We start from the raw sequence: 48,774 nt of genomic DNA on the forward strand, positions 1-48,774 counted from the left end.
CCCCCCCAGGAAGGCCCCCAATACCCGCCAAGGCCCCACCAAATCTACAAGGGATTGCAAACCGCAGGCCGTCGCCAAACTGGAGGTGGGGAGGAAATAGTAGCAGAGGCGACGGGCTAGCCAGCCCGGTTGGATCTCGCTGGGGTGTCGCCACCGGCCCTGCATAATGGCCAGGGGGGTCTCCCCGATCGTCACCACATCCCCAGGTTGGGCATAGGGTTCCACGTACCGCTGGACCACGGCCACCGGATCATCCAAATGGGTTAACAAATGGGTGTGAATCGGCAGGACCCGCAGCGTATCGACCGTCTGCCACTGGGGGGCTGCGGCTACGGCTGGCGGTGCGGCTAGGGGCAGCACCAAATGCCGGGATTTCGGAATACGGCCCTGGGGACCATAGGTGACGTAGTGGACCTGTACCCAGGCAGACTCTAGGGCACTGAGATCATCACCCCGAATCGTCACCGTCACCTTGAGGCGGGTGGTTTTACGGATTTTGACGATATAGGCAAACCAATAGCCATCGGCGCGGGCAGGAGCATCCGCATGGGCAGGGGTGACCGTGGTTTCGCAGGTAATGCCCGCCAAGTTGCTCTGCGACAGCAATTGGGTTTTGGCCCATAGTTCCGGCACCATAATTTCCAGGCGACGGGTGCGGTTAACCAGTTCCATTTCCCCCACCCAAACGCGATGGGTCGGTGTCGCGATCGTTTCCTGCCAGTGTCCCAGGGTCAGGTCCAGATCATTACCGGGACGACGACGGTACTGGATCTCGATCGCCAACAGTCCTAACCCGATCAGGACCAGCACCCCGATCCCTATGTCGATAACCACCATAACGGTTTACCCTAACCCCTTGTGAGTTTGCAGTTTGAAGGTTGCAGTTTCAATTCATTGGCTTTGCATGGTGGGGTAGCCCCCCAAAACCTGCATGAGGATAATAGCGCGAACTGCCAAACCTGAGATCTAGCGGAGCATCCTTCAGACGCTAGGGGGAACTGTAGTATCCTTGGCTAGAAGTTGCCCAGTGCCACCACGTTTAAATACCTAGCGTGGGCAACCCTGCTGACCGGAAAGGAAACGCGAGCTTGCCACTATGCCAGAGGACACCTTACAGGTTACGACTGCCCCAACGATCGCAGCTAATGCCGATCACGAAGCCCCCCCTGCCAACGGGGAAGCGGCACTTCCCTTGTCCCAGCCCCCCTCACCGCAGCCGCAATCCCAGGTCCCCCTCCGGCAACTAGGCATTAACCCAAACCATTGGTACGTGGTCGCCCAAAGTACAGAAGTGACGACGGCTCCGGTCAGTCGCTGCCTCTGGGAAATGCCGATCGTCTTATATCGCGATCACCAGGGCCAGATTCAAGCCCTGGAAGATCGGTGCCCCCATCGTCAAGTGAAATTGAGTCATGGGATCGTCATCGGGGATGCGATCGAATGCGCCTACCACGGTTGGCAATTCAACGGCGAAGGGGCTTGTGTCCACGTGCCCTATCTGGCCGAGAATCAGCAATTACCCACCTGTCGCCTTCGCCCCTTCCCGGTGCGGGAGCAGGATGGCTTCATCTGGGTCTTCCCAGGGGAAGTTGCCTTGGCGGATACCATCCCTCGGTTAGACATACCAGAATGGGAACATTTGAACTATATCGGTTCCGTCGCCGTGATTGATTGTCAGGCCCATTTTTCCTTCCTGATCGAAAACCTGATGGATATGTACCACGGCCATCTACATGAGAACTACCAAGCCTGGGCATCGGCGAAATTGGAGCGTATTGAAGCCGACGATCGTCAGGTCCATGCCCACTACCAGGCCCAAAGCTACTACCGCATCGATAAAATTTGGTCCGTCTCCCAGCTTTTCTTCCCCGCGTTGCGCCGCCTGCATCCCGACCCCCTTGATGTTCGTTATATCTATCCCCACTGGACCTCCACCCTGGGTCAGGATTTTAAGATCTACTGTCTCTTCTGCCCGGTTTCCGCCACCCAAACCCGGGCCTACTTGCTGCATTTCACTTCCCTGAATGCTTTCCCGCGCCTACACAAACTCCCGATCGCCGTGCGTCGTTTTTTCAAAAACCGCCTATCCGGGACGGCTAAGGGGCTACTGGAAGGGTTAATCCGCCAGGATGTCCTGATGATCGAAGAAGAACAACAGGCTGTGGAGCGGGGGGATAGCCCCCGCAATTATGAACTCAACCCCGCCCTGTTGCAGGTGCAGCGGTTGATCCAGCGACAGGCCAGTGGAGTCAAGCGTGAAGGGTAAAGGATGAAAATACGGCCTACTGCCCACAGCCCACTGCCTACTGTCCACTGCCTCGTTTGCGCTTCACACTTCTGAATCATGGGTGCTTCTTCAACTATTCCCGATATTTTTTGCGACTTGCCAACTTTGGTGACCCCACGTTTGTGTCTGCGGAAATTGACGATCGCGGATACGGACGACGTTTTTGCCTATGCTGCCGACCCCCTGGTGTCGCGCTACACCCTCTGGCAAACCCATCGATCGCGCGAGGATAGTGAACAGTTTATTGAGGCTGAATTGGCGAAATACACCAGCCTACAACCAGCAAGCTGGGCGATTGTGCATCAGGCGGTAGGTAAGGTCATTGGCACCTGCGGCTTTGGGTTTTGGCATATTGCCCATGCCCGCATTGAAGTGGGCTATGCCCTGGGACGGGCCTACTGGGGCCAGGGGTTGATGCCAGAAGCGCTGCAAGCAGTGATTACGTTTTGCTTTAGTACCCTCCCCCTCAATCGGATTGAAGCCTTGTGTTTAGTGGAGAACCACGCCTCGGCCCGTGTAATGGAAAAGGTGGGTATGTACTACGAGGGGCTGCTGCGAGAAGCCCTCTGCCATCAGGGTCGCTATTGTGATCTGAAACTCTATGCGATTTTGCAATCTGACTGGAAGCAGGCACAGCAGCTCGACAGATAGGGACAGGGATGGCGATATAAATTGCTATACAATAGGTCGCGACCTGCCCGTAGCTCCCCCCGCTTCCATGATTACGATCGCCCTGCCCAAAGGTGCCCTGCTGAAGGATAGTATTCGCCTTCTCAAACGTATTGGCCTCGATTTCAGTGAATTTCTGGCAGAATCTAACCGCCAATTGCAACTGCTTGATCCAACCCAAACGGCCAAGGGGTTGCTGGTTCGTGCCCAAGACGTGCCGGTTTATGTGGAATATGGTCAGGCCCAGTTAGGGATTGTCGGCTATGATGTGCTGCGGGAAAAAAGCCCCAACGTGGCCCATCTCATCGATTTGGGTTTCGGCACCTGCCGGATGTCGGTGGCCGTCAAGGCCACCAGCCCCTATCGCTCGGCCCTAGAGCTACCGGATAACTGCCGCGTTGCCTCCAAATATGCCCGGTGTGCCAATGAATATTTCCAGTCCCTCGATTTGGCCGTGGAAATTATTCCCCTCTATGGCTCGGTGGAGTTGGGACCGATTACGGGGATGTCGGAGGCGATTGTGGATCTGGTTTCAACTGGACGCACACTCCAGGAAAATGGCTTGACGGAGATTGAGGTGTTGTTCAGTAGCACGGCCCGTCTGATTGCCCATCCCCTCAGCTATCGACTCAATGTCTATGACCTGCAGACCCAGATTGCGGCCCTGAGGCAGGCGATCGCCCCACCCGTCCCCTCAGCTTGATGGCACCCGCTATCGCTTTGCTGCCGCCCTGCTTCCCCCGCTGGGAGGGCGATGTCAGGCGGGTCTCCTGGAAGCCTAACAAAATCTGGATAAATCCACGCCTTCCCGCGATCGCCTGCTAACGTGGGGGACGTATTCCCCAATACGCGGCGCTTCTATGTTAGAGACCCTTGACCTGAACTTGACCCTGGATAAGGCAAGCTACCGCCAACAGATTGAAACCCTCATGCACCAGTTGCATAACTTGCAAAATGCCTGTCGGGATCAAAAACTCCCGATCGTGGTGGTTTTGGAAGGTTGGGCAGCAGCAGGGAAGGGGGCACTGGTACGCAAGATGGTCCAATATATGGACCCCAGAAGCTTTACGGTCCACCCCATCTGGCCACCCACGGAACAGGAACGCTACTATCCTTTTCTCTGGCGGTTTTGGCAACGGTTACCGGCACGGGGCAATTTGGGGGTGTTTTACCATAGCTGGTATACCCACGTTCTGGAGGATCGTCTCTTTGGGCGGGTTGCAGAGAATCGGGTTCCGAACCTGTTCCGGGACATTAGTGCCTTTGAGCGGCAGTTGTTTGATGATGGGGTAGCGATCGTCAAGTATTGGATTCACCTGAGCCGCCAAGAACTCAAAAACCGCCTCAAGGACTATGCGGAACACCCCCTCGAATCCTGGCGGGTGCGGCCCGAAGATTGGCAACAGCAGAAGAACTACGATCGCTACTGTGCCCTGGCGGAGGATATGCTCCTCAGCACCAGTAGCGGACAAGCGCCCTGGACCTTGATTGAAGGGGATTGTGAACGTTGGGCGCGGGTCAAGGTGTTGAGCCAGATGGCGGCCACCCTCACCGAAGCCCTCGATCGTCGCAAAATTCAACCGCCCCCGGTAATCTATCCCCCCCAGGCGAAGCTCGAACCGACGGAACCCGATCTGCTGGCCCAGGTCGATCTCACCAAATCCTTGAGTGCCGATGCCTATAAAAAGAAATTGCGGGAGGAACAGGTACGCCTGCGACAGCTTCAGATCAGCATTTTTAAGGAAAATGTCCCGGTCCTGATCTTGTTTGAGGGATGGGATGCAGCAGGTAAAGGGGGAGCCATTAAGCGGCTCACGGATATCCTCGACCCTCGCAGTTATTTCGTTTATCCCTTTGCAGCCCCCACCCACGAGGAGAAGGATCACCACTACCTCTGGCGTTTCTGGCGACGCCTGCCCACAGTGGGCCAGATTGGTATTTTCGATCGCAGTTGGTATGGGCGCGTCCTCGTGGAACGGATTGAACACTTTGCCACGGATGAGGAATGGCGGCGGGCCTACCGCGAGATCAATGAATTTGAATCCCAACTGACGGGGGCGGGGTATGTGTTGGTCAAATTCTGGTTGCATATCAGCCCAGAGGAACAACTTCGGCGGTTTGAAGAACGCCAGAATGATCCTTTCAAAACCTATAAACTCACCGATGAGGATTGGCGAAATCGGGAACGGTGGCCCCTATACGAAGTCGCCGTCAACCAAATGCTCCAACGCACCAGCACCTCCACGGCCCCCTGGACCCTGGTGGCGGCCAATGATAAGTACTACGCACGGGTGAAGATTCTGGATACGGTCTCGGATGCGATCGAACAGGAGCTAAAACGCCGCAAAAAAGCCGCGTAGGACTGACGGAAATTAAGTAGCTATTGTCTCCAGGTTAGGACAAGGGGCGTCAGCCCCTTGTTGATCACAGCCTTTGCAATGTCCTAATGAGCCTGACTATCGCTATCAGTAGCCAGATGAGGGCGTGGAACATTAGACCGATGAGCGTCTAGATCCATTCTCCGTGGGGGCAAATCGTCCAACCATCCAAGCTTGGGTTAACCTGGCGGCTGAGAACCGGCAAGACAGGTCGAGCGTCTACAAAGGTCCGCGAGATCCAACCGCAAGTCCGGGGATTGCAGACGGAGAGCAACGGATACTGGATATTCTCCTGAACGATCGCCGTCCCGACACCCCCAACCACTACCTCCCGCATGTCCCTTCAGCCCTTCACCTCGACAGTCTCCCTCCAGTCCTGGAAATCGTAGAAAAGGCCCGCGTGGCGGCGACGACTGGGATAGTGCCGAGAACAACTAGCCCCTCCCATGACTGGGAGGGGTCCTGAGAGATTCTAAGCCAACAACACCCTGCGTGGTCCTAGCATCCCCTCTGCGCCATTGGGCCAACCCCTTCCCCAACAACGGAGTCGTGTTTTAGCCTTCAGCCTGACCACTCAGCGGGTTGCCTGCGTCAGGCAAGCGCGAGTTGACGCTACCAACCGTTACGATCGCGCGATCGGGTGTTTTTCCACCCCTAAATGCACCTCTTGGCTGGGCCGACTGGCACGACCATTGTCGTTGCTCTGACGGGGCTGGATCACGCCATACCCCCCATGATTCCGCTCGTAAATCACATTAATTTCATTGGTTTCAGCATTGCGGAACATATAGAAATCATGATCGACCAATTCCAACTGTTCCAGGGCCTCTTGGACCGTCATGGGTGGCATGGCAAAATACTTGGTCCGCACCACTTCCTCCGGCAGGCTAGGGGCTTTCCCCGCCAAGAGATCGGCAGCAACGGGCTGCTCAGTCACAGTCGTTCCGGTCTTGGGTTGGGCTTGGACCTTGCGATCGTGCCGTTTCTCTTTATACTTGCGCAACTGCCGCGCAATCTTGTCAGCAACCAGATCAATGCTGGCATACAAATTTTCGCTGCTTTCTTCAGCGCGGATCACCGTACCATTGGCATACACCGTAACTTCTGCGGTCTGCTTGGGGTTTATCCGAGGGTTCCGCGCCACTGACAGGTGAACATCAATCTCGGTAATCAATGCCTGAAAATGGCTGACGGCTTTCTCAATCTTTTGAAGCACGTACTCATGAATCGCTTCAGTAATCTCAATATTTTTGCCCTGGATAACAAGCTTCATAAAAGCTTCCTCCCCTCATAATTGGGTTGTTCCTTTACTGTAGCAGACCGTGTTTTAGCTTACATCATCACTTTAAGATCCTTTGCATCTCCCCATAATTCGCAGGGACAACCAACGGCTCCCTATAGGGTATTTCTGTTGACTTGCTAAAATTTTTAAGCATTTTGTTATATACATTTTTTAATAAAGTTTTGCAGGTATTGATTTTTTTGGTTTCCAAAGATACGCGATTACATGTTTAATAGCCGTATTGACACGGGTGCAAACACCCCCCATCTGGACAGATATCCGGGTTACCTCTGCCTACCGGGAGCGCTCGACTATACCGAAGCCCTGGTTTGGCAACAAAAATTAATGACTGCCCGCCGCGATCGCCCCGACCTCGTGGATGTGTTGCTACTGCTTGAACATCCCCCTGTCTACACCTTAGGGCAAGGCGCCAGCGAACAGTATCTTAAGGTAGCCCCAAACGCTAGCCCCTTCCCCATCCACCGCACTGAGCGGGGGGGCGAAGTCACTTACCACGGTCCAGGACAACTGGTGGGGTATCCGATCCTCAACCTCCGCCGCTATCGGCTGGATTTGCACTGGTATTTACGGCAACTGGAGGAAGTTATTATCCAAACCCTGGCCACCTATGGCTTAAGGGCCGATCGGCTGGCTGGACTAACGGGGGTCTGGCTGGAAGGCTATAAGCTTGCCGCGATCGGGATTAAGGTGAGCCGCTGGATTACAATGCACGGTTTTGCCCTCAACGTCTGCCCCGACCTGAGCCACTTTGGCGCGATCGTGCCCTGTGGGATTGCCGATAAACCCGTAGGGAGTCTGGCCCAGTTCCTCCCAGGAATCACGATCGCCGATGTCCAACCCCGTCTGATTCAGACCTTTGGTAACGTCTTTGGCCTGAACTGGCAAGAAGTCACCCTCTCGGAGCTAGCGTCTAAGCTCACAAGGGGAGACGAATTTTGAAGGTCGCATTGTGTAGGGACGGGTTGCCCCCCAAAATCTGGGGAACCCGTCACCCCCATCAACCCGCCCATTTAGAATGTTGAAGCTTGAAGCTTGACTTGCCCTCGCCTCCAGCGATCAGGCGGGCAGGCACCCTGCCTGCCCTGTGGATTCCCAACCACTGGCTAAGATAGGCGCGATCGCACCCATCTAACCTGCGTTTAACTAGCTAGGTACTCCCGCACCATTGCCCGACGACGGCGCAGGTGATCAAGGCCCTGGCGTTCCAGTTGGCGTACCCGCTCCCGGCTCAGGCGCATCCGCTCTCCCACCTTCGCTAGGGACAGGCTATAGCCATCCTCCAAACCAAACCGCAGGCTCAAGACTTCCCGTTGCTGCGGGGTGAGTTCATCCATAAGATCCCGCAAATCCTGGCGTAGGGCTTCTTGGGTGGTGAATTCTTCGGGTGAGATATTCTCGTCCTCCAGCAATTCCTGAAGTTCCGTGTCCTGGTTATCCCCCACGCGGACATCCAGGGAAACGGGCTGACGGGATAGGGTGAGGTATTCGCGCACCTGCTCCGGCTCTAGCTCCAGTGCTCTAGCAATATCGGCTGCCGTAGCGCTGCGCCCCAGAGTTTGGGCCAGTTCCCGCTGTACCCGCTTAATTTGGTTGAGCTTCTCCGTGATATGAATTGGGAGGCGCACTGTGCGGGCCTGCTGGGCGATCGCCCGGGTGATGGCTTGGCGAATCCACCAATAGGCATAGGTCGAGAACTTATAGCCCCGCATGGGATCAAACTTCTCCACCCCGCGTTCCAGGCCCAAGCTGCCCTCCTGGATCAAATCGAGGAACTCCAGATTGCGACGTTGGTATTTTTTCGCGATCGACACAACCAGGCGAAGATTGGCCTCAATCATCTTTTGCTTGGCCCGTTGCCCTTGGCGGAGTTGGCGTTGCAGTTCCGTCTCGTCCAGCTTCACCGCCTCCGCCCATTCCGCATGGCTAGGTTCCCGGTCCAGTCGTTTTGCCAGCTTTTCCTTCGCCGTCAGGAGGGCCATCATCTGTTGGACCTGCTTGCCATAGTCGATCTCCTGCTCCGGCGTCAGCAGCGGAACCCGACCGATTTCATGCAGGTACGTCCGGACCATATCGGTTTTGAGTGCAGAGTCCTTTGTTTTCATGGTGATACCTAACGAACGAACTTTAGCGATCCAAAGCAGACAGAACTGATGGCCAAGGAATAGGATCAGCCTATGCCTGTATCCATTTAGACCCAAGCCCAACCCCTAACGCAGCATTGAGTCCTTCAAAGCGCAATGGGGGTGCTCAGCAGCATGGGGAACTCAGTACACTCCAAGACTCAAACTCGTGACCTAATAACACCTTACCTAGAAGTCGGTATGACTTCAGTTTTTCTCGTTGACCATAGTTTAGACGGTGACTGGGGCAAAAAAGTTCACCCAATCGGGTGAATTTCTGCTGGTTGGTTTGGGTGAGTTGGGCGATACCAACGCCGCCTACCAACGCGTTAACCCTAGCGCCATTGTTATCCCTCACTTTACCAAGTGCCCCTGGGTTGATCCTCCCCCTAACGGTATAGTTTGGTACGTGTGGTGATTGCGCCTCGGCAGCAATGGGTGGATTAATCGGGATGGAGCCACGAGGCGTGTCAACGCCACACCTGGGCAATTCCGCATCAGGTGCGGGTTGTCTCAGACGTTTTCTGAGAACCTTTATCATGCAACACCATCCCCCACTGAGTCGGGGGGGATAGCCGTACTTTGCCACGGTGGATTGCCGTTAATACCATCGTCAGGACAGGATTCTAGAGGGGATGCCAACAACTGTTCTCCTTTCCCAGCCCTTTCATCCGGCCCCACAAGATTTCACCGAGTATCTTATAATCACGTTGGGCTGTAATGTTAAACATTGTTGCGAAATCATTGCGAAATTGGCGTGAGCAAGGAATGTGGATCAGCGGCTCAAAAGTGTGCATGAGAGGTGCGCCCCTCGCCAGCGAAAACAACGCCTAAGGATTCGCACCCATCTAGCCCTGTGATCTTGCTTCCAATCACCATCAGCAAATACCCCATACCCCCTAGGACACCCGGTAAAGAGAGGTCAGCGTGCTTGAAGGCATGAACCAGGCAAATGAGCATTTAGAACCCGTTGATCCGATCGCTGCGCCCCCAGGCACAACGACGGATGTCTTATCCGAGGGGACTGATGCGGCAACGCCGACCTCCCAACAGCCCCCGATGTCGGCTGCTACGCCCCCGGTCTCCGGTAAGGCTAATTTGGCCCGGTGGTTGTTCTGGAGTTTTGCGTTTGTCATTACTACCACGGCTTCTGCCACCCTGGGGGCCGTTCTCATGCTCATGACGCCCCTGCCGCCGATCGGTCTGGTCAACTCATCAACAGCCGGACGTCCGGCAAATCCCTGGCGTGGCGGCTTCCAGTATCGCTTGACTCGCCCTGTTCAGATCTTGGTGATGGGCATCGATCGGGTGCCGGATGTGCCGCCCGATTCGCCGGAAGTCTTTACGGGGCGAAGTGACACCCTGTTACTGCTGCGTTTTGATCCCAATGATTACTCGCTGAGTGTATTGTCTATCCCCCGCGATACCCAGGTCCAGATCCCGGGCGTGGGTCTGACCAAAATTAACCATGCAAATGCGTTGGGTGGACCGGCCCTCACGGCACGGGTGGTCAGCCGGGCGTTGGGCGATATTGCCATCGATCGCTACATTCGGGTGAGTACGGATGCCCTGCGGGAACTGGTCGATGTGTTAGGGGGGGTGGAGGTCTTTGTCCCCAAGGCCATGTCCTATACGGATAGGACCCAAAAGCTCGACATTAATCTCGATCAAGGCTGGCAAACCCTGAATGGCGATCAGGCGGAACAGTTTGCCCGATTTCGAGGCACAGCGTATGGCGATATTGGCCGCGTCCAGCGACAGCAGGTATTGCTATCAGCCCTGCGACAGCGCTTAATCAGTCCAACGGTCTTACCGAGGCTGCCAGAGATCGTCCGTTTAATGCAACGCTACCTGGACACCAACCTGAGTTTGGAGGAAACCCTGGCCCTAGTGAATTTCGGGCTAAAGCTGGATGGGGACAGTGTCAAGATGGTGATGTTGCCAGGGCGCTTCAGTGATCCGAGTGAATTTGCCGCTAGCTATTGGTTAGTCGATGCCGATCGCCGCGATCGGGTGTTGCAGAGCTACTTCAAGATCACCCCCAGCCGGGATCTTTGGCGCACAACCCCCACCCTGGCTGACGATCGCGAACACGCGACCGTCCTGCGGATTGCGGTCCAAAACGCATCAGGGCAACCGGGGGTGGGACATCGGGTGGCGGACTATCTCCAGGACAAGGGGTTTGATCATGTCTATGTCATTGAAGATTGGCCCGATACCCTCCGCCAGACAGAAATTATTGCCCAACAGGGGGACCTACAGGGGGCCGATCGCCTCCAGAAACTCCTGGGCCACGGACGGGTGGAGGCAGCGTCGATCGGGGATATTGAGTCCGATGTGACGATTCGGGTGGGGGCCGATTGGCCGGAAGCCCCCAAGACCCCCTTAGGGCCAGATGAATTGAGCCAGTGGCATTGATCCCAGGCGTGTCTGAGGGCGATAGAGGTTGAGTAACGATCCTTCCCCCTGCACGATTGCCACCCTCGATCAGGCCCTCGTCAATCGGCCCGATCGGCCCCCTGTGGTCCTGCTGGATGCCGTCGGTACCCTGTTTGGTGTCCGTGACAGCGTGGGAGCGGTGTACCGGGAGGTGGCTAGCCAGTTTGGCGTTGCGATCGATGCGCTGAGGCTCGATCATGCCTTTGTTCAAGCCTTTGCCGCCGCCCCTCCGATGGCCTTCCCAGGGGTTGAACGAGATACCCTCTACCAGCAGGAGTTCCAATGGTGGCAAACCCTGGCCATTGAGACCTTTGCCGCCGCAGGCTACCTGGAGCAGTTTCAGGACTTTGACGCCTTCTTCCAAGCGCTCTATGACCACTTTGCCACTGCCCAGCCCTGGTTTGTCTATCCCGAAGTACCGACGACCCTGGCCCAGTGGCGAGAGGCCGGGATTCAACTGGGCGTGCTGTCCAATTTTGATTCACGGCTCTTTGCGGTGCTAGAAACGCTGGGGCTAGCAGAATTTTTCACGACGGTGACCATTTCCACGGCTGCTGGTGCGGCCAAACCCGATCCCCAGGTGTTCGCGATCGCCCTCCAGAAGCATGACTGTCCCCCTGCCAAGGCCATTCATATTGGCGATAGCTACCGGGCTGACTACCAGGGTGCCCAGCAGGCAGGGCTACAGGCGTTTTGGCTCCGGCGACAAAATTATTGAGCCGCAGGCATAGCCGTTTATAAAAAAACCCGCCAAAATGGGCGGGTGTTGTTGTGAGAAGAGTGGCGGTTGAGCGCTCGTAGCGTTGACCGCCTTTTTTTATCCTCACCCAGACATACCCAAATTGGGTTATGTTCCGGAAATATAAAGTTTTGTAACCAGCTCTGGTTCTAAAGGTCTTGCCGCCAAAACAGTAGCGAAAATCACTAACCTCAGGTTAACGTTAAAAGCGAGAACCTTAAGTATGGCTTAACAATCCTGGCAACACCCCTGAAAACACTCATTCCCCACCCCACCCCTTCAGTGTGGCTGCTTGGCCTGTCGGACTGTCCTTCACTGGCTTTAGGAGAGACAATGGAAGCACGGTCCCAGGTTGTGTTTGCTGGTCCGCCGAGGGGGCCTAGCCAAAGCCGTCACCCCGCCCAGGTTGGCCGTACGTGACGCCGATCGGCGATGCGCTGTCTGCAACCGGTCCCACCACCCACTGCATCTTTGCCCAATTGTTGCTCTTAACGCCCTAACGCTAAATCTATGATGCCTCATCAGCCTGTTCGCGTCGCCTCTTCACCAGAGAATCTCCCCAATCTTGCCCCCCCTGTCCTGCCCGCATCTGTTCACGCAGGCTCTCCGCCAGAACCTTCCAGGGCATCATTGCCCCCGCATCACGCCGATAAACCGGAAGAAGCCTGCGGGGTGTTTGGGGTCTATGCCCCTGGGGAGGATGTGGCGACTCTGACCTATTTTGGCCTTTATGCCTTGCAGCACCGGGGTCAGGAATCGGCGGGTATTGCGACCTTTGATACGATCGGCGCCGCCTCAACCCGGATCTATGTCCACAAGGATATGGGCCTAGTCTCCCAGGTGTTTAGTGAAACGATCCTCAAAACCTTGCCGGGGCATTTGGCGGTGGGCCATACTCGCTACTCGACTACGGGATCGAGCCGGATTGCCAATGCGCAACCCGCGATCGTGGAGACCCGCCTCGGTACCCTCGCCCTTGCCCACAATGGCAATCTGGTCAATACCACTGAACTCCGGACACAACTGGAGCAACAGCAATGTGACCTGAAAACAACAACGGACTCAGAATTGATTGCCCTAGCGATCGCCCAGGAAGTCGATACCGGCAAGGATTGGCTGGAGGGGGCCATTAGCGCGTTTAACCAATGTCGGGGGGCTTTTAGCCTCGTGATCGGTACCCCAGCGGGGTTAATCGGCACCCGTGATCCCAACGGCATTCGTCCACTGGTGATTGGCACATTGAACCAGGGGGAATTGAACCTGGCTCCGGCCTATGTGCTGGCATCGGAAACCTGCGCCCTGGACATCATCGGGGCGGAATACCTACGGGATGTGGAACCGGGTGAAATGGTCTGGATCACCGAGGCGGGGTTAGCCTCATTCCATTGGGTAGCCCAACCCCAGCCCAAGCTCTGTATTTTTGAGATGATCTACTTTGCCCGTCCCGATAGCGTCATGCAGGGGGAGAGCCTCTATAGTTATCGGATGTTGCTAGGTCGCCAGTTGGCGCGGGAATCGGCTGTGGAGGCGGACATGGTGATTGCGGTGCCCGATTCTGGCGTGCCTGCGGCGATCGGCTTTTCCCAGGAATCCGGTATCCCCTATGCGGAGGGCCTCATCAAGAACCGCTACGTGGGCCGCACCTTTATCCAACCTACCCAATCGATGCGGGAAAAGGGCATTCGCATGAAACTTAACCCCCTACGGGATGTCCTCCAGGGGAAACGGGTGATTCTGGTAGATGATTCGATCGTGCGGGGGACCACCAGCCGCAAAATTGTGAAAGCGTTACGGGAAGCGGGCGCAACCGAAGTCCACATGCGCATTTCATCGCCGCCCGTCACCCATCCCTGTTTCTATGGCATTGACACCGATAACCAGGATCAACTGATTGCCGCCACGCGATCGGTGGCAGACATTGCGCAGCAAATTGAGGTAGACAGTCTGGCCTACCTATCCCAGGCAGGGATGCTGAAGGCAACCCAGGATAACCCGGAACATTTCTGTACCGCTTGCTTTAACGGCCAATATCCGGTTCCGGTGCCCGAACCCCTGCAGCGATCGAAGCTCATCCTGGAGAAAAAAACGCCCGCAATGACCGTATAGTTGCGTCAGATCCCCCATGTCCTTTGACAATCTTTGTAAACTCCTGGCCGAAAAATATCCAGACCGGATCGTGGCCTGGCTTCTCGGCGAGGCCCCCCAACGTGTGAGCGTCCTCAAAACCGAACTCAGCATCGAACCCCTCCGGGCTGACGCCGTAGTGTTCCTCCGCACCCCAAACCGGATTTTGCATCTGGAGTTCCAAACCCAGCTCCAGTCTGATCCGCCCCTGCCCCTGCGCATGTTGGACTATTGGGTGCGCCTGTACCGCCGCTATCGGCTGCCCGTTACCCAAGTGGTGGTTTTACTCCTGCCCCCGCCAACAGATACGGTGATTGAAACTTGCTTTGCCTGCGAGGGAACCGTCCATCCCTATCAGGTTCTTTGCCTTTGGGAGCAGGACCCCCAACCCCTGCTGGCTGATCCGGCCCTACTCCCCTTTGCTGTTTTGATCAATCAGCCTGATCCAGAGCAGTGGCTAAGCCAAATCGCCCAACGGGTGCGTCAGTTAGAATCAGAGCCAGAACGGCAGCAAGTTTCTACTTACGTGCAATTATTAGCTGGCTTAAAATTTGACAAGGGGCTAATCCGTCAAATTTTTCGGGAGGGGATTATGCGCGAATCGGTCATTTATCAAGAGATTTTCCAAGAGGGTGAACTCAAGGGTCGCCAGGAAGGTCGCCAGGAAGGTCGCCAGGAAGGTCGCCAGGAAGGTCGCCAGGAAGGTCGCCAGGAAGAGGCAGCCGCATTAATTCTACGGATCTTAACCCATCGCTTTGGTGAGGTTCCCACCCCAGTGCAGACATGGGTCCAACAGTTAACCGTCGAGCAACTGGAGACCTTGGTTGATGCGGCCTTAACGGCCCCCTCAATTGCGGCTTTAGGGGAACTCCCCGATTTTGTGCTGGAGGCGCGGCGCGAACGGAATGAATCGTAATCAGGTTTTGATCAACCGTTAGGCTTAGCTGGGCGATCGGGACAAGATCGGGCTTAAGCAGGGGGCCAACCGTGTGGCGACTAGGACCCAGGGACCGTCGGGACCCAGTTGCCAAGGCCCGCAGTCGTCCGATAAGCTGAACCTCAATCCTGACCCGCATCTGAACCCAAATACTTGTGACGCCAACTACGCCCAAACGTCTGTTAATTGCCGCTAGCGGTACCGGGGGGCATCTTTTCCCAGCTTTAGCGGTCGCTGAAGCACTCCCTGATTATGAGATCACCTGGTTAGGGGTGCCCGATCGCCTGGAGGTCACGCTCATCCCCCCCCACTATCCCCTGAAGACGGTGGCGATCGGGGGGATGCAGCAACGGTTGGGACTCTCAACCCTGGGCCTGCTGGGGCGCATGGCACTGGCTACGGTGCAGATTCGGCGTTGGTTAAAACAGGGACAGTACTGTGGCGTGTTTACAACCGGGGGCTATATTGCGGCCCCGGCGATTTTGGCGGCGCGATCGCTGGGATTACCCGTCGTTTTGCATGAGTCGAATGCGATTCCGGGGAAGGTGACGACCTGGCTGAGTCGCTGGTGTACGGTGACGGCGATCGGGTTTGCGCAGGCAGCGGCCCGGTTGCCCCAGGCGAACACCGTGACCGTGGGCACGCCCGTGCGATCGCAGTTTTTCCAAGCGACCCAGGCCCCGTTACCGTTGGCGGTGCCCGATGCTGCGCCCTTGCTCGTCGTTGTGGGGGGAAGTCAGGGGGCCATCGCCGTTAACCAATTGGTGCGCCAGTGTGCCCCAGCCTGGTTAGACGCGGGGATTTGGATCGTGCATCTGACAGGGGAACACGATCCCGATCGCATGGCATTACAGCATCCCCATTATCTGGCCTTGCCCTTTTCAGATCAGGTGGCAAGTTTATTAACGCGGGCGAACCTAGTGATTAGTCGGGCAGGGGCAGGTAGTTTAACCGAGTTAGCGATGACGGGAACACCGTCAATTCTCATTCCCTATCCCTATGCCGCTGAGGATCACCAAACCTATAACGCCCAAATTTTTGCCGATATGGGTGCAGCATTGTGGCTACCTCAAAGTCAATTAACCCCAGTTTTATTGCAGGAAAAGGTCCTCAGCTTGCTTCAGGATGAGGGAGCCTTGGCTCAGATGGCCGATCGGGCACGGGCAATCGCGGTTCCCGACAGTGCCCAACAGGTCGCGAATCTCATTAAACAGTTATCTTAAAATTAAAAAATGCCTTGAAAAACAGGGATTCTGATTGAGAATTACCTGGTATACCGTGGGGGATGTTAACATCTTGGCGTTCAACTCTTCCAGACTGATTCCTCATCATCTCAGCGTCATTAGATCCGCATTGAAAAGCCTCGTATCCCAATCCAGAAATAGCAACAATTACGAGAAGTGCAAAAACTGCCTTTGCCCATCCAGCCATTCCCTCCCTAATGAAGTACGGTCAAGCCTTGCGAACAAGGAGCTTAAGCCCCTTGTCTGTCCCTCACCAAGTATGGAAGTGCTGGATAGCAATCTCAGGTGATGTGTAAGCGTGGGGTGGGCATCTTGCCCGCACAGGCTAGAAGCTTTCGCCACCATCCTTCACAAACCCTTGAGGATTGCCATATCAGTAACGGTTGAAATGCGTTCACAATTGAAACCCCAAAGAAGGATCGTTTGCATATTGCTCAGAAATAAATGCTGTAGTATAGTCATCCGCTCAGATCAGGATATTGGCCGCCTTCTATGGCGAAGCAACAACCATCGCTTAATGGGCTTGGAACTCGATCACACTTTTTTTGAGCGTGATTTGATACTGGTTGAGGAAATCCTGCCCCAAAAGACCCATGTCCTCATCTGAGGCCACGATCGCGACCCGCAGATTCTTCATCACCCGCCCGTTGACCGTAATGGCTTGCACCTGCCCCATCGGCAACTCCACCAGTTCCCCACTTGCCACCCGGAAGGTTTCAGTTTCCTTAGGTTCAACCTGAAGTACCTCGGCCATTGCCTGGGTAATCGTGGTAATACTTGCCCCCGTGTCCACCAGCATCTCAAAGGACTGGCGGTGATTAAACAGGACATCAATCACCGGGCTTTGCCCCTGGCGACGTTTAATGGCCGCCCGAAAGCAGCGAGGCTGGGCCGTAGAGGCAGTGACCTGCCAGCCCAACAACAACCCACCCAATGCCAGCAATATTTCCAGGATTCCCAAGTCAACCTCCTTGATCAGGATGGGGCACTAGGCGAATTCACCACCCATCGGCGCACTGGGGTCAAACTTTTGGGCATGATCCCGCAGGAGGATACTGAGTTGTCCAGCAACCGCCTTGGTCCCGGTCACCTCCTTCAGCTTGGCGGGGCCGCCCGGTGCATCCGGTTTCTGGAGATTAGCCGTGATCGCCTCTTGCACTTGGGCCGTGATCAGGGTTTGCAATTCCTCCTGTGCCCGTTGACGTTGGTAGGCTGCGCCCCCCTCCGTGGTGGCATACAGGGGAGGCAGACGATTGAGCGCATAGGCAGCAATATCCGCCAGATCGAGGGTCTGCTCCAGTAACGACTCCACCTCCGCAACCCGCGAGATCGCCTCCGCCAGGACTAATTCCTCCATAACGTTAATAAACTGCTTGCGGGGCACCGCAACGACTTCCCCAATAAGTAAAGCCCCCATTAGGCGATCGAGGGCCATATATTCTTCAATTGATAATTCAGCAGCGGTGTCGCAAATCCGCCCCACCTCAGCTTCCATTGTCGGTGTGAGATACCCATCCCGCAGGGCTTGTTCAACAATTTTTTCAATACTACTCATATCTTTTTTTTCAATACTACTCATATCTTCTCTTTGCCTCTGTGCTGCTGTAACGCCGCTGTTATGCCACTAGGGGGGCACCCCAGGTCAAGCCACAGACCTGTTCCTTCCCCAGTCTTACTGACGAAAGCCCATCTGCCAAGGGGTTGTCCATCCGACAGGGGTTACCTACTCCATTCCCTGATAGCGCCAGGGAACCGGATCAACGGCCTCTCCATGAACATACAACCCCCAGTGCAAATGGGGACCCGTAGCAACACCAGTTGATCCCACCGTACCAATGACTTGGCCTGCCTGCACCCTGTCGCCTTCACGGACATTAATGGTATGCAAGTGGATAAGAATACTACTGACCCCCTGACCGTGATCAATACCCACCGTATTGCCATGAATAACAAACCCTTGGGACTCTCGCCCCACTAAGGCCACCTGGCCAGCAGCGGGGGCCACCACGGGTGAACCGGTCCCAGCCCCATAGTCTACGCCTCGGTGGTAGTAATCCTGGGCAAATTCGCCATTGTAGTAACGTCGCACGCCGTAAACCGTGGTTACCTCAGCATTACTGGGCCGGAGGAAGGGACCCGACCAAAACTTTTGGGGACTGACAATCCGTTTGAAGGCATCCACCCGATCGAATTCGTAATCCGTCCCTGCCAGATTATCCTTACCGGGGGGGAGCCAGAGGCGCTGGGTGGGGAAGTCTCGTCCACCCAGGGCAACGCTCAGGGATTGGGACTGTCCCCCCACAACCACCTGCAAGGATAGGGTTCCCGGTCGCATTAACGGCGTGGTAGGTACTAGGGCACGGTAACGGTTGGGGCCAACGGCAAAGGCAGGATAGCGCTTATTCCCTAGTTGGACGGTAGGCGCTTCATTTACGGGACCATCGGGTTGAACGATGACCGCAAGGGTGTCGCCGAGGGTGGGATTACTGGGGGTAACCTGTACCTGCAATGCTTGGGCGGCAGAACTGAGGGTAAATAGGCCCACCGCCACGCCAGACAGGGGCAGGAGGGGTAGGGTGGGCAGAACTGTCCCTAGGGTCATCCCCAGGGACAGTAGGTAGGCTAGGCCCGATCGCCCGCGAAGATGGGGGGCAGGGGCCAAGTCTGGTTTCAAGGTTGGATTCATCGTTAGGGGCATTGCAGTGGCGAGTCCTGTGTCAAGCTTAGGAGAAGGGCTTCGGCTGGCTCAGCCCGAACGGATTAGGCCCGGTCACCCTGAGCCGGTCGAGGGGAGGGCGTTGTCGAAGGGGCTTAGCGCCGATCTACGACCCGACAACCCATTGTTTTCAGCATGATAGTCTACTCGCAGGACACAGGGGTTAGGCAACCAAGGTCGCCCTTAATTTTTATTGATTCCCAGCCTTTCGTCGCGTTCCACAGAGCCCCTTCAACCCGGCCACGCCTGAGCAAGACAGCCACCGCCCAGGTTCGCCTAAGTCTGTTACCATACCGCACGACCTTTCGTGATCCGGTGCCAAGTATGGTTAGACAGTCGTCGCACTCCTGGAAGCTGGTATGCCAGCAGTTTGTGGCGCAGTGTATGCGCACGACCTTAACAGTATTTGCCTTGGCAACAGTCACCGCCGCACCAGCAATGGCACAACTGGACAGCGGGGTTGGGCCGGCGAGGGCCAGCGGCAGCCCAGGTAGCGATCGCGGCACCCTAACCCTGGGGACTGCCACCAATTACCCGCCCTTCGAGTATCGCGATGAGCGCCTGAATGCCCATGAGATTGTGGGTTTTGATATCGCGATCGCCCGCTATATTGCCCAGCGGCTAGGCTATAGGATCACCCTGCGCGATATGAGCTTTAACGAGTTAATCCCAGCTTTGCAGGCCGATCAGTTAGATTGGGCAATGGCGGCGATCACACCCACCCCAGAACGGCTGGAAAAGGTTGCCTTCTCAGATGTTTACTTTGAGTCCCAAAATACGATCGTCAGTCGTCAGGAGCAACCCCTTACCCAAACGGCAGATCTGGCCGGGAAGCGGGTTGGTGTCCAGTTAGGGTCCATTCAAGCCGCCTACGCCCAAAAGCTCGCAACAGCAATGCCCGTGACCCTCATCAGCCATCAGCGCATTAGTGAACTGATCCAAGCCCTCCGTCAAGCTGAACTTGATGCCGCCATTATCGAAGACAAAATTGCTGAAGTTTACCTGGAAGATGATCCCACTTTAATGGTCAGTATTATTCCCAATGTGGAGCCGATGGGGAGTGCGATCGCCTTTCCCAAAACCTCAGAGTTGGTGGATGAGGTGAATCGAGTTTTGCAAGAAATGCGGGAGAATGGTGAACTCGATCGCTTGATTCGACAATGGTTTGCACTGCAATAAATCAAAATGCTCAGCCAGGCGGGCACCTCGAAAAACCCATCCGGCCCTACCCTACTCCGTTATCCCAAACATTATCCCATCGGATGGGGCCGTTGAACGGCCCCATCCCAGATTCATCGAAGTCCCCATTCGTTAACCCGCCAACCCCGATCACATCCGGCAATATCAGGCAATCATTGAATAAGATCGGATGGTCAGCCCCGTATTGGGCTGGACGAGGAGTGGGCAAAGGGGGGCAAGGATACAGATTGCCTCGAATCTCGTGCGAGATGAGGCGCTGGAAGCTTGGACTGCCTATGGGGGAGCTGCGCCTAGCGCTGCCTTACCCTAGGGGATAACGACGATCAATGTATACGAAAATTTAAGATCGCTTGCGAATATCATTGTTACATTTGATGTAGTGTTTTTACGAGTATTAGCCACTTGCTTAGCTCTAGCTCTGATACGAGATTCGATATTGCCACCATCGTCCGGGGATATGCACAGGGCTATTTTTTAATGGCAAACGATGGCGAGGACACGGTTGGTTGGTATACGAGTCGGCAACGTGCATTAATTCCCCTTGACGATCGCTTCTCCTATCCCAAATCCCTGCGTCGTGTATTGAATCAAAATCGTTTTACAACGGCTGTTAATCGAGATTTCTTAGCCGTCGTAGAAGGGTGTGCTAATCGTGAAAGTACCTGGATTTCCAAAACCCTAAAAGAGATCTATTGGGAACTCTATAAGACCGGTTGGGCCTATAGTTTTGAAACCTGGCAGGGTAACCACTTAGCGGGTGGTATCCTTGGGATTGTGATTGGTGGTGCATTTATGGGAGAGTCGATGTTCTATCAGGTGCCAGAAGCCTCAAAGGTAGCAATGGTAAAGCTTGTTGAACAGTTGCGCGATCGGCGATTTCTTCTATTTGATGCCCAAATCAATAATCCCCACTTGGAGCGTTTTGGCGCATATGTGATCAACAACAAACAATATAAGCGCCTTTTGCAACAGGCACTACAACGCCGCTGTTCATTACTATAGGCCGTTAGCCGTTGTTAATGTAGAGGTGAAGAGCCAGAGCCAATAAGTATCTGCGATCGTATCACCTGCTGCGATCAGGTAACGATGTTTTTAATGACACGAGCCTGTGATCGGAATGTACGGCCAACCGTGAAGATGAATGACCAGGGACATGGTCTAATCGATAGGCGGGGGCAAGGCAAAAATTAAACCATCAGGATATAATAATATAAGCAGGTTACTCCGAGGGTGAAAGTGGTCTTTTACGCACCCGATGAAGATTTTAGTGATTGAAGATGATGAACTAATTGCCACCGTGTTGTCAGAGATGCTGACAGCTCATCACTATATTGTGGAACATGCCACTGATGGCAAGACGGGATTAGATCTGGCCCAAGCCTTTACCTACGATCTGATTGTCTTGGATCTGTCAGTTCCCCTGCTAGATGGCCTGAGTGTGTGTCGGAAACTGCGGCAGCAGGGGCTATTGACCCCCATTTTGGTGTTAACGGCTAGAGACTCGGAAGTGGATAAGGCCCAAGCGCTAGATGCGGGTGCTGACGATTATGTCTGTAAACCCTTTAATGCCCTGGAATTACTGGCCCGCATTCGTGCCCTGATCCGGCGGAGCCAGACGGTATCCACCCCCTCCCTCACCTGGGAACGCTTGGTTATGCATCCGCTGCGGGGTGAGGTCACCTATGCCAAGTCCTCCCTAGCCCTGACCCCCAAGGAATTTGCTCTCCTAGAACTGTTCTTGCGCCATCCCCAACGGATTTTTAGTCGCAGCGCCATCCTCGACCAACTGTGGCCCAATGAAAATCCACCGTCGGAGTCAGCCGTCACGATGCACGTTAAGGATCTGCGACAAAAGCTCAAGGCCGCAGGGCTCACCCATGAGGTGATTGAAACGATTTATGGGATGGGCTATCGCCTCAAAACGCCCCCGCCAACGCCAAAGGCGAGCGAAACGCCCCCGCCGTCTTCTCCCCCTAGCGCAACCACCGAGGCTCCCCGATCGCGATCGACCCCCGTCACCAGTCCCCAGCCGCCGCTGGCGATACCCAGCTTAGCCCAGCTCGTCACCCGTTTCCAGCCCCACTTTAGGCAGCAGATTGAGTGGTTGGTGACCCTTCAGCCCCAATTAAGCACCTATGCCCCGGATGACCCGCTTTGGCAACAGGTCAGGCAGGCAGTGCATAAACTAGCCGGAACCTTGGGCACCTTTGGTTATATCAGGGGGTCTAGCCTAGCCAAGGAAATCGAACAGATCCTAGGCCAGAGCACGAATTTAGACACCACCCAACAGCAGCGAATTCATCATCTACTCTCGGCATTACAGCAAACCTTAGCCGAACCGCCGCCTTGCTCCCCCTTCGCAGCACCCACCCTGTTGCCGACGGCTCTAGCCACCGGGAAACATATTTTGGTCATCGATCGCGATCCCGCCTTTTTGACGGCCATGCAGGCGATCGCCCCCGATTGGCAGTTCAGTGTCACGATCGCGGATAACCTCACCGACCTGCCGCAAGCCCTTGCCCAAACGCAGCCAGATGTGGTGCTCTTAGACTTCACTTTCCTGGCCGAGTCGGGAATAGATTTGAGCGTGAGTCAACCGCTCCTGCAAGCATTAGTCAAGCAAGCCCCACCGCTACCCGTAGTTGTGTTGAGCCATCAGGATAGTTTAGAAGATCGGGTTACCGTTGCCCGCCTTGGGGGTTGCCGTTTTTTGCCACGACCCACCACGATCGAAGCTGTTCTACAGGTCCTCCTGGAAGTCCTACAACAGAAACAGCCCATTGCGGCCAAGATCATGGCAGTTGATGATGATCCAGTCCTCCTCACCAGTCTGGACAGCCTACTCAAACCCTGGGGACTCCGTCTGACCCCCCTCATGGAGCCACGCCAGTTTTGGCAAGTCTTAACCCAACTGGTGCCGGATTTATTAATTTTGGATCTGGAGATGCCCGCGTTTAGTGGGATTGATCTGTGTCAGGTGGTGCGACAAGACCCCCACTGGGGCGATCTGCCGATCCTGGTCCTGACTTCCCATACGGATAGCACCACCATCCAGCAGGTGTTTGCAGCAGGGGCCGATGATTTTGTGGGTAAACCAGTGCGGGGACCAGAGCTAGTAACTCGCATCCTTAACCGCCTTGAACGGGTATGCCTGCGGCAGCGACTCAACCATTAGCCAGATAGGACCGATTCCTGCGCTCCTAGCGATCGCGATCGAGGGCAATCGGTGTGCCCTGTCCCCCCGACCCTGCCTGAGTGACAAGCGGTCTCCTGCCCAGGCCAAGTCAGCGATCGTGGACATATTACGATTCTCTAATGGCTAGGCAAACGCCTGATCCACTCACGCGCTGGGAAGATGGTCAGGATCGATGCCCAGCGATCGTAAATAAGCCGCCAATTGGGCAGCCCGTTGCCGTTCGACTTCCGCCCGTTGATGTTCCTGCTCCGCCCGTTGATATTCCTGCTCCGCCCGTTGCCGCTCCGCCTCACCCGGCAGGGGGTATGCCTGCCCCTGGGCATCGTACCAGGCCAGGATCTCTTGCTCAATACCACCTAGGGATTGCCGACAGAACCCGATCCCCAACCCCACGGTTGCTAACCAATAAGGGGTATTGGTCTGATCGGTACTGAACTGAAGTTGGTATTGCCCCTCACTTAACTGGTATGCCTCCAGGGGCTGGTGACGATCGCGTCGCCAGAATTCCGGATTGTAAATGACGTAATATAACACCCCCAACTTGGCGTAAATCGCCATTTTTTCGCCGTATTCGCCCCCCGGTTTGTGGGAGACCATCTCCAGAACTAAGGTGGGGACAACCCAGTTTTCCTCCCAGGTAGCATAGCTGCGCCGCGATCGCCCTCCCTTACGCCGCTCGACCCCCAAACTCAGGAACGCATCCGGTAGACCGGTACCCGTGGATCATCACCCGTGGTGTGGTAGACCGCCATATCGACCCCAAAGTACCAATCGAAGCGATCGGCCCACAGATGCGTTAACACCCACAGCAATAGGTTCGGGAGTAAATTCTGATCTTCATTATCCACGGGTGTATCGTCGGAGCTGGGTAACTCTTCGGTTGAGGGTAAGTCCGTTAGCAGATAGGGCAGACGGGGCGCAATCATGGCGGCGGCCTCGTGGGGCTGGATAGTTTCGATTATAGGCAGAAGCACAGTCGCACTATCCACGGTATCGCCACCCTCATCCCTCGCGTTTCGCTTGGGTCATACCTGGGAGTAACAAGACCCCCGTACTATCTAGCCAAACCAAACCGGCCCCCAAGGTTTCAGCCAATATACTAATGAGGCGATAGAGGGCAACGGTACTAAGCAGAACACCAGCCGAAAATTGTTGCCCCAATAGGGCGATCGCAGTGGCCTCAAAGATCCCTAATCCACCAGGGGCACCGGGCACGATTAAGCCTAACAACCAGGCGAAACTAAAGGCACTGATAATCCCCGGCAGTTGATCCAGGGCGATCGGGGCGAGGGCCACCAGCGTCAGACAAAACCCTAGCCCCCGCAAGCCCAGAAAGCCCAATTCGCCTAACAAGGGTCCCAGGGGATAGCGGTGAATCACAAAATGGCTAGCCTGGACCATTGAATTCCCCAAGGCTTTGGCTTTCAGTTGGGCAGCCCGCTGTAAGACCGGGTTCAAACAACGGGGATGGATAATCAGCAACACCCCGATCAAGCTCAGAAGTTGCCAGCCCCAATTCCCCTGTTGTCGGCCCAGGAGGGCAATCAGCAGGGCCGCCGCTGCCATCAGCAGGGGTTCCATCACCACGCTCAGAAGGGCCATACCCGTGCCCACCCCCGCTGCCATGACGGCCCGAATACGACCATAAAAGTGCCAAACATTTCCCGGTAGATATTTCGCCAGATTGGTGCGCAGATACACCTGAACCAGCCAAGTAGGTTGCAAGCTACCCTCGCTCGCAGGAGCATCAGCCCGCAGGAGTTTCAGTAACCACGTCCATACCCAAGCGGCCCAAATATGGGATAACAGGGTGACACCGAGGGCAATTACCAAAATAGCCAGGGCTGCCGCATCTAGGCGAATGGCGACAACCTCCTGCCAGTGTTTTTTCAGCGTGGCTCCCAGGAAGAAGAGCGTTCCCCCCAGGATGGCCCAACGCAGGGAAGCTTTCAGGGATTTCTGTAAAACCTGCATAACCCAGCTTGCGACACTGCTCCCATGCCAAAGGTTCGTGATATCTTAAGGTTAAGGTGAACTATTGTAAAGAAACTTAGGATTTTGTAAAAACAGTTGTGCTGCTGGTACGGGCTTGCTAGCAGCAGACTTCCCCTAATTCACGCCTACGCCTATCGTTGTTTTATTGCGGCTACTCCACCATGCAACACCGTTCTCCTCAACACTTGACCCGCATTTTGTTGGCGATCGCTGCCGCTGTCACCACATGGTTCCTAGCGGCTCCGGCCTATGCCTACGATAATCCGGATCTGCTACCCGATCATCCAACGCCCATCATTGATCTGGCCCAAACCCTGACCAGTGTGCAGGAAGAGGCGTTGATTGAGGAGTTAGACCATTTTGAGGTGGATACGGGTTGGAAGTTGCGGGTATTGACCCAGTATGATCGCACGCCAGGGCTAGCGATTCGGGATTTTTGGGGACTGGATGATAAAAGCATTTTGTTAGTCGCCGATGCCCGTGGGGGTAACCTGCTCAATTTTAATGTCGGGTTTGACGTGTACCAATACTTGCCCCGAACCTTCTGGGTTGAGTTGCAAACGCGCTACGGTAATCAGTACTTTGTCCGGGAAAACGGTGAAGATCAGTCGATCCTGGAGTCACTCCATGCCATTAAGGGGTGCCTCGAGCGCGGCGGTTGTCGCGTTGTGCCCGGTCTCCCCCGCGAGCAGTGGGTATTGACCCTGGTGACTTCGGTCGTGGGTGGGGTGATTTTTGGCTTTGCAGCCCATCCGCGTAAGCCAGGGCAAGTGTTTGCCTGGCAATGGGCCTTAATTTTCTCCCCCCTGTGGGGCATTTTGTTTGTCGCATTCGGGGTGGGTCCTGTGGTGAGCCGCACGTCGGAATGGCTGCCCCTCTTCCGCAATGTGATTGGGTTTATGATCGGTGCGTTGGTCGCCTATTTGACGCCCGTCTTTAGTTCCCCCTCGGCGTCGGAAACCTAATGTTCCTTACGATCGCCATGATGGGGCTGGGGCAACGGCAATTGGCTGGAGTTCTCTCCCCTTCATTGCAAAATACCCGCTTAGGAACCCCTCAAAAATACCCAGTTTCGCAACTGTGCCCACGCCATGATTTGGGGGCGAGGTGGGCAGTGCTGCCGGCCACCTCAGTTAATCGAGGTTCCCTTAGCGATCTTAATGAACGTGCATCGCTTTGAGGCTGTGGTAGGTAATCAATAACTGGGTGAGGGCGAGGGGATAGCTCTGCAGCGTTTCGCCCGTGGTACCCGTTACCTTGCCAATCGCCTCATTCCCCGCCAGGGAACAAAACTGGCCTAAATAGGGCACCTCATTGCACAGGAGATGCTCCAACTCGCGCACTTGATCCAGGGTGGCGTGACCGTCCACTTCCAGCACATCCACGGGTTTCCCCATATCACGATCGAGTTCCAGGCGAATGGCCGACCCCAAGTGACTGCCTTCGGGATTCAGGATGGTACTGAAATCAGGGTGGGGGATGGTGGGGCGCAGGACTAACCGCACATTCAGCAACAGATCGTCCTGGGACTCTGCACTGGGGGGATAAAACGTAACGACCACATCCGCCCATTGGCGTTGGGGACGGATAAACTGCTCCGAATCGTCTTCGCGCTGGCGTAATTGTTCCAACACCTGCTCCCGTGTATAGCCACGCTTCAGGGTATCGCGTTTGATCTTCCACGCTGCCCGCAACGGTTCTGGCGGAGCCAGGTACACCTTAACATCGTAACTCTCCCGCATACTCCGGGTGGCATAACCCAACAGCCCTTCCACAATGACAAAACGGCTGGGCTTGATATATTCCGGTGGATCAAAGGTACCACAGCTATGGTTATAGATCGGCTTGAGGATCGGTTGGCCCGTGCGCAGTAGACTAAGATGTTGCTGGATAATATCGAGGTAGTTACAGTCGGGGTGGAGGGCCGAAATCCGTCGTTCGGCGCGTTGTTGGCGATCGTAGCGATGGTAGTCATCCGTACAAATCGTCGTGACTTGATCTTCGCCAAGAATCTGGGCAATCCCGCGAGTTAGGGTGGTTTTCCCAGCCGCACTATCACCAACAATACCAAGAATAATCGGGCGCTGGGACATGGTTCCTCCTGGGCAGGCTTGCGTAGGATCAATGGTTCAGTAAATCTTCTTATTGTAGGGGACTGGGGGTTCCCCCCAGTGCGGAACTTAAGACGAAACCACCATGATCACGCCCGCAATAATGAAGGCAACCCCTAGCCACCGAACCAGGGGAATAGCTTCCCCAAAAATGAGATTCCCCCCCAGGACCGTGAACACATAACTCATAGACACCACGGGAGCCGCCACACTGAGCTTGGCTCGTGACAGCACCATGATGTAGCCGATCGCGGCAACGCCATAGAGTCCTAAACCAGCCCACAGGAATGGTTGCAGCGTCATGTGCATCAATTTTTGGCCCACATTTTCGGAACTAACGGGGCCGAGCGCCGTGGCCCCCGCCTTGAGCAAAAATTGGCCACCCACCCCACAGATAATTGACGCCAGCAGGAGTAACAGGGTATTTCTGGTCATTGTTTTGTCTTTCCCGACATTCTTCAGGTATGCTTGGAAAACTTTTCCCCAATGGACGTTAGCATACGGAGATGTGCAGTTTGTGGTGGGTCGGGGACTAAGTTCCGATGAGAACCGTCATTCCCTCGTCCAGTAAACTCACCGTTGCGCAAGGTTGGTCGTCACGACTTCAGTCATTGCCGGCGAAAGCCAGCCCTACACCCCTTGCCAAACTGACGGTCTGAGCGACTAGGGGAACAACTGGGGTACAGAGATCGCACCCGATCAAGCTATGGTCCCCCCTGGCCGTGGATAGATGCAGATTGCCGAATCATTAGCACAAGATGTCGATCGCCCATCCCCCCCAATCGGATATTCCCTTGACACCGAAACCGATCGGGATTCACCTGGCCCCCCGCCAAGTGGGGCTGTGGCTAGGCATCAGTCTTCTGTTTGCGGCGACCTATGCCCTGCTGGCCTTGCAACAAGCCTTTAGCAGCGACTATGTGGTGCAGGATGATGCCCGTCAGCATGTGTTTTGGATGGCACGATTCCTAGACCCTAATCGGTTTCCCCAGGATTTAATCGCGGATTACTTTCAGTCGATTTCGCCCGTTGGGTACACCGCTGTCTACCGGGCAATGGCGGCGATCGGCGTTGATCCCTTGGTGCTGAACAAGTGCCTGCCCCTGGGCCTCGCCCTCATGACGACGCTCTATTGTTATTTACTAACCCTGCAATTTTTGCCCATTCCCGTCACCGCCTGGTTGGCAACGGTGTTGCTGAACCAAAACCTCTGGAGTCAGGATGGGTTGATTTCCGCGACCAGTCGGGCCTTCCTCTACCCGATTTTTTTGGCATTTTTGTACTATCTCGTCCGGCATTGCCCGCGCGAGACAGCGAAACGTCCGATCGCGGCGCAACTCTACCGATGGCTCCCCTGCCTGATCACGATCGCCCTCTTGGGGTTGGTGTATCCCTCCTACGCGTTGGTAGCCGGTGGTTTACTGGTCGTCCGTTTGTGGGATTGGCAGGCTTGGCCACCCGTCCTGCTGCGGTCCCGTTCCCACCTAATTCTGACCGGCCTAGGCTTAGCCGTGATCGTCCTCTTGCTGTTACCCCAAGTACTAACCGATTCCCCTTTTGGTCCCATGATTAGTCGGGCTGAGGCCGAAGCCCTACCGGAATTCTGGCGGAAGGGGCGTAACGCCTTCTTCAGTAGCGATGCCTGGTTTTTCTGGTTTAACGGTAGCCGCAGTGGGGTGATGCTGGCAGCGGCCTTGGTACCTCCCCTAACCTACAGCGGTTTCCTGTTGCCAATTGGTTTGGCCTGGCCCCGCGCCTTTCCCCTAGCGAAGCAGATTACTGGCAAAACGATCGTGCTGGGACAAATGGTTGCCGTAGGATTGGGCCTGTTCTTTGCAGCCCATGCGGTGCTGTTCAAACTCTACCTGCCGAGTCGGTATACCCTACATACCTTACGGATGACGCTGGCGATCGCGGCGGCCCTGGTTCTTACCTTGGTGATCGATAGTCTGTGGCGCTGGGCGAATGTCTCCCTCACCCGCTATTGGTGGGCCGGTGCCCCTGCCTATCCAGATATCCCCCGCTTTTCCCTAAAACTCTCCTATCAACGGGAGGAAATTCTCCAACTACGGCGATGGTTAGTGCTAGCCATTACCAGTGGCCTAGCCGTGCTATTGATCTTTTTTCCCCGCACCCTCAATCAGTTTCCCTGGACGAACTACATGGTGGGTCACGCCACCAGTATCTATCAGTTCCTCGCCCAACAACCCCCGGCAACCCTCACCGCCGCCCTCGGCGAAGAGGCGAATAACCTGCCCGTTTTCACCCAACGTCCGGTCCTCACAGCCCGGGAATATGGCATCGCCTACCATGTGGGCTACTACCGCCAATTTCGCCAACGGGTGATGGATTTAATCAATGCCCAATACAGCCCCAATCTGACGGAAATTCAGGATTTTGTCCACCGCTATGGGATTGATTTCTGGCTCTTGGACAAAAATGCCTTTACCCCTGACTATATTGCCCGCAATCACTGGCTGCGGCAGTTCAAACCAGCCGCATCCCAGGCACGGGACCGGCTGGAGCGAGGCGATCCTCTCGCGTTACCCACCCAGATTGATCGCTGTCAGGTATTGACCACCGATTCCCTAATCTTGTTAGACGCCACCTGTTTGGAAACAAATAAGTAATTTATGATGGGGGCGTGTGGTGTTGGGGATTGTTCATGTTATACAAAACCGCGATCAAGTCGCTGGTCTTGCCCCGATCGCGCCCATCGGTGTGGCCGTGGGTGCGGGTATTGGTGATGACCTGCCTGGTGTTGGGCATTTTCTTTCGCTTCTATAACCTGGGCTACAAGGTCTACTGGAGCGATGAGACTATGACCTCGTTGCGGATTTCCGGTTACACAACTGAGCAACTGGTGTCAGAAACCTTTAATGGCCAGCCCTTGACGGTCGCGGGGATGGTGCAGACCTACCAAATCCCCGATCCTAATCGTCCCCTAAGGGATACCCTAACGGCACTGGCCAGCCATCCAGAGCATTCTCCCCTCTTTTACCTCCTGGCCCGTTATTGGTCCCAAGGATGGTCCAATCCCGTGCTGGCGACCCGAAGCCTAGCGGCCTTCATTAGCCTCTGCCTGTTACCCGCGATCTACTGGCTTTGCTTAGAACTTTTCCAGTCCAGTTGGGTGGGCTGGGGAGCAATGGCATTGGTCGCCGTTTCCCCCTTACAGGTACTCTATGCCCAGGAGGCGCGTCAGTATAGCTTGTGGGCGTTGACCGTGGTCCTGGCCAGTGCGGCGTTGTTGCGGGCGCTGCGGGTAAAATCCAGCGCGGCTTGGGGACTGTATACCCTCACCCTCGCCCTCAGTTTTTACACCCATCTCTTTTCGGGGCTAGTGGCCCTGGGACACGGTCTCTACATGGTCGCGATCGCGATTGAGGGAGCTTGGCAGCACTGGCAGTTAAATCGGCGGGACCGTTCCGCTTCCCAGCCCCAACCTGAGACCCCCAGCACGGGTAGGCTACCCTGGGCACAGTGGCGATCGCGCCTATCCCCTGTCTTGGCCTATAGTCTTGCCAGCCTGGTGGCTGTAGTGCTCTTCTCCCCGTGGTTGTGGGTTGTGGTGACCCAGGTGGAGCGGGTGCAGGAGGTAACGGAATGGGTCACTGCCGATCGCGACAATTTAATGAGCTACTGGCTGCTTAACCTGAATCGCCTATTTTTTGATATGAACCAGGGGACAAGTTTATTCAATCCCCTGCTGTACTTAACCCTCGCCCTAGCGGGCTATGCGCTGTACTTCCTCTGGCAGACAACCTTACCGCGCATTGGGCTGTTTCTGATCTGCCAGATTGGGGCAACCAGTTTGGGGTTGATCCTGCCGGATCTGTTGCTGGGGGGACGGCGATCGACGATTAGCCGCTATCTCATTCCTTGCCATATCGCCATCCAACTGGCAGTCGCCTACCTCCTCACCCTGAAAGTCATGGGCCGTCCTTCTGCGCAAACGACACCCCTGCCAACCCTGTATGAACCGGCGTTAAAGCATCCTGGCGTCAATCCTCAGTCCACCCCTTGGGTAACCAGTTCCCAGGCCCACCCGACTCAGACAACAGCGATTGCACTGCCGGTTACGAACTTTCGCCGTTGGTTTGCCCCGGCTCACCGCTGGCGACAGGTGGTTGCCCTAGTCACCCTAAGTGGCATTCTCTCCTGTTTGGTAAGTGCCCATGTGGCAGTCTGGTGGCACAAAAGCCCAACCAAGAGCCGTCATAATCCCCGCGTCGCTGAGGTGATTAATCAGGCGGCCCGTCCCCTGGTGATTAGCAATGAACCCCCCACCCTGATCCTGCCCCTGTGCCACTTGTTGCAGCCAACGGTGACGCTGCAACTGCTCCAGAATGAGGATATGCCTGCGATTCCAGAGGGCTATAGTGATGTGTTTATCTACCGCTCCTCTGATCATTTACAGCAAGCCCTGAGTGAGGAGTTGGGCTTTGATCTTGTACCAGCAGCCCCCCATTGGTTAATGCGGCTGGAGGCGCGTTCAGCCCCTGCCTTGGAACCGGCTGCCTAAGGGCACGGGGAGGTGGCCCATGACCACAAAGGTGATTGCGGCGACGTTGTTGTGTGATCGCAAGGTGCGATCACAGTTGGTGGCCATTCCCGCAATGTTGCAAATTCCAGGGGTCGATCGCCTTTATATCAATATCGAAAGCAACCTCCGGGGGCAGAAATTTGAAGCCGCCTACCAACCCCTACATGAATTCCTGCGGGCGGGGACTCCGATTCCCGTGGACGTGGACATCTGGTCCTGGGAGAGTACCTGGCGGCAGCGGCCCACCTATGACCAAGATCAGCGGCGGTTGGACGGGATCGTCATGGCCCGCAATATGGCCCGTGCCTATATGCTGCGCACAGATGCCACCCATCTGTTGTTTATTGATGCGGATGTGATTGTGGCTCCCGATGGCTTGCAAAAGCTGCTGGCATTAGAACATCCGGTATGCGGGGGCTTAGTGCCGGGTCGGGGTGCCCACGGCCATGTACATTATGTCTTTGGTCCCCGGCGATCGGTGCCGGACCACCCAGAGGTGATTGAGTGCAACCACGGGACCTGTGGCTATATGCTGATCCGGCGGGATGTGCTGAGTACCCTGGCATTTTGATTTGGGGCCTCCCGTGAGACACCGGGTATGGCCTTGTCGGAAGATCCCGCATTTTGCTCAGATGCCTTTCTCAATGGGTTTGGACGGTATTGGATTCACACCGGGGTGAAGGCTCAACATTGGGATGATCCCCTCGAACCGTTGGTGGCGGAGAGGGCGGCCAAGGATCAGGATATTCCCCTATAGCCCCTATCACAAGCCATGACGCTTTCCGGATCTGGCCCTTGGTTAAGGGGTGAGGGGGGTGTTTCAGGATTAACCCGACAAGCGCTCGGTGACCCAACGGCGATTGGGTTACCGTCGCGATGGGTTACAAAAGTTGGGCACCGGGTTTGAGGAATCGGGCAGGCAGTTCGTGTAGTGGCATAGGGGGGACACCGTTGGTTAGCGCGATCGGGTTGAATCAGAATCAACCTCACCGCAGCAGTCATCCGACTTCATCCCCTCCCTAGGGATGTCACCTACCGGATTCTTGCTTGGGGCCTTCTATCTATCCTGAGCTTAATCATGCGCTATCTACCTTTATCCCCACGATCGCCCGCCCTACCCCAGACCGGACCAACTGGACTCGGCACTGTTGAGTTACCGGGGCCCTCGCCCCTGCTGGCAGGCATCACTGAGGGTCTGAAAACGGGTATTCTTGTGCTGTCAACTGCTGGCACGATCGTCCACACTAACCGCTACGCCCAACAGATCTGCCAGGAGGTGTCCCCCCGCGCCAGTTCCGCCTCTGGGCGATCGCGAGTCTTGCCAGAGCCGATTCGCCGCCTAGTCCACGCGCTGATCGAAAGTCAAGATCTTTTTCCCGGCTACGATCTGATCCTGGAGGATGAGATCGCAACCAAAGCGGGGATCACGATCCAAATCAGTACCCGCTGGCTCCCGCAGGGGCCAGATACGCGTCCGGCGATCCTGGTCACCCTGGAAACCCCTTACCAACCCTGGCCCCGCTCGCAGGCCAGCAACCAGAATTAAGCGGTCTCATCAGGTCATAGGCGTCTCTCCCGATGGGACACTAATCGCGATCGCAAGCCAGCCGCTAGATTTAAGAATGACTGTGGGAGAACGGCGTTAAGGCCATAGAATGATTAAAGAAAATTAAGTTACTATGCCTAGTGGCTGAATTTTCGATCCTTGCGTCACCCATTCTCAATCAGCACTATGGACTTTGCGACCCTCGCGGCCCAACTCAACGCTGGCACCATTCTGCCGGAAGGCATTATCATCCTTACCCTCCTGATTGTCCTCGTCGGGGATCTGATCGTCGGACGGATCAGCTCGGCGCGGTGGACGCCCTATGTCACCATTGTGGGCCTATTGCTCTCCCTCATCCCCCTTTACCAACAGTGGGGCAGTGTTGGCAACCCGATCGCCTTTCTGGGTGAGTTTAATAGCGATGCCCTCAGTCTGATTTTCCGGGGGATTATTGCCCTCTCAGCGGCAGTGACCGCTGCCATGTCCATTCGCTATATTGACCAAACTGGGACAGCCCTAGCCGAATTTTTAATTATTTTGATGACCGCTACCCTCGGCGGCATGTTGCTGAGTGGAGCGGATGAGTTGGTAGCCGTCTTCGTGGCCCTAGAAACCCTCAGTATCTCGTCCTATCTGCTGACGGGCTACACCAAGCGGGACCCGCGATCGAACGAAGCGGCGCTCAAATATTTGCTGATTGGGGCCTCCAGTTCTGCCATCTTTCTCTACGGGGCCTCCTTACTCTACGGCCTGTCAGGCGGGGAAACCCGCTTGAGCGCGATCGCGGCCAGTTTAGCCAGTGGCGGAGAGACTCAATCCCTAGGGCTGGTGGTGGCGTTGGTCTTCGTGATCGCCGGGATTGCCTTCAAGATTTCCGCTGTGCCCTTCCACCAGTGGACACCGGATGTCTATGAAGGGTCCCCTACCCCCGTGGTTGCCTTCCTGTCGGTAGGGTCCAAGGCGGCTGGGTTTGCCCTGGCCATTCGGATGCTGGTCACCGCCTTTCCGCTCCTATCGGAAGAGTGGCACTTTATCCTGGCTGCCCTCGCCATCCTCAGCATGATCCTGGGCAATGTCGTCGCCCTGGCCCAAACCAGTATGAAGCGGCTGCTGGCCTACTCATCGATCGGCCAAGCCGGGTTCGTCATGCTAGGGCTGATTGCGGGCACGGAAGCCGGGTATGCCAGTGCCATCTTCTACCTGCTGGTGTATCTATTCATGAACCTGGGGGGCTTCATTTGTGTCATCCTTTTCACCCTGCGCACAGGCACCGATGACATTGCCGAGTATGCCGGTCTGTACCAAAAAGATCCCCTGCTCACCCTGGGGCTAAGCCTCTGTTTACTCTCCCTAGGCGGCATTCCCCCGATGGCAGGTTTCTTTGGGAAACTTTATCTCTTCTGGGCCGGCTGGCAGTCAGGTCTCTATGGATTGGTTCTGATTGCCCTGGTGACCAGCGTGATTTCAATTTACTATTACATCCGTGTTGTCAAGATGATGGTGGTGAAGGAACCCCAGGAAATGTCGGAGTCGGTGAAGAACTATCCGCCGATCGCCTGGAATCTACCGGGGATGCGTGCCCTCCAGGTTAGCCTGATCCTGATGGTCGTGGCCACTTCCCTGGCGGGGATTCTCTCCAACCCCTTGTTTATCGTGGCGAACGATTCCGTCACCCGCACGGATATGCTACAGGCCAGTTTGCAGACCCCAGCCGCCAAAACCCATTTAGCGACTCGCTAGGCGATCGGGCTGTCTGTGGGTAAGCAATGGGTGCAGTGCCGACGGAAGTCAGCACTGCACCTTCAGGGCTAGTGTTCGAGCATTGTCCAGGGGAGCAGCCCTGTGGAAAACCTTAAAAAATCTGTGGAAAACTCAGTAATTCAGTGAATTCCCACTCGCCGAGGCTAGGGACTCCCCCTAGCCCGCCGTTGGCCAAGGCGTCTCGCCTATCACGCCAACGAATCACTAGCTGAACATGAAAAAGGGTGACGTATTCACACCTAGCCAGTAATCGACAAATGCCTGGATCATCTTGCGCAATTCTTGGCTTCCCAGCGGCTTCACCATATAGCCATTTGCACCCTGCTGATAGCAATATTCAATATCACTGGGGGCAGAGGAGGTCGTGAAGACCACGATCGGGATAGTCGTGAATCGCTGATCCTGCTTGAGGCGAGCCAGTACAGCTCTACCATCAGTACCCGGCAAATTCAGATCCAACATAATGATGGCCGGTTGCACCCGCGTATCGTCAGCCTCGTACCGACCCGTTTGATACATTAACTCCAGCGCTTCATCCCCTGTCTGACAACGATAGATCGGGCTTTGGACATCCATCTGTCGCATCAATCGCTTCAGCATCCGAAAATCAGCATGGCTATCTTCAATCACAAGGAGCGGCTTAAGAGAAGTTTTGGTCATCCAACTCTCACAACGATATGTAACGTAATATTTCTTTTAATGAGAAAAACTTAACAGGCAGCGTTGCCAACTCCGGGGATATTTCAGATATTTTTTAGGTTTTTCGGCCATGACAGGGTTGGCGTCGCTGGGTAAATCAATCGTTGTCTAGGCCAGCGAATCGGGGGCGGTTACGGACCGTCTCATGGGTCTTGCCGGGACAAGACGAACCCGTCGGCGTGTGCAGCCGTCAGGGCAGCCACCGACTGGAAGGGAGGGTCACCTGAGATGCTTGACGTTGTCGGATGATTGCCGCAGTCGTCGAGAGCGCAGTGCGCCAAGACCCAGGGCCGCCAAACCAAAGCCCAACATCAGGGTAGGTTCAGGCACGGCGGCGGAGCGAATCACCATCCCATCGTTGGCACATTCCAGCATAAGGCTAGCGATAAAGTTGCCCACAAAGCCCTGGGGACGCGCAAAGCTAAAGGCGATCGTCTCGCTACCCGTGGCCCCGAAGTAGCCAAAATCCAACCCCCCTAAACCGCTGGCATCCAGCATTTGAATATCGCCAATGCGGGTGCCCGTCGCGATCGAGTTGAGAATTGTCCACTCGCCCGTTTCTTGTCCATCAAAATAGGAAGGATTGGGATCATAGGCGGGCAGATCCCCCCACTGGTGATTCCCCCCAACGGCGACACTGTATTCCCACAGGTTCGAGAAGCCGGTATTGAAGGCCGTCACATTCCGGGCCGTCACATCACGATAGACCCCCACCTCAACCAACGAGTCGGAAACCGGAGAGAAGCGAATACCCCAGAGTTGACCATTGGCGGCGTTGAAGTTGTCAAGATGGGTAAAGTTGAAGAACAGATCGCCCCAACTGACGGGCGTGACGGGATCGCCCGTGCCCGTCAGGGGCATATTGGCATTCAGTGCCACCACCATGCGATCGCCCGTTTGTTGAATCGCGATCCCGTGTACCTCAAAAATACTGCCCCCCATGCCATTATCAAACGCACCAATGGCATAATCCCAGCCGTTAAGGGAAAAGGCTTGGGCGGGTGTGGCCGCGATCGTACTGGCAATCCCAACTGCGACGAGGGCCGCCCACCCCCCCTGCTGAACTTGTAACATAACGGCTCCCGGCCACTGTCCCTAGCCTGTACTTCTACTAGTAGTATGGTGATGTTGATCACGTCAGACCAGGGTTTATTCGTAATCGTGACCGGGCGGCGCTCCTCGCTGCTCGCCTGGGACGGCGTAAATCAGATCGGGATTTATCCCCAGCCTGGGTGCAGATACAGGGGAGTCAGCAGGGCTGATACCAAGCTTTTCGGTGTGGGGCAGGGCAAAGTCAGGGTTTGCGGAGCGCTTATAACCGTTCCAAAATACTACTGCCGTGGGTATCTGTGCCACAGGTATGCAACAGCCCGTATTGCTCCCCTAAGCGCCACACCCGTTCCGTTTGGGCTGGGCTAGGTCGCCAGGGATTCGGGTTATCGTAGGCATAATAGGTTTCTACCCCATCAATCCCTAGGGCCGCCGCCGCTGGGATAAGATCCTCGGGTGCCCGCCGGTAGCGCATGGGGTGGGCCAAGACCGCGATTCCGCCTGCCCGATGGATGGCTTGGATCACCGCTACGGCCTGGTAGGCGTGGCCCGTTACCACCCGACCACAGAGATAGGGGCGGAGGGCAATATGACTGGGTTCAAAGCCATAACCCAGGATATGGACTTCGGTATCCAATAACCCCGCATTGATTTCCACACCGCTCCAAAGCTCCAGCATCAGGGGTGCCTCCGGGTGGTACCAACGCCAATTAGCCAGCCAACGCTGCGCCCGCTCAAAACCAGCAATGCTGTGGTGATCAGTAATCGTCAGACCCCGAAGACCTAAGACAACCGCTTGTTCAACGATCGCTTCGGGTTGCAGTTGGCCGTCGGAACAGGTGCTATGCAGGTGAAAGTTGTAGGAGTGGGGACAGCTTTCCGCGTGCAGCCGTCGAAAGACTTGGGCCAAGGTGTGCCGCAAGGGCGGAGCGGGAAGCGATCGGCCAGCAACGGATGCTGGCGCAAAATAAGTCGTCGTCATCTGACATCAACTCCTCGTATGAAGGAGTGTAAAGCTATCTCCTCCTACTATAAGCGTTTGCTCAGGCATCGGGGGAAGTTCCCGTCAATAAAACATAAGACTTTCTTAAGGATTAGTTTAGGACTGATGTGTAATTAACGGTCAGAGCGGCAAACCAGCACCCTAGTGCCAGTGTAGCTGATGGTTAGCCTGGTGCCCCTGCCTATCAGTTAGGGGTTTCAACCCTATTGTTGCTTCAACACCAGGAGGGTCAGATCATCCCGTAGGGGTTCATCCCCCACATAGCGCCACACATCCTCTAGCACGGCCTGACGAATCTCTGCGGCTGCTCGCGACGCATGGGTTTGGACTACCTGACAGAGGCGTTCGGGTCCATACTGCTCACGCGCCGCATTCATCGCCTCGGTAATGCCATCGGTGTAGAGCACAACCACATCACCGCGATGCAATTGCAGGGCAGTCTCCGCCACAAACGCCGTAATATCTTGCTCGAGACCCAGGGGAAAACCCAGGTCAAAGGTGTCAATCCGCTCCACTTCCCCCGTCGCCCGCACCAAAATCAACTCTTCGTGCTGACCGCTGAGCCGCAGGTGACCCGCCTCATATTCCAGTAAGGCCAGGGTCAGGTTTTTGTCCGATTGCATCCGGCGCAGGTTATCATAGAGCGCCCGGTTCAGGGTCCCTAGAAACTTCACTGGGTCGGCTTCCTGGTTCACCAGCAGCGTCCGGACTGCCGTTTGCACCATGAGCATGAGCACCCCACTGCCCAAGCCGTGACCCGTGACATCACCGATCCCGATTTTTACCTTGCCATTGTATTGCAGCACATCGTAGTAATCCCCGCCCACTTCAGCCGCAGGTTCCATAAATCCGGCAATTTCTAACCCCGCGATCGCGGCCAGTTCCTCCTCCTTGGGCAAGAGCAAGCGCTGCAACCGACGGGCCACATCCAGTTCCGTACCCAGGCGTTGGTTCTCTGCCGCCAATTGTTCATTGAGGTGGGTAATCTCCTGGTTGGCGGCCTGGAGTTCAAACGTGCGTTGGGCAACTCGCTGTTCTAGATCCGCATTGGCCGTGGCGAGGGCGGCAAAGGAGGTGCGCAGTTGCTCAGCCATGCGGTTAAACGAGTGGGCGAGGGTTTGCAGTTCCCATACCCCTTTTGCCTGCACCTGCTGGTCGAGATCGCCATCGGCGATCGCCTGGGCTGCCGTATTCAGCCGTAGGATCGGGGTCGCAATCCAGTGAGCCGTCACCAAGCCCACCCCCGTCGCCAAGAGCAACGCCAGGATCGATAGGCTGATGGTTCGCTGGGTATTGGCCTGGATCTGGGTCATAAAGTCAGCTTCGGGCACGACCACCACAATCAGCCAATCCAGACCCCGTTCATCCACAAAGGGTGTGACCGTCACCCACTGCAACGCCCCCTCCCGGTGGAAACTCAGTTGTTGGAGGGATTGAATTTGGTTGAGATCCTGAAATTGGCTGACCAAATATTGGGCCATCGCCCGTACCAGGGGACTTTGGCTGGAAACGGCGGCAACCCGTTGGAAATTATCACCGCTGGCCGTTAACAACGGTTCTCCCAGGGAAGAGGACACCAACAGACCCGATCGCTCCATGACAAAGGCTTGCCCCGATGGGCTGATCTGAAGACTGGCGAGGAACTGGCTGACCTCTTTGAAGAGGTACAAATCGATCGCGCAGACACCGAGAAGCTGGCGAGTGTCAGCCGAACTATAGGCTGGCAAGGCCGCCGTAATCGTCGGTAATCCGGTATCAAAGTCAATGTAGGGTTCAGTCCAAACTGCCTGACCTTGGGTTCTGGCTAGCTTGTACCAAGGTCGCATCCGGGGATCATAGTCACGGGTGTCTAGCAGGTTGGTGGGTTGCCCTTGCGCATCCGTAGCAAAGTACTGAAACTGGAAATTGTTACCAGGGTTCTGGCGGGATAGGACCAGGGGACCGTCATCTTTATGACGAGCGACGCCCAAATACTCACCCTGCTCACTGCCACAGTAGATATTGCTGAGGTTAGGAAACTGCACCATCTGTTGCCAAATTTGGGCACTCCCTGCGCCTGTGGTGAGGTTAATGCCCCCTTGTTGTAGGGCCGCCGTATTGAGGTGATTCACGCTATGGGGCAGATCGACATAGGTTTGCATTTGCTGCTGAATACGGTTCGTCAGTTCTTGTCGTAACTGGGAAGCCAGATCGGCGATCGCCCGCTGACCATTCCGAAAGGATAAATAGCCAACAATCCCCACCATCCCCACAATCTGGATGACAAAGGGGACTACCAAGAGCGATCGCAAACTTACCGCAGAGCGTTTTAAGGCCATACCCCACCCGTCACCCGTTTTGAAGAACCCAATCGTTTGCAGAACCCAACAAAAAGCGCAAAATAGCCCTGGCTAAGTGAACCTCAACCAGGACTATTCTAGGGGTCTTTTGCTCATTCAGTTGGGGTTAGCGATCGCGGGTTAACCCCAGGCAGGCGAGACGCCTACCCCACAAGGATTACGGCGGGGGCTATTGGGGCGCACCGACACCTAAGCCCCTGCCGGGTCCCATCCCATGTCCCCTGCCGGGTCCCCTGCCCTGCCACATGCCCTGGCCACGATTGCCGCGACGTTGTTCCCAATTTTGCTTCATCTCATTCTGGATCTGGCGTTGCTCCGGCGTTAGCAGGGCATCCATCTCTTGACGGGATTGGGCACGGATCGCTTGAATCTGGGCGCGCTGTTGTTCCGTCAGGTTGAGGTTCATGGGTTCGCCCCGTTGCCGGGATGCTATTTGGGCGCGTTGTTCAGGGGTCAACACTGCATTAATTTGCTCACGGGTCCGCTGGCGAATGGCTTGGAATTGCTGCTTCTGGGCCTCTGTAAAATTCATCCGGGGTTTGGCATCCGATCGCCGTTGACCGGGTTGGGCCAGGCCGGGTTGAATATCGGCTTGGGCGTTGCCCACCAACGTTAGGCCAGGGGCAACCGTTAGGGCTAGGGCAGCGATCGCTGCATACAGATAGTATGGACGCATGGGTTCTCACCTTATCTTGAATCACATCACTCCTTCAGACTGGGGAAGTGGTCAGAAAGTTCAACGCATTTTTGCGATCGCGGGTGAAGTGCAAGTGTTGCGTCAAGCCACCATCGGGGGCTGCTAGAATGCCTACGATCGCCTAGGAATTGCCCATCTGAGCCGTATGCACACCGGTCCCGGATTTTTATCGACCTTTCTTTATTACTTCAGTGGCACCACCCTAATCGCCACGCTGATTCTGGCGCGCGGCGTCAGCCTTGAAGGCTATGCCCCATTGCCGACCGAACTGGGCTTACTGGTCGGGGTCATCGGCGGCCTGATAGGAGCAACCCTCAACCGCACCATCACCCTGGAGATTCCCCTGGCTGGAAAACGCCAATTTGCCAGCACCCTCCGCCAAACCCTGGCCGATCTGGGCTACGTCGCAATCCCGCCCACCGCAGACACCCAGACTGCCAACCTAACCATCTATGCCCGTCCGCGCCTAGCGGGTCTCTTCTCCGGCAAAATCTTTGTCCAACTTGATCCCCAAACCGCCACGATCGCGAGCCGCGCTCACACCATTCGTCGCCTGCGCGATCGCCTTTAACCTTGTGTTCTTGGTGTTCTTGCGTGCCCCAGGGGTTCCGTCGTTGCCCCGCGTCTCCCTGCCCAATGCCGCTTCCGCCTACACCAACCGATGCCCCGTCCGTTGCTCAATATAGTGAAGTAGCTTCCGATAGGTCGCCGGATCGGCCACCGCCGTAATCACGATCGCCGACTGGTTGCCCTCTGGGTAAAACATCAAGCGATCGTTTGTGGTTTGAATAAACGCCCGCACCCGATCTAGATCGACAATATACTTATTCCGCTCAAACTCGATCGTCACCCAATAGCCCTGCATCGCATCCGCCGTAATTTGCTGCAAATAATTTAAAACCTGCTCATAGGCTTCTAGGTGATTTTGCTTCGTCAAAATGAGCTTAGCGCGGCTTCCCGGTACATAAAACGAGAGGCGATTACTCGGATCACAGACAAACGTCCCCACATCGTCCAGATCAACGACATAGGTATTGCGTTCGTAGAGCAACTTAATCCAGTAAGCCACCATCCCACCTCAATATTCAACCTCATTATGGATCGGCTTAGCCCTAAACGGCTGAGCTGTGAACTTCCACGGGCGATGGGGGCTGAGCCGTCGGTTGCGTCTGGGCGATCGCTGCCTGGACTAACCCCAAAAATAAGGGGTGGGGCGTACTGGGCCGCGACTGGAGTTCTGGATGGAATTGGGTAGCAATAAAAAACGGGTGCTCCGGATATTCAATAATTTCCACCAAGCGCCCATCTGGCGAAGTTCCACTCACCACATACCCTGTTTCCAAAAACAAACTCCGATAGGCATTATTAAATTCATACCGATGGCGATGGCGTTCATAAATAACCTCCTGTTGATAGAGCCGAAACGCCAGGGTATCTGCGGTCAGGCGACAGGGATATAATCCCAAACGCATGGTGCCCCCCAGATCCATCACATCCCGTTGTTCAGGAAGCAGGTTAATCACCGGATTTTGACAGTTGGGATCAAATTCAGCGCTATGGGCATCATTCAGCCCCGCCACATGGCGTGCCCACTCAATCACGGCACACTGCATCCCCAGACACAATCCTAACAACGGTAGTCGATGTTCACGGGCATATTGGAGCGCCATGATCTTGCCATCAATTCCCCGTACCCCAAAACCACCGGGAATAATCACCCCATCCACATCTTGTAAAAACGCAGCGGCCCCTTCCGTTTCCACCTCCTCAGAATTGACCCAGCGGATTTTGAGATCCGCCTCTAGGGCAATCGCCGCATGGCGCAAGGCCTCCATCACCGACAGATAGGCATCATTCAGGCGCACATATTTCCCGACGATCGCGATCGTCACTGGATGGCTAGAGCGATAGAGACCTTCCACCAAATCCTGCCACTGCTTGAGATCCGGTTCCCGTTGCTCCAGTTGCAACAAATCCAATACCTGCGCAGCCAACCCCTCCCGTTCTAACATCAAGGGCACCTCATAAATACTGTTAGCATCCTGGTTGGGGATCACACACTCCGCTGGCACATCACAAAACTCGGACATTTTTTCCTTCAGGCCGGGGGGCAAGGGGCGATCGCAGCGGCAAATCAGGATATCGGGCTGAATCCCGATCGAGCGTAACTCCTTGACCGAGTGTTGGGTCGGCTTGGTCTTCATCTCCTTCGCCGAGGGAATCCAGGGGACAAGGGTCACATGCATATACAGCACCCGCCGCCGCCCCACATCCTTACGAAACTGGCGAATCGCCTCCAGAAACGGCAGGGACTCAATATCGCCGACCGTGCCCCCAATTTCGGTGATCACCACATCCGGATTCGTGTCCTGGGCAACGCGGTGAATGCGCTCCTTGATTTCGTTGGTAATGTGGGGAATCACCTGGACGGTCCCCCCCTGATAGTCCCCGCGTCGTTCTTTATTAATAACCGCCTGGTAAATCGATCCCGTTGTCACGCTATTCAGGCGCGACATGGCCGTATCGGTAAACCGTTCGTAGTGGCCCAGGTCCAAATCGGTTTCCGCCCCATCCTCCGTCACAAAGACCTCACCATGCTGGAACGGACTCATGGTGCCGGGATCGACGTTGATGTAGGGATCAAGCTTGAGGATGGAGACCGAATAATTGCGAGATTTGAGCAAACGTCCCAAACTGGCCGCCACAATGCCCTTGCCGATACTGGAAACGACCCCGCCCGTCACAAAGATAAATTTCGTCATAGTATTGCGTCCGTGCTGGCCGCTTGTCAAAACCCACGCCGTTTATTGTGCCATAGTCTTTTTCCTGCGTTCCCAGATTGCGCCGCGATCGGTCGCACTTGTCTACTTGTCTAGTCCAGCTTGTCTAGTCCAGCGTCAGCACCAACCCTTCGTAGGCCAAGCATGAATACTCGCACATTTCACCCAGTGCAGCCGCAATGCTATCTAGCATCTCGTCATTATGGTTCGGCTCGTGGTGAAAGACGACAAATTGCTTGACGGTCGCAGCTTTGGCAATCTTGAACCCCTCTTGCCAGGTGGAGTGGCCCCAACCCACCTTGGGTGACTTGGGATTGTGGTATTCCTCATCGGTATACATGGCATCGTAGATGAGGATATCGGCATCACGGGCTAGGGTGAGCACATTCTCGTCCAGGCGATCGGGGAAGTGTTCTGTATCAGTGCAATACACCGCCGTCTTGCCCTGCCAGGTGACCCGATAGCCGATCGCGCCATTGGGGTGGTTCAAGTCTCCCAGTTCAATCTGGACATCATCGATCTGGAAGGCTTCACCGTGGGCCAGATCATGGAACTTGAGATCCGCCCGCAGTTGGGGCACGGGGATCGGCGATCGCCCCAGGTGCAAAATGCGATCGTTGAAATGCTCCTCCATCGACCCAGCATCAGGAGGGACGGCACCGTGAATATGGAAGCAATTGCCTTCCTTAAACAACGGCTCAAATAAGGGCACGCCTTGGATATGGTCCCAGTGGTAGTGGGTAAAGAACAGGTAGGCCGTCAGGGTATCCGTCTCCGACAGCGATCGGCCCAGGAGGCGAATGCCCGTTCCCCCATCAAAAACTAGGCGTTTACCCCCCACCCGCATCTCCACACAGGAGGTATTGCCGCCATAGCGCACGGTATCTTTGCCTGGCGTTGGGATGCTCCCCCGGACGCCCCAGAATTCGACCTCAAACCCCGGTTGCGGGGCAGGCATGGAGGCGCAGTCCGGTGCTGGGGACGGGGACAGATGGGTAGGGGGGATATCGGCGGTGGTCTCCATGCGGCAACGGAAGGGGCTAAGGTAGGTGAATCAACAATAATCCAACGTTCGCGATCGTGAGCTTCGGCATCGGTCTTAACCTGAACAAACAACAAACCCAAATAGTTACGTTTTACTGGATTAGGTGGGTTAGTAACGGATATGGGGAACTCGGCAAATGCTAAAAAAGGTCAACTCCCTGCAATCTTCAATGATGGTTTAGCCGATGGGCGGGTTGATCAGGAGGGTCGGTGATCGGATGGGATCTTGGCTCAACCCGCCCCTACAGCATCTTTCACCGTTCATAACTGCACCTGTAAGCGACTAACTCAATCCAGGAATGCCGCATTGTCCCTGATGCCGTAACAAATGATCACAGAGCGTTAGCGCCACCATTGCTTCAACCATTGGCACTGCCCGTGGGAGGACACAGGGATCATGGCGTCCCTTCGCTGCCAGTATAGTTTCTTCTCCCGCTGCCGTCACTGTTTTTTGGGCTTTACGAATCGTGGCAGTAGGCTTAAAGGCGACCCGTAGCAGAATCGGCTCGCCGTTGGCAATGCCTCCCTGGATACCACCAGAGCGGTTGGTACGGGTGCGGGTTTCGCCCCGATCGTCGATGTAAAACTCATCGTTATGTTCGCTGCCGGTTAGCAACGTACCGGCAAACCCAGAGCCGATCTCAAAACCCTTACTGGCTGGCAAGGACATGACGGCTTTCGCCAACTCGGCTTCTAATTTATCGAACACAGGTGACCCCAATCCCCTGGGGACGTTCCGAGCGACGCACTCGACAACACCCCCAATGGAATCCCCCGCATTGCGTACCTGTTCAATCAGGTCAATCATCCGGTCTGCACACTCTGGGTCAGGGCATCGAACTATATTACTTTCTATCTGTTCGCGGGTAACGTGATCCGGATCAATCAGGGCTTCCAGGTGTTGAATCCGTTTTACATAGGCCAGGATTTCCACCCCAGCCGCCTGCTTCAGGATCTTTTTGGCGATCGCCCCGGCGGCAACCCGGCCAATCGTTTCCCGTGCGGAGGAGCGTCCGCCGCCCTGCCAGTTGCGAATACCGTATTTCGCGTCGTAGGTGGCATCGGCATGGGACGGGCGGTAGGTGGTGGCCATATCGCTGTAGTCCTGGGGGCGGGTGTCCTGGTTACGGACGAGGATCGCGATCGGGGTGCCCAGGGTTTTGCCCTCGAAGACGCCGGAGAGGATTTCGCAGCGATCGGCTTCCTTGCGGGGGGTGGTGATTTTACTTTGACCGGGACGACGGCGATCGAGTTCAAGCTGAATTTCGGCGTCCGTGATTTCAATGCGGGGAGGGCAGCCGTCAATAACAACACCCACGCCGCCGCCGTGGGATTCGCCAAAGGTGGTAATGCGGAAGAGATGTCCAAAGGTATTGCCCATGAGGTTGCTTCTGTCGAACTCAGCTTGACTGACGAGAGTCGGTTGATGGACGGGCCAGTCGCCCCAGCCGTCCTTACTCCTATGGTATTACCTCCGGGGTCTTCCCTCAGCGCGGGCCTGTCTGCGGGGAACCGTCGCTCCTTGACGCGCCGCAGCTAGCCACAACAATCCCTTATTTTCCTATGTAGAGAACATACTGGATCTAGGCTAAGCAAAGGTAGCCAGAATTGCCACCGATCGCAACCCTCTCTAACTGCAATCGACTGCAATTAATGCAATCACGTCCCTAATGTTTATCGAAAAACTGGCTTAACCTTTGCCATTTAAGCTACCTAAATTAGGAATTTTACTCAGTGTAATCACCGACGAAATACGGGGATATCCCTGGTAGGATCAAAGCACCTAACATAGATGTCTTAACCTCTAGATAACCTATGAAACGTCGTAATTTTTTATTATACGCTACATTATTTTTGCTTTCAGCCTGCACGGCTACCCCGATCGCGTCTGAGCGTCAGGCAGCAACCGAGTCAGCGAGTCTTCCCATTCAAAAACCAGACAAAATTCGCTTTGCCGTGTCCGATGTCCAAGGCATGGAAGATTTACAGAAAGACTATGAGGCTTTGCGGGTGCTGTTAGCCGAAATTCTTGATCTGCCGGTGGAGTTTTTCCCGGTCGATAGTTATATTGCTGCTGCTGCTGCCCTACAGCAAGACCAGGTTGATCTGGTGTTTACGGGGCCTTCAGAATATGTTGTCATGCGGGCACGGACGAATGCCGTCCCCATCGCTGCCATCAAGCGCGATCGGTATTATCCTGTGCTAGTCACGACTGCCGATAGTGCGGTGAAATCGGTGGCAGACCTCAAGGGGAAAACCATCGCCATGTGGGAAGTCGGCTCCACCAGTGGCTATTTAGGCCCCATGCAGTTCCTCATTGATGCGGGTTTAGATCCCAAAACCGATGTCACGATCGCCCTACTAGCGAAGGAGGGTCTACCCGCCCTGAAGGCCGGCAAAGTCGATGTTTGGGCGGGTTCAATCCGGCGGTATGACACGTTTCTGGAATCTGAAAACCTGACAGAGGCCGATCTACCCATCCTGCGCAAAGGTCCCGATCTTCCCCCCGATCCCTTTGTGGTGAATAGTCGCATGGACGCCGGTTTTGCCGCCGAGATGCAGAAACTGTTCTTCCAAAACCAGTCTAGAATTTTGCAGGCCATTGAACCAGCGGATGGGGCGAAGTTTACAGGGGCCACAATGGTTGAGGTGCAAGATACGGATTATGACTCGATTCGCGCAGCCTATCGAGCGGTTGGCCAGGGAGCATTTTTATAGAAACCCCATCAGACTCAATCAGACTGCTGACGCTAAAAAACTTGTCATCGTTGAAAGGCCATTTCGATATGCCCATCCGGATGAATACGGCCATACAAACCCTCTGGGTGAGACTCTCCAAACCCGGTATTGCGCGTAAGATTGCCTATGGATATGGGGTCGCGATCGGGGTTGCCATTCTGGGTACCAGCCTGGGTTTAGTCGTGGGCGACTATTACCATCGGCAGGCCCAGCGCCAATTGGTGATTGCCCGCCAGCAACAAATTATCCTGAGTAAGTTAGATAAGGAGATCGTAGAAATCCGATCCCATCCCCAGCGCTTGATGATGACCTTTGGAGATACCATCTGGTTTGACTTCGAGCGCACAGCATTTCTAAGTCATGTTGATGATTTGCAAGCGGCGCTCCTTGCCCTGAATACCTTTGTGGCAGAGCATCCCAACGATCTGGCCACAACCGCACAGGAACTTCAGGCCATCAGCCAACGCTATGAGATAAATGTGCAAGCCTATCTGCAATGGGTGCAAAGTTTTTGGGAACACGTTGATCCCCCCAGGCTCACGCCGGCAAGCGTGCCAGCCGCCCAACAAGCCCTATTGGTAGCCATGCGTCAGCAGCCCATGATTGGGATCGAAGTGGAACTAGAACGGTTAGCAGAGCAGCTAGAGCGGGTACTGAATGCAGCGCAGAATCAACAGGTTGTCGCTAATACCCAATTAGAAAGCGCGGAAAGCCTCCGGGTACGGATCATCCTGGCGAGCATGGTGATCGCGGTCCTCATCGCCGCAACGCTGGCAGTATATACCAGCCGGGCGATCGCCCAACCGATCGAGGCGGTAACCCAAGTTGCCGAGCAAGTCAGTCGTGATGCCAATTTTCATTTGCAGGCCCCGGTGCTGACACAGGATGAAGTGGGGGTTTTGGCGATGGCTTTTAACAGCTTGATTCAAAAAGTGGCTTTCTATACCCAGGCCCTAGAGGTTAACCAACAAACCCAGAAGTGTTGAATCCAGATATAAAACTTTACACTTGAGGGTGCGAGAGTCATACAAGCGTTTCTGGAAGCAAATCGTAGCTCCAATGGACGAGCGAACAGCGACGGCTGAGTTCTAGTTGCAAATAGCGAAACTTGT

At 55.5% G+C, this 48,774-nt stretch carries 43 protein-coding genes and 1 pseudogene; 23 read left to right on the top strand and 21 right to left on the bottom strand.

Going from position 1 to position 48,774, the window contains the following annotated elements:
• Positions 1 to 837: pseudogene (locus tag ACWIUF_RS11310) on the bottom strand (F420-0:Gamma-glutamyl ligase); the annotation flags it as partial.
• 259 nt (positions 838 to 1,096) lie between these two features.
• On the opposite strand from ACWIUF_RS11310, the gene ACWIUF_RS11315 reads away from it, so the two are divergent.
• From ACWIUF_RS11315 to pap, 4 genes are all read left to right on the top strand, one after another.
• Positions 1,097 to 2,266, top strand: coding sequence for an aromatic ring-hydroxylating dioxygenase subunit alpha (locus ACWIUF_RS11315; RefSeq protein ID WP_448572471.1), 1,170 nt, complete (start codon positions 1,097 to 1,099; stop codon positions 2,264 to 2,266).
• Between the two features lie 78 nt (positions 2,267 to 2,344).
• Positions 2,345 to 2,938, top strand: coding sequence for a GNAT family N-acetyltransferase (locus ACWIUF_RS11320; protein ID WP_448572472.1), 594 nt, complete (start codon positions 2,345 to 2,347; stop codon positions 2,936 to 2,938).
• A gap of 67 nt (positions 2,939 to 3,005) precedes the next feature.
• Positions 3,006 to 3,659 (top strand): ATP phosphoribosyltransferase, encoded by a 654-nt coding sequence (gene hisG / locus ACWIUF_RS11325; protein WP_448572473.1) that lies wholly within the window; start codon positions 3,006 to 3,008, stop codon positions 3,657 to 3,659.
• A 157-nt stretch (positions 3,660 to 3,816) separates the two neighbouring features.
• Positions 3,817 to 5,316 carry a polyphosphate:AMP phosphotransferase gene (gene pap, locus ACWIUF_RS11330; RefSeq protein ID WP_448572474.1) on the top strand — a complete coding sequence of 500 codons (1,500 nt, stop codon included), beginning with the start codon at positions 3,817 to 3,819 and terminating at the stop codon, positions 5,314 to 5,316.
• A gap of 148 nt (positions 5,317 to 5,464) precedes the next feature.
• Here pap and ACWIUF_RS11335 read toward each other — a convergent pair whose 3' ends face one another.
• Both ACWIUF_RS11335 and hpf read right to left on the bottom strand, forming a co-directional pair.
• Positions 5,465 to 5,671, bottom strand: a complete 207-nt coding sequence (locus tag ACWIUF_RS11335; protein WP_448572475.1) for a hypothetical protein — start codon at positions 5,669 to 5,671, stop codon at positions 5,465 to 5,467.
• 285 nt (positions 5,672 to 5,956) lie between these two features.
• Positions 5,957 to 6,607 (bottom strand): ribosome hibernation-promoting factor, HPF/YfiA family, encoded by a 651-nt coding sequence (gene hpf, locus ACWIUF_RS11340; protein WP_448572476.1) that lies wholly within the window; start codon positions 6,605 to 6,607, stop codon positions 5,957 to 5,959.
• A 234-nt stretch (positions 6,608 to 6,841) separates the two neighbouring features.
• On the opposite strand from hpf, the gene lipB reads away from it, so the two are divergent.
• The gene (gene lipB, locus ACWIUF_RS11345) at positions 6,842 to 7,576 is read left to right on the top strand and encodes a lipoyl(octanoyl) transferase LipB (RefSeq protein ID WP_448572477.1); all 735 of its coding nucleotides are present in this window, start codon (positions 6,842 to 6,844) and stop codon (positions 7,574 to 7,576) included.
• Positions 7,577 to 7,776: 200 nt separating this feature from the next.
• Here lipB and ACWIUF_RS11350 read toward each other — a convergent pair whose 3' ends face one another.
• On the bottom strand, positions 7,777 to 8,739 hold the full coding sequence (locus ACWIUF_RS11350) for an RNA polymerase sigma factor, RpoD/SigA family (protein WP_448572478.1): 963 nt from the start codon (positions 8,737 to 8,739) through the stop codon (positions 7,777 to 7,779).
• Positions 8,740 to 9,696: 957 nt separating this feature from the next.
• On the opposite strand from ACWIUF_RS11350, the gene ACWIUF_RS11355 reads away from it, so the two are divergent.
• From ACWIUF_RS11355 to murG, 5 genes are all read left to right on the top strand, one after another.
• Positions 9,697 to 11,175, top strand: coding sequence for an LCP family protein (locus tag ACWIUF_RS11355; protein WP_448572479.1), 1,479 nt, complete (start codon positions 9,697 to 9,699; stop codon positions 11,173 to 11,175).
• A 28-nt stretch (positions 11,176 to 11,203) separates the two neighbouring features.
• Complete coding sequence (locus ACWIUF_RS11360) at positions 11,204 to 11,914, top strand: HAD-IA family hydrolase (RefSeq protein WP_448572480.1); 711 nt, start codon at positions 11,204 to 11,206, stop codon at positions 11,912 to 11,914.
• A gap of 651 nt (positions 11,915 to 12,565) precedes the next feature.
• Positions 12,566 to 14,041 carry an amidophosphoribosyltransferase gene (gene purF / locus ACWIUF_RS11365; protein ID WP_448572481.1) on the top strand — a complete coding sequence of 492 codons (1,476 nt, stop codon included), beginning with the start codon at positions 12,566 to 12,568 and terminating at the stop codon, positions 14,039 to 14,041.
• Positions 14,042 to 14,057: 16 nt separating this feature from the next.
• Complete coding sequence (locus tag ACWIUF_RS11370; RefSeq protein ID WP_448572482.1) at positions 14,058 to 14,975, top strand: Rpn family recombination-promoting nuclease/putative transposase; 918 nt, start codon at positions 14,058 to 14,060, stop codon at positions 14,973 to 14,975.
• Positions 14,976 to 15,151: 176 nt separating this feature from the next.
• Positions 15,152 to 16,219: an undecaprenyldiphospho-muramoylpentapeptide beta-N-acetylglucosaminyltransferase gene (murG, locus tag ACWIUF_RS11375; RefSeq protein WP_448572483.1), complete on the top strand. Its 1,068-nt coding sequence runs from the start codon at positions 15,152 to 15,154 to the stop codon at positions 16,217 to 16,219.
• Between the two features lie 535 nt (positions 16,220 to 16,754).
• Here murG and ACWIUF_RS11380 read toward each other — a convergent pair.
• From ACWIUF_RS11380 to ACWIUF_RS11390, 3 genes are all read right to left on the bottom strand, one after another.
• The gene (locus tag ACWIUF_RS11380) at positions 16,755 to 17,201 is read right to left on the bottom strand and encodes a retropepsin-like aspartic protease family protein (RefSeq protein WP_448572484.1); all 447 of its coding nucleotides are present in this window, start codon (positions 17,199 to 17,201) and stop codon (positions 16,755 to 16,757) included.
• A 27-nt stretch (positions 17,202 to 17,228) separates the two neighbouring features.
• Entirely contained in the window at positions 17,229 to 17,819 is a 591-nt protein-coding gene (locus ACWIUF_RS11385) for a late competence development ComFB family protein (protein WP_448572485.1), read from the bottom strand.
• 144 nt (positions 17,820 to 17,963) lie between these two features.
• Positions 17,964 to 18,926 (bottom strand): M23 family metallopeptidase, encoded by a 963-nt coding sequence (locus ACWIUF_RS11390; protein ID WP_448572486.1) that lies wholly within the window; start codon positions 18,924 to 18,926, stop codon positions 17,964 to 17,966.
• A 354-nt stretch (positions 18,927 to 19,280) separates the two neighbouring features.
• Here ACWIUF_RS11390 and ACWIUF_RS11395 point away from each other — a divergent pair, with 354 nt between their 5' ends.
• The 3 genes from ACWIUF_RS11395 to ACWIUF_RS11405 all read left to right on the top strand — a co-directional run bounded on the left by ACWIUF_RS11395 (position 19,281) and on the right by ACWIUF_RS11405 (position 23,331).
• Positions 19,281 to 20,135 carry a transporter substrate-binding domain-containing protein gene (locus ACWIUF_RS11395; protein ID WP_448572487.1) on the top strand — a complete coding sequence of 285 codons (855 nt, stop codon included), beginning with the start codon at positions 19,281 to 19,283 and terminating at the stop codon, positions 20,133 to 20,135.
• A gap of 423 nt (positions 20,136 to 20,558) precedes the next feature.
• A complete protein-coding gene (gene aat, locus ACWIUF_RS11400; protein WP_448572488.1) occupies positions 20,559 to 21,158 on the top strand; it encodes a leucyl/phenylalanyl-tRNA--protein transferase in 600 nt (199 codons plus the stop codon).
• 253 nt (positions 21,159 to 21,411) lie between these two features.
• Positions 21,412 to 23,331, top strand: a complete 1,920-nt coding sequence (locus tag ACWIUF_RS11405) for a response regulator (protein WP_448572489.1) — start codon at positions 21,412 to 21,414, stop codon at positions 23,329 to 23,331.
• 165 nt (positions 23,332 to 23,496) lie between these two features.
• Here the strand turns inward: ACWIUF_RS11405 and ACWIUF_RS11410 are convergent, their stop codons facing one another.
• From ACWIUF_RS11410 to ACWIUF_RS11420, 3 genes are read right to left on the bottom strand one after another with little or no spacing between them, the layout of a single operon-like run.
• Positions 23,497 to 24,039 (bottom strand): Uma2 family endonuclease, encoded by a 543-nt coding sequence (locus tag ACWIUF_RS11410; protein ID WP_448572490.1) that lies wholly within the window; start codon positions 24,037 to 24,039, stop codon positions 23,497 to 23,499.
• A gap of 2 nt (positions 24,040 to 24,041) precedes the next feature.
• Positions 24,042 to 24,326, bottom strand: coding sequence for a hypothetical protein (locus ACWIUF_RS11415; protein WP_448572491.1), 285 nt, complete (start codon positions 24,324 to 24,326; stop codon positions 24,042 to 24,044).
• Between the two features lie 28 nt (positions 24,327 to 24,354).
• The gene (locus ACWIUF_RS11420) at positions 24,355 to 25,326 is read right to left on the bottom strand and encodes a UPF0104 family protein (protein ID WP_448572492.1); all 972 of its coding nucleotides are present in this window, start codon (positions 25,324 to 25,326) and stop codon (positions 24,355 to 24,357) included.
• A gap of 182 nt (positions 25,327 to 25,508) precedes the next feature.
• On the opposite strand from ACWIUF_RS11420, the gene ACWIUF_RS11425 reads away from it, so the two are divergent.
• Positions 25,509 to 26,312, top strand: coding sequence for a TPM domain-containing protein (locus ACWIUF_RS11425; RefSeq protein ID WP_448572493.1), 804 nt, complete (start codon positions 25,509 to 25,511; stop codon positions 26,310 to 26,312).
• A 192-nt stretch (positions 26,313 to 26,504) separates the two neighbouring features.
• Here the strand turns inward: ACWIUF_RS11425 and ACWIUF_RS11430 are convergent, their stop codons facing one another.
• On the bottom strand, positions 26,505 to 27,440 hold the full coding sequence (locus ACWIUF_RS11430) for a phosphoribulokinase (protein ID WP_448572494.1): 936 nt from the start codon (positions 27,438 to 27,440) through the stop codon (positions 26,505 to 26,507).
• A gap of 87 nt (positions 27,441 to 27,527) precedes the next feature.
• Complete coding sequence (locus ACWIUF_RS11435) at positions 27,528 to 27,893, bottom strand: EamA-like transporter family protein (protein WP_448572495.1); 366 nt, start codon at positions 27,891 to 27,893, stop codon at positions 27,528 to 27,530.
• 323 nt (positions 27,894 to 28,216) lie between these two features.
• Between ACWIUF_RS11435 and ACWIUF_RS11440 the strand changes: the two genes are divergently transcribed.
• From ACWIUF_RS11440 to ACWIUF_RS11465, 6 genes are all read left to right on the top strand, one after another.
• Positions 28,217 to 30,088, top strand: a complete 1,872-nt coding sequence (locus ACWIUF_RS11440; protein WP_448572496.1) for a hypothetical protein — start codon at positions 28,217 to 28,219, stop codon at positions 30,086 to 30,088.
• A gap of 35 nt (positions 30,089 to 30,123) precedes the next feature.
• The gene (locus tag ACWIUF_RS11445; RefSeq protein ID WP_448572497.1) at positions 30,124 to 31,983 is read left to right on the top strand and encodes a glycosyltransferase family 39 protein; all 1,860 of its coding nucleotides are present in this window, start codon (positions 30,124 to 30,126) and stop codon (positions 31,981 to 31,983) included.
• A 19-nt stretch (positions 31,984 to 32,002) separates the two neighbouring features.
• A complete protein-coding gene (locus ACWIUF_RS11450) occupies positions 32,003 to 32,575 on the top strand; it encodes a hypothetical protein (protein WP_448572498.1) in 573 nt (190 codons plus the stop codon).
• Positions 32,576 to 32,602: 27 nt separating this feature from the next.
• On the top strand, positions 32,603 to 32,761 hold the full coding sequence (locus ACWIUF_RS11455; protein WP_448572499.1) for a hypothetical protein: 159 nt from the start codon (positions 32,603 to 32,605) through the stop codon (positions 32,759 to 32,761).
• A gap of 321 nt (positions 32,762 to 33,082) precedes the next feature.
• The gene (locus ACWIUF_RS11460; RefSeq protein WP_448572500.1) at positions 33,083 to 33,550 is read left to right on the top strand and encodes a hypothetical protein; all 468 of its coding nucleotides are present in this window, start codon (positions 33,083 to 33,085) and stop codon (positions 33,548 to 33,550) included.
• Positions 33,551 to 33,736: 186 nt separating this feature from the next.
• Positions 33,737 to 35,290 (top strand): NAD(P)H-quinone oxidoreductase subunit N, encoded by a 1,554-nt coding sequence (locus tag ACWIUF_RS11465; RefSeq protein ID WP_448572501.1) that lies wholly within the window; start codon positions 33,737 to 33,739, stop codon positions 35,288 to 35,290.
• 225 nt (positions 35,291 to 35,515) lie between these two features.
• Here ACWIUF_RS11465 and ACWIUF_RS11470 read toward each other — a convergent pair whose 3' ends face one another.
• From ACWIUF_RS11470 to ACWIUF_RS11490, 5 genes are all read right to left on the bottom strand, one after another.
• The gene (locus ACWIUF_RS11470; protein WP_448572502.1) at positions 35,516 to 35,971 is read right to left on the bottom strand and encodes a response regulator; all 456 of its coding nucleotides are present in this window, start codon (positions 35,969 to 35,971) and stop codon (positions 35,516 to 35,518) included.
• 258 nt (positions 35,972 to 36,229) lie between these two features.
• A complete protein-coding gene (locus ACWIUF_RS11475) occupies positions 36,230 to 37,084 on the bottom strand; it encodes an XDD3 family exosortase-dependent surface protein (protein WP_448572503.1) in 855 nt (284 codons plus the stop codon).
• Between the two features lie 238 nt (positions 37,085 to 37,322).
• Positions 37,323 to 38,042: a PHP domain-containing protein gene (locus tag ACWIUF_RS11480; RefSeq protein ID WP_448572504.1), complete on the bottom strand. Its 720-nt coding sequence runs from the start codon at positions 38,040 to 38,042 to the stop codon at positions 37,323 to 37,325.
• Between the two features lie 224 nt (positions 38,043 to 38,266).
• The gene (locus ACWIUF_RS11485; protein WP_448572505.1) at positions 38,267 to 40,381 is read right to left on the bottom strand and encodes a SpoIIE family protein phosphatase; all 2,115 of its coding nucleotides are present in this window, start codon (positions 40,379 to 40,381) and stop codon (positions 38,267 to 38,269) included.
• A 190-nt stretch (positions 40,382 to 40,571) separates the two neighbouring features.
• Entirely contained in the window at positions 40,572 to 41,078 is a 507-nt protein-coding gene (locus ACWIUF_RS11490; RefSeq protein ID WP_448572506.1) for a hypothetical protein, read from the bottom strand.
• A gap of 166 nt (positions 41,079 to 41,244) precedes the next feature.
• Here ACWIUF_RS11490 and ACWIUF_RS11495 point away from each other — a divergent pair, with 166 nt between their 5' ends.
• Positions 41,245 to 41,670: a hypothetical protein gene (locus ACWIUF_RS11495; protein ID WP_448572507.1), complete on the top strand. Its 426-nt coding sequence runs from the start codon at positions 41,245 to 41,247 to the stop codon at positions 41,668 to 41,670.
• Positions 41,671 to 41,748: 78 nt separating this feature from the next.
• Here ACWIUF_RS11495 and ACWIUF_RS11500 read toward each other — a convergent pair whose 3' ends face one another.
• The 4 genes from ACWIUF_RS11500 to aroC form a co-directional block, all read right to left on the bottom strand.
• The gene (locus ACWIUF_RS11500; RefSeq protein ID WP_448572508.1) at positions 41,749 to 42,171 is read right to left on the bottom strand and encodes a hypothetical protein; all 423 of its coding nucleotides are present in this window, start codon (positions 42,169 to 42,171) and stop codon (positions 41,749 to 41,751) included.
• A 40-nt stretch (positions 42,172 to 42,211) separates the two neighbouring features.
• Complete coding sequence (locus ACWIUF_RS11505; protein ID WP_448572509.1) at positions 42,212 to 43,861, bottom strand: CTP synthase; 1,650 nt, start codon at positions 43,859 to 43,861, stop codon at positions 42,212 to 42,214.
• Between the two features lie 124 nt (positions 43,862 to 43,985).
• A complete protein-coding gene (locus ACWIUF_RS11510; RefSeq protein WP_448572510.1) occupies positions 43,986 to 44,837 on the bottom strand; it encodes an MBL fold metallo-hydrolase in 852 nt (283 codons plus the stop codon).
• 369 nt (positions 44,838 to 45,206) lie between these two features.
• Positions 45,207 to 46,304, bottom strand: a complete 1,098-nt coding sequence (gene aroC / locus ACWIUF_RS11515; protein ID WP_448572511.1) for a chorismate synthase — start codon at positions 46,302 to 46,304, stop codon at positions 45,207 to 45,209.
• A 434-nt stretch (positions 46,305 to 46,738) separates the two neighbouring features.
• Here aroC and phnD point away from each other — a divergent pair, with 434 nt between their 5' ends.
• Together phnD and ACWIUF_RS11525 are read left to right on the top strand one after the other, a co-directional pair.
• Complete coding sequence (gene phnD, locus ACWIUF_RS11520; protein ID WP_448572512.1) at positions 46,739 to 47,641, top strand: phosphate/phosphite/phosphonate ABC transporter substrate-binding protein; 903 nt, start codon at positions 46,739 to 46,741, stop codon at positions 47,639 to 47,641.
• A 68-nt stretch (positions 47,642 to 47,709) separates the two neighbouring features.
• Positions 47,710 to 48,648, top strand: coding sequence for a HAMP domain-containing protein (locus ACWIUF_RS11525; protein ID WP_448572513.1), 939 nt, complete (start codon positions 47,710 to 47,712; stop codon positions 48,646 to 48,648).
• Positions 48,649 to 48,774: the final 126 nt, after the last annotated feature.

The sequence above is a fragment of the Trichothermofontia sp. genome (assembly GCF_053493415.1).

Bases quoted from the DNA above. Each gene is read 5' to 3' on its own strand.
- ACWIUF_RS11335 (WP_448572475.1), bottom strand. From the start codon at position 5,671: ATGCGGGAGGTAGTGGTTGGGGGTGTCGGGACGGCGATCGTTCAGGAG.
- lipB (WP_448572477.1), top strand. From the start codon at position 6,842: ATGTTTAATAGCCGTATTGACACGGGTGCAAACACCCCCCATCTGGAC.
- ACWIUF_RS11460 (WP_448572500.1), top strand. From the start codon at position 33,083: ATGCGCTATCTACCTTTATCCCCACGATCGCCCGCCCTACCCCAGACC.
- ACWIUF_RS11385 (WP_448572485.1), bottom strand. From the start codon at position 17,819: ATGAGTAGTATTGAAAAAAAAGATATGAGTAGTATTGAAAAAATTGTT.
- ACWIUF_RS11495 (WP_448572507.1), top strand. From the start codon at position 41,245: ATGCACACCGGTCCCGGATTTTTATCGACCTTTCTTTATTACTTCAGT.
- ACWIUF_RS11405 (WP_448572489.1), top strand. From the start codon at position 21,412: ATGAAGATTTTAGTGATTGAAGATGATGAACTAATTGCCACCGTGTTG.
- ACWIUF_RS11440 (WP_448572496.1), top strand. From the start codon at position 28,217: ATGTCGATCGCCCATCCCCCCCAATCGGATATTCCCTTGACACCGAAA.
- hisG (WP_448572473.1), top strand. From the start codon at position 3,006: ATGATTACGATCGCCCTGCCCAAAGGTGCCCTGCTGAAGGATAGTATT.
- ACWIUF_RS11370 (WP_448572482.1), top strand. From the start codon at position 14,058: ATGTCCTTTGACAATCTTTGTAAACTCCTGGCCGAAAAATATCCAGAC.
- ACWIUF_RS11445 (WP_448572497.1), top strand. From the start codon at position 30,124: ATGTTATACAAAACCGCGATCAAGTCGCTGGTCTTGCCCCGATCGCGC.
- phnD (WP_448572512.1), top strand. From the start codon at position 46,739: ATGAAACGTCGTAATTTTTTATTATACGCTACATTATTTTTGCTTTCA.
- ACWIUF_RS11350 (WP_448572478.1), bottom strand. From the start codon at position 8,739: ATGAAAACAAAGGACTCTGCACTCAAAACCGATATGGTCCGGACGTAC.
- ACWIUF_RS11455 (WP_448572499.1), top strand. From the start codon at position 32,603: ATGGCCTTGTCGGAAGATCCCGCATTTTGCTCAGATGCCTTTCTCAAT.
- hpf (WP_448572476.1), bottom strand. From the start codon at position 6,607: ATGAAGCTTGTTATCCAGGGCAAAAATATTGAGATTACTGAAGCGATT.
- ACWIUF_RS11485 (WP_448572505.1), bottom strand. From the start codon at position 40,381: ATGGCCTTAAAACGCTCTGCGGTAAGTTTGCGATCGCTCTTGGTAGTC.
- pap (WP_448572474.1), top strand. From the start codon at position 3,817: ATGTTAGAGACCCTTGACCTGAACTTGACCCTGGATAAGGCAAGCTAC.
- ACWIUF_RS11490 (WP_448572506.1), bottom strand. From the start codon at position 41,078: ATGCGTCCATACTATCTGTATGCAGCGATCGCTGCCCTAGCCCTAACG.
- ACWIUF_RS11465 (WP_448572501.1), top strand. From the start codon at position 33,737: ATGGACTTTGCGACCCTCGCGGCCCAACTCAACGCTGGCACCATTCTG.
- ACWIUF_RS11320 (WP_448572472.1), top strand. From the start codon at position 2,345: ATGGGTGCTTCTTCAACTATTCCCGATATTTTTTGCGACTTGCCAACT.
- ACWIUF_RS11430 (WP_448572494.1), bottom strand. From the start codon at position 27,440: ATGTCCCAGCGCCCGATTATTCTTGGTATTGTTGGTGATAGTGCGGCT.
- ACWIUF_RS11510 (WP_448572510.1), bottom strand. From the start codon at position 44,837: ATGCCTGCCCCGCAACCGGGGTTTGAGGTCGAATTCTGGGGCGTCCGG.
- ACWIUF_RS11425 (WP_448572493.1), top strand. From the start codon at position 25,509: ATGCAACACCGTTCTCCTCAACACTTGACCCGCATTTTGTTGGCGATC.
- ACWIUF_RS11395 (WP_448572487.1), top strand. From the start codon at position 19,281: ATGGTTAGACAGTCGTCGCACTCCTGGAAGCTGGTATGCCAGCAGTTT.
- ACWIUF_RS11315 (WP_448572471.1), top strand. From the start codon at position 1,097: ATGCCAGAGGACACCTTACAGGTTACGACTGCCCCAACGATCGCAGCT.
- ACWIUF_RS11390 (WP_448572486.1), bottom strand. From the start codon at position 18,926: ATGAATCCAACCTTGAAACCAGACTTGGCCCCTGCCCCCCATCTTCGC.
- ACWIUF_RS11355 (WP_448572479.1), top strand. From the start codon at position 9,697: ATGAACCAGGCAAATGAGCATTTAGAACCCGTTGATCCGATCGCTGCG.
- ACWIUF_RS11435 (WP_448572495.1), bottom strand. From the start codon at position 27,893: ATGACCAGAAATACCCTGTTACTCCTGCTGGCGTCAATTATCTGTGGG.
- aroC (WP_448572511.1), bottom strand. From the start codon at position 46,304: ATGGGCAATACCTTTGGACATCTCTTCCGCATTACCACCTTTGGCGAA.
- ACWIUF_RS11525 (WP_448572513.1), top strand. From the start codon at position 47,710: ATGCCCATCCGGATGAATACGGCCATACAAACCCTCTGGGTGAGACTC.
- ACWIUF_RS11480 (WP_448572504.1), bottom strand. From the start codon at position 38,042: ATGACGACGACTTATTTTGCGCCAGCATCCGTTGCTGGCCGATCGCTT.
- ACWIUF_RS11420 (WP_448572492.1), bottom strand. From the start codon at position 25,326: ATGCAGGTTTTACAGAAATCCCTGAAAGCTTCCCTGCGTTGGGCCATC.
- ACWIUF_RS11505 (WP_448572509.1), bottom strand. From the start codon at position 43,861: ATGACGAAATTTATCTTTGTGACGGGCGGGGTCGTTTCCAGTATCGGC.
- ACWIUF_RS11500 (WP_448572508.1), bottom strand. From the start codon at position 42,171: ATGGTGGCTTACTGGATTAAGTTGCTCTACGAACGCAATACCTATGTC.
- ACWIUF_RS11450 (WP_448572498.1), top strand. From the start codon at position 32,003: ATGACCACAAAGGTGATTGCGGCGACGTTGTTGTGTGATCGCAAGGTG.
- ACWIUF_RS11470 (WP_448572502.1), bottom strand. From the start codon at position 35,971: ATGACCAAAACTTCTCTTAAGCCGCTCCTTGTGATTGAAGATAGCCAT.
- ACWIUF_RS11475 (WP_448572503.1), bottom strand. From the start codon at position 37,084: ATGTTACAAGTTCAGCAGGGGGGGTGGGCGGCCCTCGTCGCAGTTGGG.